The 57,671-nt window shown below is 46.9% G+C and carries 53 protein-coding genes (2 of these 53 only partly in view); 33 read left to right on the top strand and 20 right to left on the bottom strand.

What is annotated here, in order from left to right; all coding sequences use genetic code 11:
* Positions 1–539, bottom strand: partial view of a DUF389 domain-containing protein gene (locus tag EHO61_RS03770; RefSeq protein WP_135812279.1) — the 5' end (the start) only. It extends 700 nt beyond the left edge of the window; 539 of the gene's 1,239 nt are visible here — the first part of the coding sequence; its start codon is at positions 537–539; the stop codon falls past the left edge of the window.
* Positions 540–566: 27 nt separating this feature from the next.
* On the opposite strand from EHO61_RS03770, the gene EHO61_RS03765 reads away from it, so the two are divergent.
* Genes EHO61_RS03765 through EHO61_RS03755 form a run of 3 tightly spaced genes read left to right on the top strand, consistent with a single transcriptional unit; the run spans position 567 to position 4,978 of the window.
* A complete protein-coding gene (locus EHO61_RS03765) occupies positions 567–1,733 on the top strand; it encodes an SPFH domain-containing protein (protein ID WP_246031993.1) in 1,167 nt (388 codons plus the stop codon).
* 2 nt (positions 1,734–1,735) lie between these two features.
* The gene (locus EHO61_RS03760) at positions 1,736–2,668 is read left to right on the top strand and encodes a diacylglycerol kinase catalytic domain-containing protein (protein WP_135812277.1); all 933 of its coding nucleotides are present in this window, start codon (positions 1,736–1,738) and stop codon (positions 2,666–2,668) included.
* Positions 2,669–4,978 (top strand): phosphatase domain-containing protein, encoded by a 2,310-nt coding sequence (locus tag EHO61_RS03755; protein ID WP_135812276.1) that lies wholly within the window; start codon positions 2,669–2,671, stop codon positions 4,976–4,978. It abuts the gene before it with no gap.
* A gap of 37 nt (positions 4,979–5,015) precedes the next feature.
* On the opposite strand, the gene EHO61_RS03750 is transcribed toward EHO61_RS03755, so the two are convergent.
* From EHO61_RS03750 to EHO61_RS03725, 6 genes are all read right to left on the bottom strand, one after another.
* A complete protein-coding gene (locus tag EHO61_RS03750; RefSeq protein WP_135812275.1) occupies positions 5,016–7,301 on the bottom strand; it encodes an ankyrin repeat domain-containing protein in 2,286 nt (761 codons plus the stop codon).
* Positions 7,302–7,321: 20 nt separating this feature from the next.
* Positions 7,322–8,473: a hypothetical protein gene (locus EHO61_RS03745; RefSeq protein ID WP_135812274.1), complete on the bottom strand. Its 1,152-nt coding sequence runs from the start codon at positions 8,471–8,473 to the stop codon at positions 7,322–7,324.
* A 5-nt stretch (positions 8,474–8,478) separates the two neighbouring features.
* Positions 8,479–9,000, bottom strand: a complete 522-nt coding sequence (locus EHO61_RS03740; protein WP_135812273.1) for a TlpA family protein disulfide reductase — start codon at positions 8,998–9,000, stop codon at positions 8,479–8,481.
* Between the two features lie 77 nt (positions 9,001–9,077).
* The gene (locus EHO61_RS03735) at positions 9,078–9,521 is read right to left on the bottom strand and encodes a hypothetical protein (protein ID WP_135812272.1); all 444 of its coding nucleotides are present in this window, start codon (positions 9,519–9,521) and stop codon (positions 9,078–9,080) included.
* 74 nt (positions 9,522–9,595) lie between these two features.
* On the bottom strand, positions 9,596–10,861 hold the full coding sequence (locus tag EHO61_RS03730; RefSeq protein WP_135812271.1) for an acetyl-CoA acetyltransferase: 1,266 nt from the start codon (positions 10,859–10,861) through the stop codon (positions 9,596–9,598).
* A gap of 18 nt (positions 10,862–10,879) precedes the next feature.
* The gene (locus EHO61_RS03725) at positions 10,880–12,190 is read right to left on the bottom strand and encodes a 3-hydroxyacyl-CoA dehydrogenase family protein (RefSeq protein WP_135812270.1); all 1,311 of its coding nucleotides are present in this window, start codon (positions 12,188–12,190) and stop codon (positions 10,880–10,882) included.
* 358 nt (positions 12,191–12,548) lie between these two features.
* On the opposite strand from EHO61_RS03725, the gene amt reads away from it, so the two are divergent.
* The 3 genes from amt (at position 12,549) to EHO61_RS03710 (ending at position 16,258) form a co-directional block, all read left to right on the top strand.
* On the top strand, positions 12,549–14,648 hold the full coding sequence (gene amt / locus EHO61_RS03720; protein WP_135812269.1) for an ammonium transporter: 2,100 nt from the start codon (positions 12,549–12,551) through the stop codon (positions 14,646–14,648).
* 148 nt (positions 14,649–14,796) lie between these two features.
* On the top strand, positions 14,797–15,075 hold the full coding sequence (locus tag EHO61_RS17280; protein WP_210415291.1) for a hypothetical protein: 279 nt from the start codon (positions 14,797–14,799) through the stop codon (positions 15,073–15,075).
* A 226-nt stretch (positions 15,076–15,301) separates the two neighbouring features.
* Positions 15,302–16,258, top strand: a complete 957-nt coding sequence (locus EHO61_RS03710) for an RlpA-like double-psi beta-barrel domain-containing protein (protein ID WP_246031992.1) — start codon at positions 15,302–15,304, stop codon at positions 16,256–16,258.
* Here the strand turns inward: EHO61_RS03710 and EHO61_RS03705 are convergent.
* The 3 genes from EHO61_RS03705 to EHO61_RS03695 are packed head-to-tail and all read right to left on the bottom strand — an operon-like array spanning position 16,255 to position 18,375.
* Entirely contained in the window at positions 16,255–16,545 is a 291-nt protein-coding gene (locus EHO61_RS03705) for a 7(1) septoil knot domain-containing protein (protein WP_135812267.1), read from the bottom strand. The genes EHO61_RS03710 and EHO61_RS03705 overlap by 4 nt on opposite strands.
* A 14-nt stretch (positions 16,546–16,559) precedes the next feature.
* Positions 16,560–17,426 (bottom strand): heme o synthase, encoded by an 867-nt coding sequence (gene cyoE, locus EHO61_RS03700; protein ID WP_135812266.1) that lies wholly within the window; start codon positions 17,424–17,426, stop codon positions 16,560–16,562.
* Positions 17,427–17,430: 4 nt separating this feature from the next.
* Positions 17,431–18,375: a COX15/CtaA family protein gene (locus EHO61_RS03695; protein ID WP_135812265.1), complete on the bottom strand. Its 945-nt coding sequence runs from the start codon at positions 18,373–18,375 to the stop codon at positions 17,431–17,433.
* 321 nt (positions 18,376–18,696) lie between these two features.
* On the opposite strand from EHO61_RS03695, the gene EHO61_RS17190 reads away from it, so the two are divergent.
* The 10 genes from EHO61_RS17190 to EHO61_RS03650 all read left to right on the top strand — a co-directional run bounded on the left by EHO61_RS17190 (position 18,697) and on the right by EHO61_RS03650 (position 28,207).
* Positions 18,697–18,855, top strand: a complete 159-nt coding sequence (locus EHO61_RS17190; RefSeq protein WP_167884797.1) for a hypothetical protein — start codon at positions 18,697–18,699, stop codon at positions 18,853–18,855.
* A 40-nt stretch (positions 18,856–18,895) separates the two neighbouring features.
* Positions 18,896–19,729, top strand: a complete 834-nt coding sequence (locus tag EHO61_RS03690; protein WP_425460327.1) for an SCO family protein — start codon at positions 18,896–18,898, stop codon at positions 19,727–19,729.
* A 21-nt stretch (positions 19,730–19,750) separates the two neighbouring features.
* Positions 19,751–20,773 (top strand): cytochrome c oxidase subunit II, encoded by a 1,023-nt coding sequence (gene coxB / locus EHO61_RS03685; protein WP_135812263.1) that lies wholly within the window; start codon positions 19,751–19,753, stop codon positions 20,771–20,773.
* A gap of 11 nt (positions 20,774–20,784) precedes the next feature.
* Positions 20,785–22,386 carry a cytochrome c oxidase subunit I gene (gene ctaD, locus EHO61_RS03680; protein WP_135812262.1) on the top strand — a complete coding sequence of 534 codons (1,602 nt, stop codon included), beginning with the start codon at positions 20,785–20,787 and terminating at the stop codon, positions 22,384–22,386.
* The gene (locus EHO61_RS03675; RefSeq protein WP_135812261.1) at positions 22,373–23,137 is read left to right on the top strand and encodes a cytochrome c oxidase subunit 3 family protein; all 765 of its coding nucleotides are present in this window, start codon (positions 22,373–22,375) and stop codon (positions 23,135–23,137) included. The genes ctaD and EHO61_RS03675 overlap by 14 nt, the downstream gene beginning before the upstream one ends.
* A 155-nt stretch (positions 23,138–23,292) precedes the next feature.
* Entirely contained in the window at positions 23,293–23,952 is a 660-nt protein-coding gene (locus EHO61_RS03670) for a hypothetical protein (protein WP_135812260.1), read from the top strand.
* 124 nt (positions 23,953–24,076) lie between these two features.
* Positions 24,077–24,631 (top strand): CarD family transcriptional regulator, encoded by a 555-nt coding sequence (locus EHO61_RS03665; protein ID WP_135767297.1) that lies wholly within the window; start codon positions 24,077–24,079, stop codon positions 24,629–24,631.
* Between the two features lie 42 nt (positions 24,632–24,673).
* Positions 24,674–25,960 (top strand): PIN/TRAM domain-containing protein, encoded by a 1,287-nt coding sequence (locus EHO61_RS03660; protein WP_135812259.1) that lies wholly within the window; start codon positions 24,674–24,676, stop codon positions 25,958–25,960.
* A 156-nt stretch (positions 25,961–26,116) separates the two neighbouring features.
* The gene (gene pckA / locus EHO61_RS03655; RefSeq protein WP_135812258.1) at positions 26,117–27,715 is read left to right on the top strand and encodes a phosphoenolpyruvate carboxykinase (ATP); all 1,599 of its coding nucleotides are present in this window, start codon (positions 26,117–26,119) and stop codon (positions 27,713–27,715) included.
* A 207-nt stretch (positions 27,716–27,922) separates the two neighbouring features.
* Entirely contained in the window at positions 27,923–28,207 is a 285-nt protein-coding gene (locus tag EHO61_RS03650) for a phasin-related domain-containing protein (protein WP_135767300.1), read from the top strand.
* Between the two features lie 76 nt (positions 28,208–28,283).
* Here the strand turns inward: EHO61_RS03650 and EHO61_RS03645 are convergent, their stop codons facing one another.
* From EHO61_RS03645 to EHO61_RS03630, 4 genes are all read right to left on the bottom strand, one after another.
* Entirely contained in the window at positions 28,284–29,006 is a 723-nt protein-coding gene (locus EHO61_RS03645; protein ID WP_135812257.1) for a hypothetical protein, read from the bottom strand.
* 1 nt (position 29,007) lies between these two features.
* Positions 29,008–30,846 carry a CHAT domain-containing protein gene (locus tag EHO61_RS03640; protein ID WP_135812256.1) on the bottom strand — a complete coding sequence of 613 codons (1,839 nt, stop codon included), beginning with the start codon at positions 30,844–30,846 and terminating at the stop codon, positions 29,008–29,010.
* A 78-nt stretch (positions 30,847–30,924) separates the two neighbouring features.
* Positions 30,925–31,668 carry a hypothetical protein gene (locus EHO61_RS03635; RefSeq protein ID WP_135812255.1) on the bottom strand — a complete coding sequence of 248 codons (744 nt, stop codon included), beginning with the start codon at positions 31,666–31,668 and terminating at the stop codon, positions 30,925–30,927.
* A gap of 39 nt (positions 31,669–31,707) precedes the next feature.
* The gene (locus EHO61_RS03630) at positions 31,708–32,613 is read right to left on the bottom strand and encodes a sigma-70 family RNA polymerase sigma factor (protein ID WP_135812254.1); all 906 of its coding nucleotides are present in this window, start codon (positions 32,611–32,613) and stop codon (positions 31,708–31,710) included.
* 36 nt (positions 32,614–32,649) lie between these two features.
* On the opposite strand from EHO61_RS03630, the gene EHO61_RS03625 reads away from it, so the two are divergent.
* Together EHO61_RS03625 and EHO61_RS03620 are read left to right on the top strand one after the other, a co-directional pair.
* Complete coding sequence (locus EHO61_RS03625; RefSeq protein WP_167884796.1) at positions 32,650–33,555, top strand: M23 family metallopeptidase; 906 nt, start codon at positions 32,650–32,652, stop codon at positions 33,553–33,555.
* Positions 33,556–33,578: 23 nt separating this feature from the next.
* Positions 33,579–34,238 (top strand): START domain-containing protein, encoded by a 660-nt coding sequence (locus EHO61_RS03620; protein ID WP_135812253.1) that lies wholly within the window; start codon positions 33,579–33,581, stop codon positions 34,236–34,238.
* A gap of 23 nt (positions 34,239–34,261) precedes the next feature.
* On the opposite strand, the gene dnaE is transcribed toward EHO61_RS03620, so the two are convergent.
* Positions 34,262–37,780 carry a DNA polymerase III subunit alpha gene (dnaE, locus tag EHO61_RS03615; protein ID WP_210415302.1) on the bottom strand — a complete coding sequence of 1,173 codons (3,519 nt, stop codon included), beginning with the start codon at positions 37,778–37,780 and terminating at the stop codon, positions 34,262–34,264.
* 389 nt (positions 37,781–38,169) lie between these two features.
* Here dnaE and EHO61_RS03610 point away from each other — a divergent pair, with 389 nt between their 5' ends.
* Positions 38,170–38,637 carry a GNAT family N-acetyltransferase gene (locus EHO61_RS03610; protein ID WP_135812251.1) on the top strand — a complete coding sequence of 156 codons (468 nt, stop codon included), beginning with the start codon at positions 38,170–38,172 and terminating at the stop codon, positions 38,635–38,637.
* Positions 38,638–38,681: 44 nt separating this feature from the next.
* Here EHO61_RS03610 and gatB read toward each other — a convergent pair whose 3' ends face one another.
* Positions 38,682–40,139, bottom strand: coding sequence for an Asp-tRNA(Asn)/Glu-tRNA(Gln) amidotransferase subunit GatB (gene gatB, locus EHO61_RS03605; protein ID WP_135812250.1), 1,458 nt, complete (start codon positions 40,137–40,139; stop codon positions 38,682–38,684).
* Positions 40,140–40,259: 120 nt separating this feature from the next.
* Between gatB and EHO61_RS03600 the strand changes: the two genes are divergently transcribed.
* From EHO61_RS03600 to EHO61_RS03585, 4 genes are read left to right on the top strand one after another with little or no spacing between them, the layout of a single operon-like run.
* Positions 40,260–41,015, top strand: coding sequence for a ParA family protein (locus EHO61_RS03600; RefSeq protein ID WP_135812249.1), 756 nt, complete (start codon positions 40,260–40,262; stop codon positions 41,013–41,015).
* A complete protein-coding gene (locus tag EHO61_RS03595; RefSeq protein WP_135812248.1) occupies positions 40,978–41,664 on the top strand; it encodes a hypothetical protein in 687 nt (228 codons plus the stop codon). Before EHO61_RS03600 ends, EHO61_RS03595 begins: the two co-directional genes overlap by 38 nt.
* Entirely contained in the window at positions 41,664–42,347 is a 684-nt protein-coding gene (locus tag EHO61_RS03590; RefSeq protein WP_135812247.1) for a toxin-antitoxin system YwqK family antitoxin, read from the top strand. Before EHO61_RS03595 ends, EHO61_RS03590 begins: the two co-directional genes overlap by 1 nt.
* Before the next feature lie 20 nt (positions 42,348–42,367).
* Entirely contained in the window at positions 42,368–42,649 is a 282-nt protein-coding gene (locus tag EHO61_RS03585; protein ID WP_135812246.1) for a hypothetical protein, read from the top strand.
* On the opposite strand, the gene EHO61_RS03580 is transcribed toward EHO61_RS03585, so the two are convergent.
* Together EHO61_RS03580 and EHO61_RS03575 are read right to left on the bottom strand one after the other, a co-directional pair.
* Positions 42,605–43,648 (bottom strand): LIC_10230 family protein, encoded by a 1,044-nt coding sequence (locus EHO61_RS03580; protein WP_135812245.1) that lies wholly within the window; start codon positions 43,646–43,648, stop codon positions 42,605–42,607. The two genes, EHO61_RS03585 and EHO61_RS03580, sit on opposite strands and share 45 nt — an antisense overlap.
* A 27-nt stretch (positions 43,649–43,675) precedes the next feature.
* Complete coding sequence (locus EHO61_RS03575) at positions 43,676–44,680, bottom strand: hypothetical protein (RefSeq protein WP_135812244.1); 1,005 nt, start codon at positions 44,678–44,680, stop codon at positions 43,676–43,678.
* A gap of 134 nt (positions 44,681–44,814) precedes the next feature.
* Here EHO61_RS03575 and EHO61_RS03570 point away from each other — a divergent pair, with 134 nt between their 5' ends.
* From EHO61_RS03570 to mtaB, 7 genes are all read left to right on the top strand, one after another.
* Positions 44,815–46,197: an ABC transporter permease gene (locus EHO61_RS03570; RefSeq protein ID WP_135812574.1), complete on the top strand. Its 1,383-nt coding sequence runs from the start codon at positions 44,815–44,817 to the stop codon at positions 46,195–46,197.
* A 1-nt stretch (position 46,198) separates the two neighbouring features.
* Complete coding sequence (locus tag EHO61_RS03565) at positions 46,199–46,891, top strand: ABC transporter ATP-binding protein (RefSeq protein ID WP_135812243.1); 693 nt, start codon at positions 46,199–46,201, stop codon at positions 46,889–46,891.
* A 15-nt stretch (positions 46,892–46,906) separates the two neighbouring features.
* The gene (locus EHO61_RS03560; RefSeq protein ID WP_135812242.1) at positions 46,907–47,764 is read left to right on the top strand and encodes an ATP--guanido phosphotransferase; all 858 of its coding nucleotides are present in this window, start codon (positions 46,907–46,909) and stop codon (positions 47,762–47,764) included.
* A 98-nt stretch (positions 47,765–47,862) separates the two neighbouring features.
* Complete coding sequence (locus tag EHO61_RS03555; protein WP_135812241.1) at positions 47,863–50,403, top strand: ATP-dependent Clp protease ATP-binding subunit; 2,541 nt, start codon at positions 47,863–47,865, stop codon at positions 50,401–50,403.
* Positions 50,404–50,479: 76 nt separating this feature from the next.
* The gene (locus EHO61_RS03550) at positions 50,480–50,905 is read left to right on the top strand and encodes a hypothetical protein (RefSeq protein WP_135812240.1); all 426 of its coding nucleotides are present in this window, start codon (positions 50,480–50,482) and stop codon (positions 50,903–50,905) included.
* A 35-nt stretch (positions 50,906–50,940) separates the two neighbouring features.
* Entirely contained in the window at positions 50,941–51,735 is a 795-nt protein-coding gene (locus EHO61_RS03545) for a tetratricopeptide repeat protein (RefSeq protein ID WP_135812239.1), read from the top strand.
* A complete protein-coding gene (mtaB, locus tag EHO61_RS03540) occupies positions 51,716–53,032 on the top strand; it encodes a tRNA (N(6)-L-threonylcarbamoyladenosine(37)-C(2))-methylthiotransferase MtaB (RefSeq protein ID WP_135812238.1) in 1,317 nt (438 codons plus the stop codon). Before EHO61_RS03545 ends, mtaB begins: the two co-directional genes overlap by 20 nt.
* Positions 53,033–53,075: 43 nt before the next feature.
* On the opposite strand, the gene EHO61_RS03535 is transcribed toward mtaB, so the two are convergent.
* Entirely contained in the window at positions 53,076–53,738 is a 663-nt protein-coding gene (locus tag EHO61_RS03535) for a class I SAM-dependent methyltransferase (RefSeq protein WP_135812237.1), read from the bottom strand.
* 148 nt (positions 53,739–53,886) lie between these two features.
* Here EHO61_RS03535 and EHO61_RS03530 point away from each other — a divergent pair, with 148 nt between their 5' ends.
* Together EHO61_RS03530 and EHO61_RS03525 are read left to right on the top strand one after the other, a co-directional pair.
* Positions 53,887–55,422 carry a tetratricopeptide repeat protein gene (locus EHO61_RS03530; RefSeq protein WP_135812236.1) on the top strand — a complete coding sequence of 512 codons (1,536 nt, stop codon included), beginning with the start codon at positions 53,887–53,889 and terminating at the stop codon, positions 55,420–55,422.
* Positions 55,419–56,567, top strand: a complete 1,149-nt coding sequence (locus EHO61_RS03525) for a tetratricopeptide repeat protein (protein WP_135812235.1) — start codon at positions 55,419–55,421, stop codon at positions 56,565–56,567. The genes EHO61_RS03530 and EHO61_RS03525 overlap by 4 nt, the downstream gene beginning before the upstream one ends.
* On the opposite strand, the gene EHO61_RS03520 is transcribed toward EHO61_RS03525, so the two are convergent.
* Positions 56,564–57,562 carry a metalloenzyme gene (locus EHO61_RS03520; RefSeq protein ID WP_135812234.1) on the bottom strand — a complete coding sequence of 333 codons (999 nt, stop codon included), beginning with the start codon at positions 57,560–57,562 and terminating at the stop codon, positions 56,564–56,566. The genes EHO61_RS03525 and EHO61_RS03520 overlap by 4 nt on opposite strands.
* Before the next feature lie 80 nt (positions 57,563–57,642).
* Here EHO61_RS03520 and EHO61_RS03515 point away from each other — a divergent pair, with 80 nt between their 5' ends.
* Positions 57,643–57,671 carry the 5' end (the start) of a hypothetical protein gene (locus tag EHO61_RS03515; RefSeq protein WP_135812233.1) on the top strand. The gene runs 985 nt beyond the window's last position, so the window shows 29 of its 1,014 coding nt (coding positions 1–29); it begins with the start codon at positions 57,643–57,645; its stop codon lies off the right edge, out of view.

Here is a 57,671-nt window from a genome sequence, read left to right as displayed (position 1 = left end):
GATCCGAAGCCGGAGATCACTATCAATGGTCCGCAAAATGCGGAAATAAGAAGATAAAATCCCCCCGGACTTACCCGACTCAGGACTTCTTGGCTTAGTTCCCGTACCGGAGCCATTCTACTTAAGAGTGCCGCGACCAACATCGTAAGTATGGAACTTAATAAAAGATTCAATAACGACTTTATGGAAAGATAAACATCTCCGACGGCAAATCCTGCCCCGATTCCGATTACCGGTTTCAAAAGAGGAGAAAGAATCATCGCACAACCTAGGATAAGCGGGCTACCTAGAAGGATTCCGATCGTTGCAATGCCGGAAGATGCGGTCAAAATCACCCAATATCGGACGGATTGGATTTGTGCTCCCTCATCGATTTCCCGTAAGGCGAATATAGCCTCTTCTTCGCCGATTTTTAGGAGTCTTCGAAATAAGGAAACTCCCGATTCCGTCCGAACGGAAAGGAAAATACTTTTTCGGTTTCGCGAGAATTCGGCCGAATCGTGCGTTCCGGTCGAACCCTGTTTTTTGGATATCGGCATCGACCCCGAAGTTTCTCTCTAAAAGAGATGAAAAGCAAGACAAAAAATCCTTCCCATTTTAACGGCATCGGCTTAATAATCGTATCTTCAAAATTGTACGGAAATTTCTTGCGAGGTCTTATGTTCGGTATCCGCTTTATTAAAACTCGTCCAATCGATTACGTTTTGCTGTTTCGCAGCGGGAAAATTAGAAAACAGGGCGCAGGTCTGAACTTTTTTTATTATGCCCCTTCTTCGACTTTGGTGATCGTTCCCGCGGATACCAGAGACGCATTATTCATATTCAAGGAAAATACCTTGGATTTTCAGGAGTTGGATATTCAAGGTCAGGTTACGTACCGTGTGCTGGATCCTCAAAAGCTCGCTTCGCTCCTGGATTTTACTGTGGATGTTAAGGGAAAATATCTGGGTGACGGAATAGAAAAGTTGGATTTGAGGATGACAAACCTGATCCAAGTAGCGATTCGCGAGAAGTTCCGCTCCTTAAATCTAGCGGACGCTCTGACGGCTGCTAGCAGTCTTGCAGAACCGGTTCTGGAACGTTTGCGCCAAAACCCCGCTTTAAAAGAATTAGGAATCGAAGTATTGGATTTCGCGATCCTAAAAATCAGCCCTACTCCGGAAATCGCAAGGGCACTCGAAGCTGCATCTCGTGAGAACCTTCTAAAAAACGCGGACGATGCGGTTTACCAGAGAAGGAATTTTGCCGTCGAGCAGGAAAGAAAAATCAAGGAAAACGAATTACAGACTCAGATCGCGGTGGAGGAAAAAAATAGGACGATCCGCGAAACCCAGATGAATGCGGAAATCGCGGTCCAGGAAAAACAGAAATTGGTCGAAGAAGCCAAGATGGATTCCGTACAAGTGGTCGAAAGAAAAAAGGCGGAGATAGAAACCCAAAAACTGGCATCCATGATCGATCAGGAAAAAAGGAAAAAGGATCTGGTGGAATACCAAACCCAAAATCTTCTGCTGTTTTCCAAGGCTAGAGGACAAGCGACTCGAGAGGAGTTCGCCGCGTTTAAGGAACTTTCCCCCGAGCTGGTGGAGATATTGGCGTTAGGAAACATGGACGCCTCTAAGATCATCTCTCGTGCAATCAGGGATCTAGCCAAAAATGCGGAAAAGATAGGGAATTTGAATCTTTCTCCGGAGCTTATGTCCTTGCTGATCAATAAGGAAAAAGGAAAGTAAACTTGTCCTTCGATAGGGTCGTAATCATAACCCGCCAAACTAGGTTGGAAGAAAGCATCAAACGTTTCAATACGAAAGCTCAAGCCAGCTTTTACGTTACGAAGCGGGGGCAATCCTTCGAAGACTACGAGTCCGAGGACGACAACTATAGATATGCAAGGGAACTCCTGGTCCGAAGTATCGAACCCGGAATAAAGTTTCATATCATGGATCGGTCCTTTCTTCCGAATTATCTGTTCGGACCGAACGATCTTGTGGTGACGCTCGGGCAGGACGGGTTGGTCGTAAATACGGCGAAGTACCTGAACGGACAGCCCATCCTGGCTTTCAATCCGGATCCGGATCGATTCGACGGAATTCTTCTCCCGTTTCTTCCGAATCAGGCATCGGATATCATGAGATCCGTTTTTAACGGAAAAATCGTGACCCAAAAAATTTCAATGGCGGAAGCGGGCCTTACCGACGGACAAAAATTGTACGCCTTCAACGATCTATTCGTCGGACCCAAATCGCATACTAGCGCGAGGTATACGTTGACGCACGGAAAAAAATCCGAACGACAAATTTCCAGCGGGTTGATCGTCTCTACTCCCGCGGGTAGCACCGGTTGGATCAGTTCCCTATTTAATATGGCCTCGGGCATTTCCCATTTTTCGGGAAATAAAAAAATCAAAACTCCGGAAAGGATTCCTTGGCAGGAAAGAAAGTTATTGTTCATGGTGCGGGAACCTTTTAAGAGCAAATGGAGCGGTGCGGAGTTGGTTGCAGGTACGGTAAAGGAAGGGGACCATATTTTACTGGAAAGTCACATGCCCGAAAACGGGACCATTTTTTCGGACGGCATGGAGGCAGATTTTCTGGAATTCAATTCCGGAGCCACCGCGAGGATCCAATTGGCGAAAAAAACCACCGAATTAATTACGGAAGTTGAATGAATGGCTAAGGGAATTTTAATCACTCAATGTCTGCAGAACGATTTTGTCGAACCGATACAAAAATACGATCCTCTTCCGAATTTGCTGCATGTAGGATACGGAGAAGCTCTCCGTATCATGGGAGAAAAACCCCAAGAAGGTCCGGTCGTTTCTTTTATGGATTGGGCGTATTCGGAGCCGGAAGAAGACCTAACCATCATTCACATACGGGATTGGCACGATCCGGAAGATCCGTCCCAGAAGGAGCATCTGGTCCAATTCGGAAATCATTGCATCCGCGGCACGCACGGATCCGAATTCGTATTTCAACATTTATCGGCTAGCGGGAGGCGCTTTGCACACACGGTGGACGCTTCCGGCTTAAACGATTTTCACCGTACGGATTTGGAAGAGATTTTAAAGGTCTACGAAACGCAGGAGATCAACGTCGGTCTTACGGGAGTTTGGACGGAAGCGAAGATCAGCTATCTGGCTTACGAACTGAGAACGAGATATCCGAAATTTCGCATCGGGTTGTGCAGCGCTTTGACTGCAAGTTCTTCCAGACACATGCATTTTGTCGCCTTGGACCAGTTGAAGAATCTTTTGGACATCGAGATCTATCCTTCTTTGGGCGCGTTTTCCGAATTTTTAACCGGAACATCGTCCAAATTGCAACACCACATTTCCCTTAGGGAGGATTCCGTTTCTTTCGATTTCGAAGACGGATTTACGATCAAGGAAGAGGATCATAGAATCCTGTTCTTCCTCTTTCGCGGGTGCAGATCGGTCCGTTTTCGGTGTCTGGACGGAGGCTTTTCGGGAAATGTCGTCCTTCGTGCCAAGAGTGTGGACAGCTTAGGCCATTCCCAAGTTCCTACCGTGATCAAGATCGGTCCTAGGGATCCGATCGCAAAGGAACGAACCTCGTTCGAGCGTATAGAAGAGGTTTTGGGAAATAATGCCCCCAGAATCGTGGACTCCGCGGAGATCGGAGAACGAGGCGGTATCAAGTATAGATACGCGGCCATGCTGGAAGGAGAAACCAAAGTCTTTCAGGATCTATACGAATCTTCCGAGGATGAAAGCGAAATCTTTCCGATTTTGGATACGATCTTCGAAAAGCAATTGGGAAGACTTTATGATGCGGCGGAACCCGAGAAACTGGATCTACTGAAATATTACGATTTTCAGAGCAAATATTCTCCGGGAGTCCGAAGGCGCACCGAAAGTTTGATGGGTAAAAAACTGGAAGAAGATACGATTCGATTTCCGTTTGGAAAAGAGGCGTTCAATGTGTGCAATTTTTACGAAAAAGATTTGCTCGATCTTCGGGAATACGGTTCGGCACCTCGCTATCAATCCTACGTTCACGGGGATTTGAACGGAAGAAATATCATCATCGATCCGCAGCGGAACGTATGGTTGATCGATTTCTTCCACACTCATAGAGGTCATGTCCTGAAAGATCTCATAAAACTGGAAAACGACCTTTTGTATATTTTTACTAAAATAGAGGAAGAGGAGCTTGCCGAAGCGTTTTCTTTAACGGATCTTTTGGTTTCTCAGCAGGATTTAGGTATTTCGATTCCGAAAGAGGAGGAGACTAAATTCAAAAGCTCTAAAATAAGGAAAGCTTTTAGAACCGCGGTGAAACTGAGATCCTTCTATCCGAAATTGATCCGCTTGGATCGAGATCCTTATCAATTACATGTCGCAACCTTAAGATATGCGGTGCACACGCTTTCCTTTGACGAATCATCACGCGAACAGAAAATATGGGCGTTGTATACCGGCTGTCTATGTGCGGAAAAGGTGAAAGAATCCGTACGTCTGTCCAAGAGGTTAAGGATAGATAAGATTAAGTTATCTTCGGGCAAAGGATCGATAGGGCTGACCCTACTTCCTGGGCGAAAGGATAGGGACCGGGATTTGATCCAGGATTTGAAAACCGTCCGCGAAGAAGGGATGAACCGGATCGTTTCATTATTAACTGAAAACGAATATTCTGAATACGGCGTGCCGGATATCAAGGCGGAATACAAACGGGAAGGTTTTGATCCGATATTCTTTCCTATTCTGGACCAAAGGGCTCCGGATCGAAAAGCTCTCGACTCCTTGTTGGATCTGATGGACTCCGAATTGGGTCGGGGACGCAACATTCTCATACATTGTGTCGGTGGATTGGGAAGGTCCGGAACCGTAGCCGCCGCGTATCTGATCCTTCGAGAAGGATACGGTGCGGAAGAAGCGATCCGAGTGGTCCGCGAGGCGAGGTCGGAAAGAGCGATCGAATCCAGAGAACAGGAGGAATTTTTGAGAAGCCTTTGAGCGGATCTAATGTGCAAAGTTACGGTCTAAATGGTGTTTATTCCACGCAATTTACCAGACATTGGCCGCCGGCGCTCCGGAGAATTTTCACTACATTCGGATTTTCGAATCTATTTTTTTGGACGGCCCAGTCCAAAGGTGTCCAGCCGCTATTGTCTTTTGCGTTCACGTTAGCGCCCGCCTGCAGCAATAATTTTGCGACTTCCGGACTCCCACTCTCGGCCACTTTATGCAAAGGTGTCCAACCGTCGTAATTCTTTAGATTCACGTTGGCGCCGGTTTCCAAAAGTAATTTCGCCATTTTCGGGGCATTAACCGCCCGGTAGATCGGAGTTTCTCCGTCGTTTTTGATCGCATTCACGTCGGAACCAACGCTAAGTAGGAGCTTGGATACTTCCAGAGAACCCTGTCCGACGGATCTATGTAAGGGTGTTTCGCCATCACTGTTTTTGGAGTTTACCTCCGCTCCAAGCATCAGTAAAAGCGCCGATATATCCGCGTAACCGTATCCTGTCGCTTTGTGTAAAGGGGTATTATCTAAAATATCCTTTGCGTTCGGATCGGCCCCTTTCAAAACGTTTCGTATAATATCGTCGGGTTTTCTCTGGAAGACGGAATTAAAAAGTTCCGTATCCGCTTTGTTATTGGATTGGATCTGCTTCCTCGCGATTTTTACCGCGTCGGGACTGATCAATATCTGTCTATTTTCGATCAATCTCTCCACCGCAGAACTATTGGAACTTCCGCGGGAATTGGGATCGGCGCCAAGCTTTATGCAAGTATCGATCTGCTTCTGGAATTTTCTATCGATGCCTTCCTGAAGAAGTTCGTCGGCCCTGTTCTGGTCGAATAAATTCTTACCGGCATATAGATCGGATTTGTGCTTGAGTATATTATAATTTCTTATTAAATCTTCGCTCGAAAAATCCGATCTGACTAAGGTTTCCAAACCTTGTCGCAATCCCTCCCTGATACGGTCCAAATGTTTGTTTTTGGTCTTTTCTTCCGTTTCAAGACCCTCGGCAACATAATCTTTTTCCAAGGATTGAAAAATGCCTGCGAGTTTGCTTTGGAGATAGGAACGACCCGTAGTTTCAGACGCGGAGATTTTCTTTTCTATTCTGGATTTCAGGCTTCGGTAGGCGACCGTATCCGGCCTTTTGGAGGTCAACTCGGCCCGAACGGATCGGTAGGAAAGAGTCGCATTCGTAAAATCGAAATTGGAGTAAAACGAGTCTCCCTCCTTTTCGATCCCGTTTAAAACCGCGATGTCGAACTTTTCCAACCTTTCTCCTATCGCCTTTTCCAGATCCTGGACTCTATACTCGTGTTTCGTTTTGGAATGATACTCGTTTTGAATTTCACGGTATTTATCCAGGGAATTCCGAAGAGAAACGGAGGTAATAGCATTCCCGGATTTGAATTGGGAATCGATGACCTCCAATCTGTTTTTATAAATGATAAGATATGCGTTCGCGATTCTGGACCGGATCCCTTTCAGGTAATCTTTGATTCCGGCTTTGGATTTTTCCGACAATCTATCTTCCATCGTCGACAAAACGTTTTCGTAAATGGAGATCGATCTTGCGTAATCCTTGTGCCTGGAAGCGAGCTCCGCGGCTTCAAGAGCACCGGCCGCCGCTTCTATAAATCCCTGTGCCCCGCCGTCGGAAGTCTTAAAATCCAGCACGTTAATATCGGAACCCTGCGCCGATTCGATTTTTATGGAGGGAATATCCACCGCATCCGGATTTACGGAGGATAGGGAAGATACGTTCATGGAATAATGCGGATCGACTAATTTTCTCCCCGCTTCTCCCGCATAATAATCCACCTGGAACTCGCGAAATTCGAAATCGAAATTCGTTTTGATCGTGTACGTAAGAAGTTTAGGATCTCGATTTTGACTCCTTAAATAGACTTTGAATCCGTTGGAGGTATTCGAAATTTCTCCGGAGACTAAAATGTTCGCGTCTACGGCGTCCGCTATCTGAGTCATGCAGATCTCGTCGCTGCAATTTTGCTTCTGTTTCAGTTCGGCCTGTCTTAATAGTGTAGCGATCGAATCATCGTCGGCAATGTTGTACTTCCCTTCGAAATTTCGGAGAATGGAATTGATGATTCCGTTTCTGAGGCGGATTTCAAGAGAAGAGGGAACTCCACGCTCGGTTTTGAACTTGTGAATATAAATTTTCGGTAAAGTATTTTCTCCAGCCGAGATTCCGGACAATAAAAAGAAAGCAAACAAAGGAACGGAGCAAAATAAAATCCTGTTTTTAGAACGTTTACGGGATAAGAAGAGAAAATCGAAAAACTTGATCATACGTATGGAAATTCAATCTTTTATTTTTTTTCCAAGGATACCGGTTCAGCTCGGATCAAAATGGAGTTTCCGCTGATCTCCTTGTTTTGAAACGAGAAACCCAGAGTGTCTTTGTATTCGCGCAAAAATCCGTACAAACGACCGGCGTTGTAAAGAGCTTCGATGTCCAGTAAGATATCTCCGGAACCGTCCTTTCCCCTTTCGGTGACCGAATTGATTCCTCGAATGGAGCGGATGGATGCGGCGACGCCAAGATCCGCGTACGTATCGTAGTTCATGCCTCGTATCGTTAACCGAATCGTATATCCGCGTTTCCATCGGTCCGCTAACCGATTCTTTAACGAGAAGGAAAGTTCGGATAAAATTTGATCCTTGGCTTTTTCGGATCCGAAGTTCAAATCGATGGCGGGTCGTCCTCCCCGGACCGTATCCGCCGCGAGGATTTGTCCGGTGCGGGTCTCTATGAGTTTATAATTCAAACTTGCGAACGTCCCCCTCATCTCGGACCCTTCCACGATCTTATCTCCCAATCTAGATTCGAAAGATCCGAGCAGAACCAATTCGCAATCCTCTTTTATGGCGGCTTCTAACACGTCGGAAGCGACTTTCGAACCGGGTTCCGAATTTTTGGTTTCCAGCTTTTCCGAAGAAATACGCGTCGACTTGGCCTGGTCCAAGAATTCGAATCCGCTAAAGCGGGAAATGAATTTGGTTTCGATACCCGTTTTTCCCGCAGGAAAAAATTGCGGACCGATTTTTTCGGAAATGAGGACGAGTATTCGGGGTTTTCCTATAAGCTTATATTGTTCTTCCAGCGCGTCGCCTAATAGATTTTTACTCACGTAACCCGAGGCCTTCAAGCGGATGCCCTCCGAGGACTCCTTTGTCGATATCACGGAAAAACTTCGGATGAGTCCTTCCCGAGAGGATTCCGCAAAATATCCTTTGGATCCGGAATCGACGATAAGAGAAGAGGTCTGCACGAATTCCCCCAGGATTTTTCCGATCATTTCGGATTTAGCAACCCGTTCCGCATCTTCGCGATTGGAAGCTACGACTTCCACTTCTATGTAGCCGTCTTTTTCAGATCCTCGTATTGTCCCGGATGTGCAGCCGAAATGAAAGAACAGGATGATCGTTAGTAAAAGTTTATATCCCGTATTTCGAAGCACGATAATTACCTTTTGACTCCGAGCGTAGACAGCATCCGATTCCAATTTTCCTCGGAGTAACCGGATCCTTTGAATAGAATTTTACGATTTCCCTTTACAACGTAGCTAGTCGGAGTTCCGGAAAATCTAAGTCTTCGCATACTGGTGTTCAAAGTATCGTATAAGACCTCCGCCCGATTTCCTATTTTTAAATCCTGAGCTGCCGTTTGGGCGCTTTCCCTCGTATCTTCTAAAAACACGATCCATAGGACTAGTTTTCCGGAGGATCGTCCCGATCTAGTCCAAGTATCGACCAAAGAAAGCAGTCTGGGGACTTCCTCCTTACAAGGTATGCAAAAAGAACTCGTGAAGTTTAGTATTAAAAAATCGTCGGGTCCTAAATTCGGAAGCTCGTTATAGAGCGTTTTTCTTTCTTGGGATAATGTGTAAAGAGGTACGTTTTCAATTTCCTCGGAACCGACAGCGGAGCCGAATAGAAGGACCGTCAGAATCCAGAGCGAAAAAAAGAAATTTCTTACCTGACTCATACCGGTTTTAGTATGACCCCGGTTGCATCGTATTTCCTCCTTCGGAAACCTTGTTTCGTGAGGGGAATTCGGGAATTTTACGAAAGTTCTTCGTCTTCCGAGGAATAGGAATAAATCAAACTTGCTACCAATACCAAAATCGATTGGTACAAAACCCAGAGCCAAGCGATTTGTGTCGGCACGGCGCGAGTTAAGTGCAGGACGGAAAGAGTCGGAGCTGCGAATGCGGCGATTGAAAAGGAAAAACCGACTAAAATTCCTCCGACGATTCCGATCGGAAGATTGGCCCTCGTCAAAGTGATCAATATGCCGAGAAAGAACACTTGGATCAAATCCGCTACGATAGGTCCTATCCACAGGACCTCCGCGACGGGGATGAAAAAGAAATGGTAAAACGGGTCGTAGTAAAAGATGGAAAAAAGTAAAGTTCTCAAAGGAACGGAAGCCACTTCCCAGAATCCGAAAGCGATAAAGAACCTTAATAAAAAACGATTCCAATCCTTAGAATTGCGTAGACCCATTCAACAACCTCTTTCGTTTGAAATAAAAAAGCCCGGAGATCCCGGGCTTTTCCATCCTTTTTTATTGGAATTTTTTATTTTCCGAGGATGAACACATAATTGGTGGTCGCCGAACCGCCGATGTTTAACATCAAACCGTTCTTCGCTCCCCCGATCTGATAATCCCCTGCGGTATCCGTAACCTGTTTGTACAAGTCGAGCATCATTCGGACTCCGGATGCACCTACGGGGTGACCGGCTCCGATCAATCCGCCGGAGGTGTTGATCGGTTTCTTTCCGTCGAAAGCGATTACTCCGTCTTCGATCGCCTCGTGTTCCTTGCCCGGTTGGCTGATTCCGAAAGCGGAAATAGCAGCGTATTCCGAGGAAGTGAAGCAATCGTGGGTTTCGAAGACGTCTATGTCTTTGGTGCCCATTCCTGCACGATCGTAAGCGTCTTTAACGGTCTGACGAGTCCAGGGAAGGATCCATTTTTCCCCTTTGGATTCGGCGACTTTCGCTTCGAAGGTGATGGGAGCGACTCTATGTCCCCAACCTTTAATCTTAGGATAAGCGGAAAGTTTCGTTCCTTTTTTCTTAGCGAACTCTTCCGCATAGTTCTTATTCGCAAGAACTATAACGGCGGCTCCGTCGGTGACTTGGGAACAATCCGTGATGCAGAGACGTCCGCCCACAGCCATGTTGAAGGAACCGCCTCTCGCATCCGCGTGCTCGCGATTCATAAACCAGGAACGGGTTTGCGCTTTCGGGTTGCGTTTCGCATTCGCGTAATTGATCTTCGAAATCTCGGCTAGCGCTCCCATAAACCGTTTTTCTTCTAGTTTATATCTTTCTAAAATAACGTCCGCAAGCTTTCCGAACAATTTAGGAAAAGGGAATTGGACTCCTCTCGCTTCCTTTTCGTAATAAGCGGCGGTTCCAAGGAAGTCTCCACCCACCGAAGAAGAAACCGTTTTCATGATTTCTAATCCGACTACGATTGCGACATCGTAATCCTTCACACGAAGTTTGGTTTGGGCCGCGTCGAGCGCGACGGAACCCGAAGCACAAGCCGCTTCATAACGCGCACCGGGAACTCCGTAAAAGCAGGGGTCCACTTCGGTTAAAAACCCACCCAAATGCCCTTGGGTCGCATATTGTTCCGCGTCGAAGTTTCCTACGAAAACTCCGATGCGATTCTGTTTGTTCAGTTTTTTGATCTCGTCCGGGGTAAGGCCGACTTTTTCTAATCCGTCTTGGATAGCTTCCCGGAACATGGACATGAAGGTTTTTCCTTCCTTGGTCCAGTTTCTTTGGAAGTCGGTTTGTTCTCCGCCGAGTACGTAAACGGTATCTTTCATAGAATTTCTCCTCCCCGATTATCCTTTAAAAAGAGAACGAGCATCCAGGATGTCCTTCAGTTGGTAGAAAGGTTTCCCGGCTTTCGCTTTGGCCAAAACATCCGGTACGGGAAGTTTTGCTTTGGTAATTAGACTGATTGCTTCTTTGGGTCCGCCTAGAAAATCGACGAATGCCGAAGCGGGAGCCCAGTTGAATCCGGTGCCCATGGCAAGATCTCCCATCTCTTTAGAATCTACGACTTCTCCTACGATAGAGAGAGAGTAGCTGACATAGCGTGCAATGAAATAACGGGCAAGATCCGCTTCCAAGCCTTTGGCTTCTTTAACTATATTCATGGCTCCGATATAATCGGCTTCTCCGATCCTGCGGTTCGCTTCCTTTATGAACGGAATATCGAACTTAGGAACGGGAACGTAGAGGTCTCCCTTGATATCGTAATATAGTTTCTCTTTTTTTCCATCCGGGGTTTTGGTCATTTTAAAGAGACCTTGTCCGGACTTGCGACCTAGATCGCCCCGATCGATGAGCTTTTGGAAATATCCGGGAAGTTTGAAAGTGGAATGAGCCGCATCCTTAGTCATCTCGTAGAGATTGTCTACGATCGCCTTGTGTACGTCCAAGCCCACAAAGTCAGCGGTATCTAAAGGAGCCATCGCTCTACCGGTATATCCGCTCATGATCGCGTCCATCAGAGCGATCCCGCCCTTGTCGGAATATTCCTCCGCTTTTTGAGCGACTTCGTTGATCAATTGGAATCCGATTCTATTTCCTGCGAAAGCGGGAGTATCGTTCGTATAAACGACGGCGCGACCGAGGATTTTTTCCAAATACTCTCCTAATTTCTTTGTTACTTTCTTGTCGTTGCCTTTGTGCGTAACGAGTTCGCAAAGAATCATCTTGTAAGGAGGATTAAAGAAGTGAGTTCCGTAATAATGTTTTTTTCCGTCCTCGTCAAAGGCGTCCGCTAAGCGAGCGATGGAAAGTCCGGAAGAGACCGTGGATATGATCGTCCCGGGTTTACGAGCTTTGGCGATTCGTTTGTTGATCGGTTCTTTTACTTCGTAACTTTCAGCGACGAGTTCGAATACCCAATCCGATTCGGAAACGGCCTTTTCCAAGTCTTGGTCGTAGGAACCGGGAATCAAACGCGGACGAATCGTGTCCGTTTTGACGGAAGCTACCGCTTTTTCGATACCTTCTTTCGCTTTATTCACATCCCGAGCCAACATATGGACCTTTGCCTTTCCGAAGGCGGCTACAATTGCGGCGGATCCGGCGCCCATAGTTCCATTCGCGCCGAGGACGGTTACGGTTTTGATTTCCCTCATGAAATTATACCAACGTCTAGGTTTTTTTAGATATAATCCCTGTTTAAAACATCCTATTTAGAGGGAAAGGCTTTTTTCGTCTTTCAACAGGGTGCTTTAGGCCCAGAGAGACAGAGTTTGCAGAACGGGCGTTACGTTCGAAAAAAATAACGTTCGTTATCCCTGTCGAGTTTGGAGCGGTTTCAGCGCTTTTTCGCAGGATAACTTCGTTTGTAAGAAAACGAAAGGCGATTTCGGCGAGAGACCCAGTTCTCATCGATTCTTTGAAAAGCGGATTTCTTATTGGTCTTTTCCGATAATAGGAATAGGAAAAGAAGAGTGTTTCCGGCTCGATTTTTTTTAGAAACAGGAGTCCTTCATGCCGACAGAAAAGAGTTTATTGGATATTTTATGGGTTTTGGTCTGCTCAGGCTTGGTTTTAATCATGCAGGGAGGATTTTTAGTTCTAGAATCCGGACTCACTCGTGCCAAGAATTCGATCAATGTCGCCATTAAGAACGTTGCCGATTTCGGGGTGGCGACTCTTCTTTTCTATTCTTTCGGTTTTGGACTTATGTTCGGAACTTCCTGGCACAGCGTATTCGGAACTTCTCTTTTTTTCCCCAATTTTCAACCGGGAGACGCTTGGGCCCCCACGTTTTTTATCTTCCAACTAGTATTCTGCGGAACGTCGGCCACCATCGTTTCTGGAGCGGTGGCCGAGCGACTGAAATTCAGTTCATACATGCTTGCGACTGCTCTGATCTCCGGATTCATCTATCCGATCGTAGGGCATTGGAGTTGGGGAGCCGGAATATTGGAGGAGAAGAACGGATGGCTCTCCTCGATAGGCTTTCATGATTTTGCCGGATCCACCTTGGTTCATAGCGTAGGCGGATGGGTCTCGCTCGCTCTTTTAATGGTGGTCGGCCCCAGGATCGGGAGGTTCCCGAAAGATTCCGCTCCTATGCAGGTTACCGGTAGCAACCTTCCGATGGCGATGCTAGGCGGAATCCTACTCTGGTTCGGTTGGATGGGATTTAACGGAGGAAGCACTTTGTCTTTCGACGAGAAAGTTCCGGGAATCATTCTGAACACGGTAGTTTCTTCCGGTTTTTCCATGATGGTTGCGATGATGCTCGCATGGGGGATCAAAGGTTTTCCGGAGCCTACCGCTCCCCTGAACGGTTCATTGATCGGCTTGGTTGCCGTAACTGCCGCTGCGGATTGTCTGACTCCTTTTCAGTCCGCGATCGTGGGTTCGATTGCGGGACTCCTGATCTATCCTTCCGAGCTGCTTCTGGAAAAATTGAAAATCGACGATGCGGTCGGAGCCGTTCCCGTGCATCTTGTCGGAGGAATTTGGGGGACCCTGGCTGTCGGTTTCTTTGGAGATCTATCCGCCATGGAAACGGAAATCGGAAGATTCTCCCTCATCATCGTACAGTTCCTAGGAATTTTAAGCGTTGGAATCTTTTCTTTCGGAGTTTCTTTTTTGGTCTTCTGGGCTTTAAACCGGATTTTCCCGCTAAGAGTGGACGGTGACGAAGAGCGTATGGGTCTGAATATATCCGAGCACAATGCGACGACGGAGCTCATAGACCTTTTCCTGGCCATGGATTATCAGAGAAAGACCGGGGATTTGGCTAAAGATGTTCCCGTAGAACCTTTTACCGAAGTGGGACAGATCGCGGAACGTTACAATCTTGTTCTCGGAAAGGTAAGGACCACGCTCGCCGAAAACGAACAAGCTAGAACGGAAATCGCGGAGGCGTACGAAAGAGTCCGACATGAGCAGGATCGTGCGGAAAAACTGCTTTTAAACGTTCTTCCTCCTTCTATCGCTGCGGAACTTAAACAAAACGCCGGTTTGATCGCCGAAAGCTATCCGGACGTCTCGATTTTATTCGCGGATATCGTCGGTTTTACTCGACTTTCTTCCAAAATGAAACCCGAATCCGTCGTTCGGATTTTAAACCAAATCTTCTCCCATTTCGATATTTTAGCCGAAAAATACCGTTTGGAAAAGATCAAGACGATCGGAGACGCATATATGGCTGTAGGAGGACTTCCTGTTCCGGAAAAGGATCATCCTTTGCTAGTCGCGCACATGGCTTGGGACATGAAAGAGATCCTATCCAGATTCAAACTGAAAAAATCGAGAACGGGACTTCGTATGAGGATAGGAATTAACACAGGGCCCGTGGTCGCAGGCGTGATCGGAACCAAGAAATTCATCTACGACATCTGGGGCGATGCCGTAAATCTAGCGAGTCGCATGGAATCCCATGGGGTTCCGGGGGAAATTCAGGTTACGGAATCGACTGCGGAGGCGATCCGTTCCGATTTCGAGCTCGTCGAACGGGGAAATATAGAAGTAAAGGGAAAAGGATTCGTAAAAGCCTTCCTAGTACGGCGTCGGATTCGCAATCCTGAGGAAAGTCTGAGTCATTTGAACTTTTCATTAGGAACGAATTGAAGGTAGCATTAAGAAAATAAGAATCGTTTAGCGTGCTTTAACGATAGAAAAGCAAAAAAGATTTTACTCTTTTGGGTCGAGGCAATAGGAGTGGAAATTTGTTAGAGGAATTACGGAAGGATTCCCCGCGACACAAGGAGTATCTCCCATGGTAGCTAAGAAGAAAGCAAAGAAGAAAGCGGCCCCTAAGAAAAAAGCGGCCAAAAAGAAAGTAGCTAAGAAAAAGGTCGTTAAACCGGCGAAAAAGAAAGTCGCCAAGAAAGCGGTCAAAAAGAAAGTCGCAGCTAAAAAGCCGGCGGCAACCCCTCGTCCTGCTGCGCCGATGTCCGGACCGGAATCTACTCCGGCGCCGAACCAAGGTTCTCTTTTCCCTTGGGGCAATTCAGGCAATTCAGGCAATTCAGGGGAAGGAGAAGGCAACCCGTAAGTTGTTTTTCCCCCGCAAGACTATCCCGTTCCCTACAAGACGTAGGGACGGGATTTTAGCCCTTCTCATCGTCGGACTCGCGATCGTTTCGATTTTCCCCCTCTTCTCTCAAAGCCCGCAGATTCAATTTGCGAAGATCTTATGCATTCGTTCCGTTTCCGGCTGCGAATGTAGGAATCCGGACTCGGATTCCATTTTACGTCTGTTCCATGGAGAAGCTGTAAGAATGGACGGATTCCAGGATCACGAGGAGTATATCCGGGTTAGCAACGAAAAAGGGGCCTGCCTCTATCCTAAAAAGAATCTAAAACCTCTTTTTTACCGCGCCGGCTTTCGTCCGATGGATAGTCCCAAAGATCATTCTCCTAAACCCCTGGAATTTCTGCTCACCTCCTCGGACCGAGAAAGTTTGGATTCCGTAACCGTCTTCAATCTAGGGAAATATTATCCGACCTATTATCATCTTGCCATTGAGGAAGCCTATCCGGGATCCCTTGTGCCGGCCCTTTCTCCTTCCGGGAGGGAGATCGGCAAGGCATCGGCTCTTTTTTTGGAACAGGTCCGATGGGAAGGCAGCGGGATCGCGAAAGACGGGACCAAGTATCATTTTGCCGGAAACGGAAGGTATGAGACGTACGATTTGGAATGGGGTTGGGGTGCCGGTTACGGATATCAGGTTTACCCGTACCGGACGATTGCCGTAAATTTCAAGGATCTTTGCGCCAAACTCGGACCTAAAGTCTCCCGATGCAATAAGTCGAAAGCGATAGGTGCGTTGGCTTTTTTACCTGGAATTCGAGAAAAGCGGATCCGAATGCCGAACGGAAAGATTCACGACGGTTATTTTTGTATCAACGACACGGGATCTCCGGAATACATACGCGGGGATAGAATGGATATCTTTGTGGGATTACACGGCGGAGGGAGCCCCTACCAGCCTAAGGAGCAATCTAGGAATATATTTCTAGACGCGGGGATCCAACCCTTGGTTCCTTGGGATTGGAAGTTTTACACTTCCGAAAAACAAAGGGAGTGGTGCTCCGAAGATAAGATTCCCTCGGATCCGAGTCGGCTCAAAGAAGGGGAATGTTCCCTAGATTACCATTTCAACGCACCGGAAAAAGGCTGGGAAGTAAGGGTCTTCTTCCGAAAAGACGGATCTCTAATCAGGTGCAAACCTTAATGAAGCTTACCTTGTAGAGGATGAGCTTTGATCCAGCCCGCTTCCGATTTATAGGAACTCCGATATACGATAAGATCCGCTTCCGAGCGATTCTCTGTGACAAACACTTTGGCGCCTGCTTCGGAACGATATTCGGTAAAATGCCAAATCTCTTCCTTTCCCAATGCTTCCTGGCGGTAATTCGTCACATAGACTACAAGATCCGCCTCGCTCTTGTGGTCCGTATAATAAATCTTAAAATCCGAAATTCCGACTGAATCTACCGGTAAAATTTCCGAAGTGTACATCGTTTTTTAGACGCTTACGCGATCGCGTGATCGACGAGGATGAGAATATTGACTAAAAATAGATGAAGGATGCTGAAAAAGAAAAACCCACGAGCGAATTTCGGCTCCGGATTGAGAAAGAGCTTAAAGGACAGATACAGAATCGCGGCACTCAGCAGTATGGCCGATATTAGGTAAAGAGTTCCCATTGAAGGTTCCGCCCAGTAAAAATACAGGACGGAACATACGTAGAGGACCGTATAGAATAGGATGGAACGGCCCGTCTCTTTCACCCCTTTTACGACCGGGAGCATCGGAAAATTCGCATCGCTATAGTCTTCCTTAAGAAAAATCGCGAGAGCCCAGAAATGCGCCGGAGTCCAGAGGAATATCATCAGGAAAAGAATCCAAGACGGGAGCGGGAGCGAATTACTCGCGGCCGCGTATCCGATTAAAGGGCCAACGCAACCTGCGACTCCGCCGATCACTATATTTTGGTGCGTTCTCGGTTTTAAAATGATCGTATAGAGAAATACGTACGCCACCAAAGCGGAAAAGGCACAAAGAGCCGTAAGTAAATTTGCGAAATAGTAGAGTATCGCAAAGGAAAGAGTCATCAGGATGAAACCTACTGCGAGAGCTTTCAGGGAACTGATCCGTCCCGCCGGAATCGGTCTATTTGCAGTCCGTTTCATTTTGGCGTCTTTATCTTTCTCGATCACCTGATTGAAGATGAAGGACGCGGAAGACATCAGGAAGGTTCCGAACAGGGTGGCAAATAGAAGTAAGCCCGGCGGTGAAGTTTGCGAACCTAAATAGAGTCCGGGAACGGCGGTAGCCAAAACCAAAGAGGAAACCCTAGGTTTTAGTAACAGATTCCAGTCCGAAAAAAATTGGTTCATAGGATTAGGAAACCTTTCCTTCGGCCGATTCCCGGGCCCGTAAAATCCAAACGGCATACATCGCGCAAAGTAGCAAGACTGCGACACCGGTGTGGGCGGCGGTCACCAGTTTGGGCAACTTGTACATCACATTCAAGATTCCTAATAGGAATTGTAAAAGAACGAGAACTACCGATATCCGGACGTACTTCTTTATTTTCTGGGAGAATCCATTTAGAGTTCCGTAAAGATTTACCACGAAGACGAAAAAAACGACTAGATAAGCTCCGAATCTATGTTGTACCTGGATTGCGGTTTTTTCTTCGTAAACGCTCGGAATCCATTCTCCGTTACAGGTTGGAAATTCCGGACAGGCAAGTCCGGCATAATGGGAACTCACTCTTGCTCCTAAAACGATTTGAAGAAGAATGATTAGCACTCCGATGAACAGAACGATCTGTCCGCCTGAAAAGAGATTTTTCGGTGAAAAATACGAAGGATTGGTATTGGTAGCTCCAGTTTCCATTTCTCTGGCCTTCATCGTTGCGGTCACGATGCAAAGCAGAAACAGGATCGCATTCAACAAATGTAGATTCACTGAAGTGGGATCGAGCAAAAGGGTAACGGTCAGCCTGCCTAGATTTGCCTGTGACGCTATGAGGAGGATCGCTAAGATAAAATATTTTAGGAAAGGCTTACGGAGCTCGTCGGAAACGGAAACCCAAATCGTTCCACCCAATAGAATGAATCCCAGAATCATCGAATAGTAGCGATGGCCGACTTCCATGAAGATACCGAAATCGAAATCGGGAAAAACCTTCCCGAAACAGAGGGGCCAATCGGGGCAAGCCAAGCCGGAATCGGTGGCTCTTACCAAAGGTCCGTACAAAAGGTTCAAAAAAACCAGGAAGGAATAAACGCTAAGATAAAGGGAAAATTTGCGAATTTGAGAGAAACCCGACACAGTCATAGAATTTTCGGATCCGAAGGCCTTTGGAGACCATACTCGGAGCCTCGCATTTGCGGGCAAGATATTTGGCGGTCGATTCTTGTTTCTTCTCTGAGACTAAATCTCACGGATCAGAGAAAGGGAATGTGGACGCGGATTTGACTTCGAAATCGGAAAAAAGAATGAAAAGGGTTCGAATTTATGTCCGAAACTTCTCGAAACTCTTAGGCGAGCAAAAACGCTTCCAAAAAAAACCTACCCCTTTGAAACTGGCGAGTGATTCCGCTTTGCAACGGAAAGCGAGAATCGTTTCCCTCTTAACGACTTAGGAGTTGTTCCTCAATGAGCCAGAACGACCATTACAATAAAGCAGGATTTTGGACGTTTATCGTGGTGTTAGCCGCAAATATTCTTTACTTCATTTATCTTTCTTTCGTCCATCCGGGCGTAAAAGATTACAACACCGTCGTTCCCTCGGCTACGGCGGGACAGGCGAAGTAAGGACCGGCAGTTTTTTCGGTTTTTCCACTTGGATTTCCGGATTCTTTCAAAATTCGCATTTCGTTTAACAACGCTTTTTGCGCTGGTTATCCCCTTTTCGACCCTTTTTTCCTTCGACACCGAAAAGCGTCTTCCTCCCCACGAAGTTCCTCCCGAACTCCAGGGAGTCGGAGTAGTGGAAAAGCTGGGAGATTCCATCGATCGGAATCTCGTTTTCGTGAATGAGGAAGGAAAGCAGGTCAAGCTCGGCGATTATCTGGAGGACGGAAAACCGCTTCTTTTGACTCTGATCTACTACCGATGTCCCACTCTTTGTAATTTTCATCTGAACGGGATTTCCGACGTGCTGAAACAGTTGAATTGGCAGGTCGGCAAAGAGTTCAAATATGTCGCGGTGAGCTTTGATCCGAAGGAAAAACCGGAATTGGCCAAACCCAAAAAGGACGCATACGTAAAAGATTACGGTCGCGGAGACGGATCCGGATGGAGCTTTTTAACCGGAAAGGATCCGGAAATCAAAGCGTTGGCATCCAGTCTCGGCTTTTCCTACAAATGGAATCCTGAAAATGAGCAATGGGTTCACGAATCCGTGGCCTATGTGATTACGCCTGAAGGAAAAATTTCTCGCTATTTGAAAGGGATCATGTTCGATGAGAGGACTCTTAGGCTCTCTTTGGTGGAAGCAAGCAACGGCAAAATCGGCGATTTGAGCGATCGGATCGCCCTTTTTTGCTTCCAATTTGATCCATCCAAAAATAGGTATACATTATACGCTTACAATATTATGCGAGTCGGCGCTTTCTTTACGATGATCGCCCTCGCAGCGTTCTTATTCCGCTTTTGGAAGAAACAAAACTCGAATATCAACACATAAGGAAGGAGTGATTTCGATCCGATGAACTGGTACCATTTTATTACGGCCACGAGCTTTATGCCGGTTCCGGCTTCTGCAGCTGCGGCCGGTGTGGATTATCTTTACGCGTTCTTACTAATCTCAGGCTTGGTTTCTTTCGTGATTCTGATTGGCGGGATGACGATCTTTATCATCCGGTACAGAAGACAGTCCGAAACCCAAAAAAGCGCTTACATTACTCATAACACATTGGCGGAATTTCTCTGGTCCTTCATTCCCTTCGTGATCATGATGGTGATCTTCGCTTGGGGATGGGTCGTCTTTGACGATCTGAGAAAGGTCGGCGTTGTGGGAGATGTGGAAGTTCACGTGACTGCTCGCCAATGGGCCTGGTCTTTTCAATACAAAGACGGCTTTAAGGTAAGCAGCCCTACTTCGGATAAACTGAATCCGGAGATCGCGAATTCCACTCTTTTGAAACCGGGAATCGTAGTGCTTCCACTCGGAAAAACCGTTCGTTTTATTCTCACTTCCGACGACGTTCTGCACAGTTTCTACGTTCCCGCTTTTCGCAACAAGATGGATGCGGTTCCTGGCAGAAGGACCACGTTTACGTTTAAGCCGATTGAAAAAGGTGATTTTACGGTATTCTGTACCGAATATTGCGGAACTTCCCACTCCAATATGATGGCGACCATCCGAGTAGTGGATTCCGAGCAATATGCGGCCTGGATCGGCGAGCAACAAGCTGCCGCAGCGAATGCTGGAAAAGCGAATCCTGCGGATAAAGGAAAGGCGCTGTATACCGAGTTGGGTTGCAATAGTTGCCATTCCGTAGATGGATCCCGGATCGTAGGTCCTTCCTTCAAAGGGCTCTATGGAAACAAACGTGAATTCGCCGACGGATCCACCGGAAAGGGAGACGACGAATATATTAAGCAGTCCATTCTCGTTCCTACCGCTAAAATCGTCGCAGGCTTTCCTCCCGCTATGCCTTCTTTCCAAGGAAGGGTATCGAACGAGCAGATGACCGATATCATAGAATTCATTAAGACGCTTAAATAGGAGCACGGACAATGTCACACGCAGCTACTAGCGCACATACCGAACATAATTACTTGAACCATCAAAAAGGGATCTGGTCGTGGTTGACCACTCTGGATCACAAACGGATCGGGGTTATGTATTTTATCGCCATCATGTCTTTCTTTCTGTTGGGAGGAATTTTCGCACTTTTGGTTCGTGCGGAATTGTTCACCCCGGGTAAGACTCTGTTTTCGGCGGATGTCTATAACAGGATGATGACCTACCATGGTGCGATCATGGTGTTCCTGGTGATCGTTCCCGGAATTCCTGCCATTTTCGGTAACTTTGTCCTGCCGATTATGATTGGCGCAAAAGACGTCGCTTTTCCGAGATTGAACTTGATGAGTTGGTATATGCTGATGATCGGCGCTCTGATCACCGGTTCCACACTATTCATGGATCGTGTCGACACGGGTTGGACGTTCTATACTCCGTATTCTTCCATTAAGACCGGAATGGGCGTGATCCCCTTGGTACTCGGGGTTTTTATCATCGGATTTTCTTCCATTCTGACGGGACTCAACTTCATCGTTACCACGCACAAGCTTCGTGCACCCGGAATCACGATGACTCGTATCCCTCTGATGGTTTGGGCTCTGTATTCCACCGCCATTCTGCAAGTTTTAGCCACTCCGGTTCTTGCGATCACCTTGTTGCTCTTGGTGGCCGAAAAAACCTTAGGCGTGGGAATTTTTGATCCGCAATTGGGTGGAGATCCCGTTCTCTTCCAGCATTTCTTCTGGTTTTATTCGCACCCTGCCGTTTATATCATGATCCTCCCTGCAATGGGCGTGATCTCCGAATTGGTAGCAACCTTCTCCCGCAAAGTGATCTTCGGGTATACGGCAATCGCGTACTCTTCACTCGCGATTGCAGGGGTTTCTTTCTTGGTTTGGGGACACCACATGTTCGTATCCGGGCAATCCGAATTTGCCGGCTTACTCTTCTCCGTAATTACGATGCTCGTAGGAGTTCCTACGGCGATCAAATTGTTCAACTGGATCGCGACGATGTATCGCGGAAGTGTCCGATTGGACGCTCCTATGCTCTTTGCATTGGGATTCATGTTCCTATTCACCATCGGGGGACTTACCGGAGTGTATCTGGCTTCCACCGGAATGGACATCCACTTCCACGACACGTATTTCGTGGTGGCCCACTTCCATTACGTGATGGTGGGAGGAACCTTGATGGCACTCATGGGGGCCTTGATCTATTGGTTCCCGAAAGTGACCGGCAAAATGACCAACGACACGCTAGGAAGAATCTCCTGGGTCTTTATCTTTTCCGGATTCAACGTGACTTTCTATCCTCAGTTTATCTTAGGCGCAATGGGAATGCCTCGTAGATACTACGATTATCTTCCCACGTTTACCGAATTGAATCAGATGTCGACGGTTGGATCTTGGCTGATCGGAACCGGGTTTATCGTGGGTTTAATCGCGGTAATTCACGGATTGATCGCCGGCGAAAAAGCAGGAAATGATCCTTGGGGGGGAAAAACCCTGGAATGGACGATTCCCTCTCCGCCACCTCATGAAAATTTCGAAAAAACCCCAGTCGTAACGGGAGGACCCTATGAGTACCGCTAATCACGCGGGTTTTCACCACGCTCATCACTTCGACAGCGCGGAACACCAATACCAATCCTCCAAGCAGGGGATTTGGCTCTTTTTAGTAACTGAAATTCTCATGTTCGGCGGCTTGTTCGTCGGATATGCGATTTATCATTCGTTGTATCCCCAGATTTTCCATGCAGGAAGCAAGCAGCTTTCCGTCACTCTTGGTGCTGTAAACACGGTAGTACTGTTGTTCAGCTCCTTTACGATGGCCTTGGGAATCAATTTCGTCCAGCGCGGATTACGTCTGAAAGCGATCATTGCTCTTGCGGTAACGATTGCATGCGCGTTGATCTTCATGGTAGTGAAGTATTTCGAATACACGCACAAATTTCATGTGGGTACGGTTCCTGGAAAATACGCTTACACTGATGACACTCGTTCCACTACGAAAGTTGCCGCTCTTGTTAAAGAGGCTGGGCAAGTTTCCGTTGAGGAACGTGAACATACTCTGCATATGGACGAAGAGGAATACAAACACCTTCGTCTATTGAACGATACCCATAACTGGCCGCTGTTCTTCGGATTCTACTTCGTAATGACGGGTATTCATGGTTTGCACGTTCTTGCAGGTGCCTGTTTGATTTTCTGGGTACTCCTTAAGGTACTCCGAAATAAGGTAGGGCCGGAATATTATACTCCTGTCGAAGGCGTAGGCTTATTTTGGCACGTCGTCGACTTGATCTGGATTTACTTATTCCCGCTGCTTTACCTTGTCGGGTAGAAAAAAGAGATCTTAGAAAGGGAAAGGCCGGTGTTCTACCGGCCTTTTTTATTTCCTCCAGGAACCCTCCCGACGGATTTTTGCGAAGATTCGTCGCAAAATCGACCGATACTAAAAATGGACATCGCAGATTCCGCCTAAGGTCGAGATCAATCATGCAAAATATAGATTATTCCCGCAGACTGAAGCAAACGGGGACTAGAACCGCATCTCCGGGAAGAGCTCCGGATTCACAGCCGACCGTCCAAACGATACAATATGTAAGAGGCTCCTCTTCTCCGATCCGATCTTTTCCAAGTTCTCGGTCCGTCTTTCTGGTTTTGATCGGTGCGATTTCCATATTTACCGGAGGAGTTGTCGTAGGCCTTCGATTAGACCAAAAAGAGCAGGCATTTTCCCAAAACGAAACTCGGTCCTTTTACAATGCCGGAAAGTCCAACAAAAACGTCCGGTCCGAATCTCTCGAAGAGCGGGAAAATTCAGGACAGATCCGAAACGGTGCCGAATCTGAATCCACTGCGGTTCGGAATCCTGCCCCTACTTTCGGAAGCGGGTTAAAATTTCCCGCAAAGCCGGACCTTGAGAATTTTTTTATTTCCATACCTACCAGCGATTCGCTGGAGGCGATGGAAGTCGGAAAGAAATTACTACGAGCTAGGCCTGAATTCCAGGGAAGGATATTCAGGTCGGGCCAAGGGGAACTTTTTATCGGGTATTTTTACGATCAGGCCGAAGCTTCCCGGGCCTTGGATTCCGTAAAACCTCTGAACGACCCGATTTTCCATGGTTCTAGAATCCACAAAACAAGATTATAATTTGGGACTGCTTCCGAAAAGACCCGAAGCAAACGGAATCGAGTAAAACCCTTTTTTTCCTTGACTTCCGGCTAAAATTTGCTATATTTCTAGGCAGAGTTTTAACGGAAGTCTTAATAACTAATTGGCTAGCAAAAAGAAACAATCTGGCTACGATCATGGCGTGGGAGACTACGTCGTATATCCGATCCACGGTGTTGGTGAAATTACCGAAATCGCTAAAAAAGTTATCCTGGGTAAGAAGAAAGAATGCTACGTCATGGAGATCCAGGGTAGCAAGATGAAAGTGATGATCCCCGTTGATAAGGCGAAACAGGTCGGGATCCGGCCCATCATCGACAAGAAGGATATCAAGAAAGTCATCAATTTACTCAAGAAAGATGAGATCGATACGGAAGAGGATTGGAAAATCAGGTACCAAAATAACCTGAATAAGATTAAGTCCGGTTCGATTTTCGAAGTAGCGGATGTCTGTCGAAATTTATTTCGCAGAGCGAACGGTAAGGAACTTTCCATTATGGAACGCAAGTTGTACGAAAGCGCGTACAACCTGGTGAAAATGGAAGTGGCCTTAAGTAAGGGAGTTTCTCAAGAAGAAGCGGGAAACCTCGTATCCGACGTGTTGGCCAGCTCTTTCGCCACCGGCGATAAAGTAGCTGTGGCGGCCGACGAAGAATAATTCCGAATAAAACTCGAGTCTATTATTTGAAGGATTTGGGTTATGGGTTACCTATACAAAGGCCTTACGGCTATCCTCCTTTCTTCTCTGTCGTTTTTTGTGACGCAGAAGCAGACCCAAGATTGGGTTCTTGCCGGTTCTCTTGCGGGACTGGTTCTCGTGGTTTCTCTCGTACTTTTATTTGGAGAAGCAAAATTATTTCCTAAGTTTCGTGCCGACGTACTTTTCTGCGTCGGAATCGGAATCCTCCTGGGGTTTTCTTTAGCTTGGTTTCTCGGAACCATCGTTCGGTTCGAGGAATTGAATTTAGCGCTGTATCTGATCTTAGGATTATTTGGAGCGAGAATCGGAAAGGCTTTCGCAAAAGAACCTGGCCTTGCCATTTTCGGCGGTGGTACCGGCGGTCCGCAAGGAATGGATCCTTTCGGAGTGGCGGTTATCAATAAGGACGAAGTTCGCGATAAAATTCTAGATACTTCCGTAGTCATCGACGGGCGCATTTTGGATATCGCGGATACTCATTTTATCGACGGTCCTTTGATTCTGCCGAATTTCGTTTTACGCGAGATCCAGTTGATCAGCGATTCTTCCGATCCTATCAAACGGGCTCGAGGAAGACGAGGATTAGAAATGCTGAATAAACTTCAGCGGAAAGGATCGATAGAAGTAAAAATTACCTACAAAGATTATTCGGATACCCGGGAAGTCGATGCGAAGTTGATCAAATTAGCGCGGGATACCGGTGGGAAAATCGTAACTAACGATTTCAATCTGAACAAAGTCGCCGAACTACAAGGCGTAAAAGTCTTGAATCTGAATACTCTCGCCAATGCGCTTAAGCCTGTCGTCCTCCCGGGAGAAGAGCTTGCGATCCAAGTCATCAAGGAAGGAAAGGACGAGAACCAAGGAATAGGTTATTTGGAAGACGGTACCATGGTGGTCATAGAAAACGGAGGTCACCTGGTCGGCAAAGAAGTCAAAGTGACCGTTACTTCCATCATCCAGACCGCCGCGGGAAAAATGATCTTTACGAAGGCCAATTCCAATGGTGGCGGCCATGATAAAAACGACCGCGGAGAAAGGGACAATCGTAACCGCGGTGGCGGTGGCGACAGAAATTTCGACCGGGATCGCGGTGATCGCCAGGAAAGGGGTCAAGAGAAAGGGGAAGATCGCGGGAATCGCGCGGAAAAACCGGATCGAGGAAACGAAGACCGTGGAAACCGGCGGGATTACCAGGACAGAAACCGGAACCGAAACCAAGGAAACCAAGACCGCGGGGACGATTTCGGAAATCGCAAGGATTTCCAAGACCAACAACAACAATAACGATCGGAAGGCGGGTCTTTTTTGGGGATCCGCCTCTTTCCTATATGGGACAGAATCTCCCGATCTAGCCATAACGGGGGCAAATTAGTCCTGGTTCCGAATTGACTCTATCTTAAACCCTAAAATATTTGAAATACGAACAGCAAGGAGCACCAAATGCAGGCCCAGACGCAAGTGAAGGGACTGAAGGAGCTCGGTATCGAGCCCTCCGAAGTCTTCCATAACCTTTCCTACGACGAAATTTTCGAGCACGAAAAGAATAACGGAGAAACCGTGATTTCTTCCAACGGCACGATGATGGTGGATACCGGGATTTTTACCGGACGTTCCCCCAAAGACAAATACTTCGTGGATGAACCCTCTTCCAACGGAAATATTTGGTGGTCCCACATCAACTTCAAAGTCTCCGAGCAGATTTTCGACGAATTACATGCAAAATGCGTAAATTACCTGAAAGGTAAAAAACTCTATGTCTTTGACGGATATGCCGGTGCGAATCCGGAAACCCGCATGGGGCTTCGCGTGGTTTCTGAAAAGGCATGGCAGCATCATTTCTGCACGAACATGTTTCTGCGCCCATCCAAAGAAGAGCTGGCCGATCTACTGCCGGAATTCACGATCATCAATGCTTGCGGAGTTAAGAACGAAAAATATAAAGAACACGGACTGAATTCCGACGTTTTCGTTATTTTTCACCTGGGTAAAAAACTCTGCATCATCGGCGGAACCGAATACGGCGGCGAGATGAAAAAAGGGATCTTCTCGGTGATGAATTATAAGTTACCGCTGCAGGGCATCGTTTCTATGCACTGCTCCGCGAATATCGGAAATAAGGACGGCGATACCGCTCTTTTCTTCGGCCTTTCCGGAACCGGAAAAACGACCCTTTCCACGGACCCGCATCGAAAACTGATCGGCGACGACGAACACGGCTGGGACGACAACGGAATCTTTAATATCGAAGGCGGTTGTTATGCGAAGGTGATCAATCTGGATCCCAAAACCGAACCTGAGATTTACGAAGCGATCAAACGCGATGCTTTGTTGGAAAACGTGGTATACGACGAAAAAACGAAGGTCGTAGATTATGCTTCCGCAGCAAAAACCGAAAATACCCGCGTTTCCTACCCGATCTACCACATCAAAAACATCCAAGTTCCGTCCAAAGGCGATCATCCTAAAGTGATCATCTTTTTGACTTATGATGCGTTCGGAGTTCTACCTCCCGTATCCAAGTTGTCTATCGAGCAAGCTATGTATCATTTCTTGTCCGGTTACACCGCTAAGGTCGCAGGAACGGAGCGCGGAATCAAAGAACCGACCGCGACTTTTTCCGCTTGTTTCGGAGCCGCTTTCATGACTTTGCATCCTACCGTATATGCGAAGTTGTTGGGTGAGAAGATGCGTAAACATAAAGTGCGCGCATATCTGATGAACACAGGTTTAGTCGGCGGCCCTTACGGAATCGGAAAGAGAATGAATCTGCCTTCCACCCGTAAGATCATCGACGAGATCATGAACGGCAACATAGATAAGGCGGAGTTTACGAAGCATCCAGTCTTTCAGATGGAATACCCGAAAACTGTGGAAGGTGTGGATAGCGCGATTTTGGATCCTCGAGCCGCATGGGCCGACAAAGCCGCTTACGACGAGACCTCCAAGAAATTGGCGAATATGTTCATCGAAAACTTCAAAAAATATGCGGAAGGATCCAAGGATTATGATTTTACCGCGTTCGGACCGAAACTAAGCTAAGTTCTCGAAGTTTTTGAAATTCTAAAAAGAGCAGGATCTTTCCTGCTCTTTTTTTTGTCCGAACGTTATGCGATGAGGAAACGGGCTTGACAATAAATTGTGCAGCGCATAAGTATTTGAATCCAGGACTTGTAGATTCCGGGTGCGGATCGCTCCGTATCTAAAAAAGAGAAAGATCCGAAGTCCGATTTGTAAAGGAATGCAACAATGGAAAAAGAAATTAAAGAAGCTCTCAATTTTGCAATAGGCGCGGCTAAAACACTTCGGGAACAAGCGGACAGCATCCTTTTAAAAGTGGAAAAAGAATTCAAAGAACTCTCAGTGAAAGGAGCTCAGGACCAGGGAGAAGTGGCGGTTAATCTTCGGAAATACATCGAAGATGCATTGCGTTCCGTGGAAGGATTGGCCGGACAAGTAAATCATAAAGTAGAAGAGGTCAAAAAGGCCGCGACTAAAAAAGGATCGAACGGAACAGGCGCAGGCCAGCAATAAGCATTTTCATCGAAAGTCCTCCGGAAGGAGGACTTTTCGGATCCACTCTCCTGAATTTCGCACCGGCATAATAATATCAGGATACAGGTAGATCTTCTTTGTCGGTTCCGAACCAAACAGCGAGTCTTTCCTCAAAGGTGACCGGCGGAGGACTCTCCATTTCGAGCTCGAAGGAAGTGTTCCAGAGAGCGATTCCATTCTGAAATTTCCGTCGAAGTAGCTTCAATATCCGGTTTCGTTGGGAGGTAAACCATTCCGATTCCGGAATTCGCTTTTCCCGCAGATAACCTTCGATCAGGTCTACCGTTCTGTAATCGGACGCAAGAGCCGAATAGGAAAAGGAATCGTCCGCGAGTTCGGAAAATACTTTCTCCCATTCCTCGGAGTTGTTTCTCTCTTTGTTTCTGCAATCGTAGGCTTGACAGATCGAGGCGCCGTAAAACGAATAATTCTGACTTCTTGCGTCTCCCGAATAAATCGGATGAATCATACATCCTATTCTTGTCTTCGCTTTTACAGGCTTGTTATCCGACTCGGAAAAATCCTCGGAAAGTTTTCCTAGAAAAGGACAGTTGTAGGTCAAAGGATCCTTTCTCGGGATTTCTTTTTCCTGCTCTTCCCGACTTTTGCGGAATTCGGCCATCGTATAAGGTCTTGTAAAATCCACGGTTGCTTTGAATTCGCGGGTTCTCTGGTCCAGTAATTCCCGAAACCGATCGGGAGAAGCGTCTAGATTGAAAAGGCCGCAACAGGCTCCGCAGGAAAACGGAACGTTTGAGTCAGGTTGGCATAAACCCAACTCAGATCCCGCCGTGAGGTAGGTTTCCTCGGGAAACGGATTTGAATCCGGGAAATGCCAGCTCTAAAACCTTTGTCTCCGGATTTTCGATGATATTACAGGCGAGAGGAAAAATCTGAAGTCGTTCCTCGTGGAAAACGATGACACGTCCCCGATATTTTTCGATCTGTTCTCCGACAAAATCCTGTTTAATCATAGGAGCGGCCACCAGCGAGGACTCGGGCTTCAAACCGCGAAAGAACAGGTGATTATTCGAATTTGTGGATACCAAGAAGACGCTGATTCTTTCGAGTTCCTCCAATTCCGTGAGCAGGTTCTCGAAATAATACTGAAACGTAATCAGATAGCCGTCGGCGGATTCGGGTTGGATCTGTCCTTTAGAATAAAATTCGATCCATTGGATCATTTTTTGGATCGTATCGCGGTTCGCAAAAAGGATTTCGGCGAGACCGGTCACGACAGGAGTGATCTGCAATTTCCGGAAATCGTGGAGACACTGGAATATCAACTCCCACCAACGTTCGATTCCGAAAGCATCGTCCGGGTTATTGGGGATGAATTTTCCGAGCGCGTGGTTTTGGTGATCGCTGAACAGGATTCCTCCCGTTACCTTGCTGAATTCCTCGAATGCGACGATCAGGTTTTCCATCAACTCGTAGGATGATAAGGATTCCGTCTTTTGCCTTTCGGTGAAGGTATAATAGGAGGAAGCGATCGGTGTGGGATAGAATTTGAAGATCAGGGACGGATTGACGATCTTATGTGCGGTACGCCCTTTCGTAGGATCGGAGGTGACGCGTATGTTCGGCTGTCCGTGAAGGCTATAATTCGTCCAAGTTAAATCGCTGGAGTCGTAATTCCGTCGCGCTTGTTCTTTGGCTAGAAACAGGGACTCTCCTACGCTTTTGTCCGCGAATAGATTCGAATAAAATTGGATGGTAAAATCGATCGTATTCTGGTTATCCGCGATTTCCCAGTTGGTCCCGATAAAACTTTTGATACCGGACATCAGGAAGGAGCCGGCGAAATTATTCATCAGATCAGAGTTTAGATTGCGAGTGGTGCTTTTATTGGATTGGCAGGAGTTCGAAAAAACCATGTCCGTGTTGAAACCGGAATTCTTGATCTCCCGGGCTTTCAAAATCTTCCCTTCCGAAATCAACCAACCGTTTTCGAGGGGATCATCCGAAAAATACAAATGGCCGGAGTAGTGGATGATGTTCTTTCCTTTGATCAGGGAGAGGAGTTTCAGTTTTGTTACCTGCTTTCCTCCGATAAATTCTATCTCCAGGCGGGAAGAAGGAACTTTTTCGCTCAGAACTCTGAACAATTGTTCTCCTTCCTTTTGTGCCCATTCCAGATCTTCGGTAGGATCCGCGATGATCAACATCCGCAGTTTTTCCTTTTCCTTAAAGGCGCCGCTATGTCCTTCTCCTCTGACGGTTTTACCGATAAAGAATTTATCCGATAAAAAACAGGTTCCGTCGTGAAGCAGTTCCCAAGGAATCACTCCTAATTTCGGATCTATATTGAAATGCAGATATTTTTCCGTGGTTAACCGGAGCTTTTCCTGAATAACAGCCGGGAAAAACTGGTCGTAAAACGTTTCTCCCAAGATTTTCAGTTCGTGGAGAATATCCGTTTCCAGAGTCGGATGACCTGAGGATTTCTGGTGGATAGCCACCGATACTCTGACTAAATTTTCGATTTCTTTAATGTATTCGAGGATCAAATCCTCGTCCATCGTGGATTGCAGATGGGATTCGGACCCGCTTCCCGAACTGTCGAGTATGTTGAATACGTTGACTGCGCCGACTCTGTCTATGATAAGATTGAGCATAGGTTCCGGGAAGAGCGGACCGGTTTCTTCCCCAAGCGAGACATAAGCTCGGAAGGGGAATCTGTTCGGAAGTCTCTTTTAATCTAGAAGAATAAAGAGGTCGATGGATTTCGACAAGTCTTTTCCCTGGAATTCCACGGTGTACTTGCCTTCTCTCAATCCGGCAAAGTTCGTAATACCATCCGAATTGAATTGGTTGGAAAGGATAAACCTTCCATCTTTAGAGAGGTTCACTCTTTGGAAATCTTCCGGTCTAGGGCAGTCGATTTTGACGCTCAAATACGCGGTCTCTTCCGTTTCTTGAACGACCTGATAGGTAAATTTGCAATCATCCTCTACTTTCTCTTCGAAGACGATGAATTCGGAAGCGGCCGGCAGCTTGGTCGTACTGGAACGCATTGCCGGAGCGTAGTCTACTCTCGTGTTGATCTGCAGAGTTTGGATTAGGCTATCGAAGAGTTGAGCACCCGATTTTCCTAATTTAACCACGATGGATTCCCGGCTCTGTTCCTTACGGGATAATTCCATTTCCACATATCGTTTTAAATATTCGGGGAAAGCTTTGACCTGCCAACCTTCCGTCAGCTCGGCTTTGCTAAGATCTAGATCTTCCTGAAATGTACGATAAGCATGGCTTCGACTAGCGGATTCGAAGTAAGATTCTTCGGCGGTTTTGATTCCCGCTTGAAGAGCTTCTTCCATTCGAATCAATTCGTTTTGTAACTCGGGACTTTTATCGATTCCGGAGATTACGGCTTCTTCTCCCTCAAAGAGAGATTTGTTTACTTCCGGTTCCGAGCCTGGTTCGCGTTTGGATTCCATTTGCGTGTGACGCTCCAATAAGGTTTAAGACGATTTCTTTTACTCGGACAATTCCGAAAATTTGAGTTTTTTTTGTATTTTTTCGATCAAACGCAGCAAAGTAACGCTGACATTTCCTTCCGTAATCCCCAAAAGGTCCGCTACTTCTCGGTAAGGTGTTCTGGCTAAAAAGTGACCTTTTTTGCGTTTTTCCAGGAGTTTTTTGCGCTGTTCGTATTTCTTTTTTAGGGCTTGGGAAGTCTTATCGACTTCCTGAGGAAGGATCGGCGCCTTCTTGATGGTTGCAGTTTGCTTCTCTTTTAACTCTAAAATGTTCAGATATAAGGAAGTAATCTTATCTTCCATCCGAATGTTTTCTTCCTCTCTGCGGGAAAGTTCCGTCCGGAGAGACATAATTTTTTGCTTCAGTTCTTCCGGAGAGAGTTTCGTTTTGGATCCTAGGAATTCTATCTCTTCCTCGTCTAGGTTCAGGTAATAGATATAGGAAAGTTTGAAAATCACGCGTTTCTCGATTCCGATTTCCCCCAATACCTGGTGGAAGTGTCGGGTGAGTTCCTGCGCTTCTTCGATTAGGTCCGGTCGTTGGTCCGGCTCGTCTTCTATCGTGGCGTATTCTTTTCCTTCCTTGTTGATCTTCCCCAAGTTGGTCATTTTCAGCTCGCGCTTGGTTCTTTGCCAATCGATGAGCATGTTGCGGAGAACGGAATAAAACCACGTCCGAAAACTGGATTTTCCTTTGAAGCTGGAAAATCTCGCGCCGGTCTTAAGACGTTCGAAGGCATACAGGAAGAAATCTCCCGCATCGTCTTCGCTCAAATGAAAGATTTTCATCGGAAAATTGTAGATGTCTTCCGAGTAGGCTTCAAAAAACAGCTTTAACGCTTCCTCGTCCCCGTCTCCACATCGGGTAACGATATCCAGGGTTTTATCCTTTGACAAATTCATTCTTACTGTAACCTTGCACCAGGGGGCCGACCCGGAATGAGATTCATCCCTACTATAGGCCTAATCTTGGCCGCGTTCCATCTAAGCACCTTTGCTGAAAACGATAAAGTAATAAATTTTCTATTCCCCGTGAAAACGGAAGGAATTGAAAACAAGATTAGTTCCGTCTTCGGAGAATCTAGGGGGGACCATTTTCATAACGGAATGGATATTTCCTCTAACGGGGAGCCGGTTTTGGCGATGGGAGAAGGAAAAATCCTTTATTCGCGGTTCGGCGAAGACGATCCGTTCGGAGACGAATTCGGTACCGGAAATTCCGTTTGGCTGGATCACGGAAAAGGAATATACACCGCCTATTATCACCTCAAAGACGGCCGTTTAAACGGCTTTTTGGAGGATCGCATTCTTGGAGCCGGAGAAAAAATCGGAACGACCGGAAATACGGGGCATTCCAGCGGAGCTCACCTTCATTTTTTAGTCCTAAAAGATTACGGAAAAATCATTTTAGATCCGATGAAATTTCTTCCTCCGATCGAGGACGACACGCCGCCTCAGATCGGAAATCTGTTGGTTCATGTAGGGGAAAAATTCACTCAGATTAACGACGGGGAAAACATTAATATTTCGCAATCCTTTCCCGTAACCGTCGGTATCCAGGATTCGGGTAAGAAACCCGGCCAGCGTAGGGGAGTCGCACAGATCCAGACGTTTTTAAACGGTGAGCCGTTAAAAAAGGCGGGTTTTTCCTCTTTGAACTACGATCGGGGAGAATGGAGAAATCCCGAAGGGTTCCGCTTCGGCGAATTGTATTACCGGGACCAATATCTTCTCGGCAATTTGGATTTTCGGAACGGAGAAAATACCGTTCGAGTTTTGACATGGGATTTTAAAGGAAACTTAAGTGAGAAGAGCTTTACCTTTTACGTGACGCGTATTAGATAATCCTTCTCCTTCGGTTTTTCGGTATGAATACTTCGGCAAAACAACGACAGAATCTTTTCTTCGGTAAGGCGTTTTTTTCCGTATTCCTGCACGGAATTTTTACGGTTTCCTTCCTATTTTTTTCCTCGGATGTAATCGCGGGCGATTGGGTGTATCTGAAGGAAGAAAACGGCGTGAAAATTTTTAAGAGAGCTACCGATTCCCGTTTTGACGCGTTTAAAGTCAGCACTCTGATTTCTCGTTCCTTGTCCGAGGTTAGAAACGTTTTTTTGAATATTCCCGGCCATACGAACTGGATCGCGAATTGCAAAGAATCCCGTTTGCTCGGCGGAAAAGTTCCGGATAAATTCATTCATTATTATTTGATCGGAGCTCCTTGGCCTGTAAAGGACAGGGAGATGATTTTGGAAACGGAATCCTTTTTCGACACTCAGAAGAGGCGAGTCAGTATTTTAACGCGTGCAGTAAACGATCCTAACGTTCCCGTAAAAAAGGATTCGTACAGAATCACCCGTTCCCATATACAATGGACTTTGGAGGAAGTGTCCGATAGTTCCACGTTAGTCACGTATGTCAACCAAACGGACCCGGGCGGAGACGTTCCTTCTTACTTATCCAATTGGTCTTCCGCGGGCGCACCGACGGAGACGATCCTGTCTTTAAAGAGACTTTTGGAAAAATGAACCGGGGGACCGGAATTCTTTTATCACTTCTTGGTTACTACGGATTCTTTGGGAGAGAATACGCGAATGTTTTCTCCGAAACTATAGTACACGGTCTCGCTTCCTAAGAGACCCACGAGCCGATTCATCAGTTCGTCGTTCGGATGTACGGAATAATGATCGTGAGCACGGATCACTTTTTTTTCCTCGTTTCCGGATACCAAATGAAAGTAGACGTGCGAGCTTCCTTGGTACGCAGCCAAAAGAGTGTGTAATTGTCCTATAATATCGGGCATTTTTCTATGCCTGTCTTCCAAACGGATATGAAGGGCCTTTTCCATCTTATCTTCGATGGTAGTTTGGTTCAGGATTTCGAAGCTATTCACCTTAATCTGGCCGCGCAGCTCCGATTCTCCGGCCTCGATCCGGTCCAAGTCTCCCTTGATGAAAACCGCCTCGTCTTCTCGGATCAGGTCCTTAAACTTCTGATACACTTTCGGAAAAGCGACGCACTCTATCTCTCCCGTCCGATCTTCCAGCTTAAAGTTCACGAATTCTTCTTTCTTTTTGGTGAACTTGATTTTCAAAGACGTCAGAATTCCCGCGATCTCCACCTTTGCCCCGGCTCTGGTATCGTCCATTTTTTCGATCGGAATGCTGTTTAGGCTCCTCAAGTGTCCTTCGTACTTATCGAGAGGGTGGCCGGAAAGAAACAGTCCTGTGACGAATTTCTCGCGCCGCAATTTTTCTTCCGACTCCCATTCCTCCGCTTCCTTGGGTAACTTGAGTTCGTAGGACAAGGTGGATTCTCCGAAAAGAGAAAACTGCCCTTCTGCGGATCGTTCCTGTTCTTTTTGCGCGAAGGACACCAGGCTGTCCATGGATTCGAAGAGGCATTTTCTGCTGTAGCCGAAGGAATCCATGGCGCCACCCTGGGCCAACGCTTCCAATATTTTCTTATTCAGAATACGCGTGTCTACGCCTAGTATGAAATCCTTAACGTCCTTGAATCCTCCGATCCGCTTGCGGACTTGGATGATGTTTTCGGCGGCGCCTTCTCCCACTCCTTTCATCGCCGAAATTCCGAAGCGAATCGTATGCTCGTCGATCACCGAAAAGGAAACGTCCGACTCGTTTAGATCCGGAGTCAAAACTTGGATCCCCATCTCTCGAGCATTATTGATGTATTTTACGATATCGGTGGTTTTGGAATGGTCCCCCGCGAGCAATGCGGCCATATATTCCGTAGGAAAGTTCGCCTTCATGTAAGCGGTTTGGTACGTGACTAGAGCGTAGGCAACCGAGTGGGATTTGTTGAATCCGTATCCTCCGAATTTTTCCAACTGGTCGAACAGGTCTTCGGCGAATTTTTTGCCGTGTCCTTTTGCTTGGGCACCTTCGACGAACTTAACGCGCAACGGATCCATGAGTTCTTTCTTTTTCTTTGCCATGGCCTTGCGTAACATGTCCGATTCGCCCATAGTAAAACCGCCGACGATGCGGGAAATACTCATCACTTGTTCTTGGTAAACGGTTAGTCCGAATGTTTCCTTTAAAATGGATTCGCAGGATTCGTGCGGGTAGGAAACCGGTTTCCTACCGCTTTTTCTTTCCAAGTATTCCTCCAACATCCCGGATTCCATCGGACCGGGACGGTAGAGCGCGATTAAAGCTACGATTTCGTCGAAATTGGAAACCTGGCTTCTGGCTACCAGATCGGTGATACCGGTGGATTCCAACTGAAAGATGCCTAACGTGTTGGCCTTTCTGAGTAGTGCGTACGTATTGGCGTTATCGAGAGGGATTTTATCCAACTCGAGTTCTATTCCTCTTCTTTCCTTAACCAATCGAACCGCGTAATTGAGCGTGGTTAAGTTCTTTAGGCCCAGAATATCCATCTTGATCAGGCCGACGGCTTCGAGGTTGTTCTTTTCGTACTGTGTGACGATCGAACGGACTCCGGGTCTTTCCTTTTCGGCAACCGTAGAGAGCGGCACTACTTCGTCCAAGGGGTAGGGGGAGATTACGACTCCCGCCGCGTGCCTTCCCGGTTGTCTATAGTTTCCTTCCAGTCGTTTTGCGATGGAAAAAATCTTTTTGTGCAGTTCGTCCTTTTGGCTCGCCTGTTTGAGATCCGAAGAAATTTCTATCGCTTCGTCCAATGTGATCCCGGGCTTGGACGGACAATAACTAGTCAAGCGATTGGCTTCGTCGAAAGGAAGGTTCATGACTCTTCCTACGTCTTTTAATGCAGCTTTTGCGGCCAAGGATCCGAACGTAATGATCTGTCCGACTCGATCTTCGCCGTACTTGTGTCGGATGTAATTGATCACTTCTTCCCGCCTTTCCACGCAGAAGTCGGTATCGATATCCGGCATATCCTTTCTATCAGGATTGAGAAATCTCTCGAAGAGAAGATTGAATCTGAGCGGTTCCACGTTCGTGATCCCTAACGCATAAGCTACGATGGAACCCGCCGCAGAGCCTCGTCCCGGCCCCACGGGGATTTCGCTTCTTTTTGCGAAGTTAATATAATCCTGAACGATCAAAAAGTAGCCTGCAAAGCGCATGTTCTTGATCGTTTCGAGTTCGAAATCGGTTCTTTCTCGGATTTCCCGAGTGACGTCCGAATAGCGCTCTCTGATTCCATCCCAGACTAATTTTTCCATGAAGGAATATTCGTCGTATCCTGCCGGAACGGGGAATTCGGGCAAAAGATAGTTCCCGAATTTGAGCTTAAGGTCTATCTTATCCCGGATTTCGAGAGTGGAATAGTACGCCTGCGGCAGTTCGGGGAAGAGCAGCTTCATCTCGGCAGGGCTCTTTACGTAAAAGTGTTGGTTGAATCCGAACTCCATTTCGTCTTCGATCGTTTTGCGCATTCCGATCCTGAGCAAAATGTCCTGAGCTTCCTTATCGTCCTTGCGAAGGAAATGCGAGTCGTTGGTCACGACCAGTTTAATGCCGCTTCTTTGGGAAAAATCATAAGCGCCTTTGGCGACGATTTCCTGCTCCGGAATTCCGTGATTCTGGATCTCCAGATAAAAATCCTCTTTTTTGAAGATTTCGTTCAGCTTTCCCGCTAACTGGAAGGATTCGGGAATTTTTCCTTCCAGAATTTTTCGGTTCACTTCGCCTGCAAGGCAAGCGGTCAGACATACCAGTCCCTCGCTATGTCTGTCCAGAAGATCGTAATCGATCCTGGCTTTTTTATAAAAGCCTTCCGTATACGATTTGCTTGCGAGCTTTATTAAGTTTTTATAACCTATTTCGTTTTTGGCCAGAAGAATCAAATGGTAGGCGTTTCCATCGGCGATGCGCACTTCCTCCACTTCCGCCTTGCGGTTCGGAGAAACGTAAAATTCGCATCCGATGATCGGTTTGACTCCGTTCTTTGTCGCCTCGTTATAGAACTCTATCGCCCCGAACATATTCCCGTGATCCGTCATGGCGACGGAACTCATTCCGAGCTCCTTTACGTGCTTCATCAGCTCTTTGATACGGATCGCTCCGTCGAGCATGGAATAGGTCGTGTGTAAGTGGAGGTGGGCGAAGTCTTCCATTCCAAGGGACATAATAGAAAGTCGGCTCCTGATTCGTCAAGTCCAGACGGTCCCGATCTTTCTAAGGCCTGAAAAACGAATCCTATCTTTATTAGACCCTTTTCGGAAAAAACGCTTTTCTTGAAAATCGCGCCTCCGTGCGGAGAAAATTCCCGGATTTTTATCGGAGAAAAGCCGGGACAATGTAGAATATTTTACCTCGGAGTAAGTCCGGTTCCGATTCGGATTTTTTGCCGGCTTGGAGCTTTGCAATTGTCAAATTAACGACACGGGTAGAATGCAGGCGATTCGGAGATTCCTAAGCGTTTTTGGCGAGGCTTTACATGCCGACGAGAATGCTTCGGTGCGAATCGATTTTAAAATAAATTATATATATGAGAAAACTCTAAATGTCAAAGCTGGAAATTACTCTCAGGATTGCGAGTCGTTCGGATTTGGAGGAATTGATCGAATTGTTCGACCTATATAGAAAACATTACGGTCTAAAATCCGATTACGCGGCTACGAAGAGATTTTTGGAAGATCGTCTTCTTCATAAGGATTCCATATTGATCGTAGCCGAGGATGCGGACACGATTCTGGGTTTCGCCCAACTCTATCCCACGTATTCTTCGCTGTTTCTCAAAAAGGACTACATACTGAACGATCTGTATGTTCGTGAAGGAGCTAGAAAGAAGGGTGTGGGAAAAAAATTGCTGGACGAGGCCGGAGCTGTGGTTCGAAAATTCGGCGGAAAGGGCATGAGCCTGGAGACTTTACCCGATAATCGCGCGGCGAGAAAGCTGTTCGAAAGTTTCGGGTTTCGTATCCACGAGGAATTTTTGCATTACTACTGGTCCGTGCCGTCGGAGAAATAACCGAATTTTTCCGGACCCGCGATTGATGTGTCCCGCCGCGAAGTTCAGCCTTTGGGCGGAAGCGGTCCGAGCTTGTCTAGTAACATTTGGTTTACCAGATTCGGATCCGCCTTTCCTTTGGAAACCTTCATCACATAACCCACGATCGCTCCGAGAGCCCGATCCTTTCCGGATTTGTATTTTTGCACGGCGTCTTCGTTTGCCGCGATCGCCTCGTCGACGATCCGCTCGATTTCCTTATCGTCGCGCACTACTACGAGATTTTTTTCGGTTACGATGTCTTCGGGGTCCTTGTCGTCGATAACCATCTCCTCAAAGACCGTTTTGCCGATTTTGCCGGAAATTTTTCCTTCAGAAATCATCTTTACTAGTTGGCCTATCCTTTTGGGCCCTACGGAAAATTCTGAAATTGTAATGTTTTCCTTGTTTACGATTCCCAAAACCTCGTCCTTTACCCAGTTCGAGGTGCGTTTTGCGTCGCCGGAAACCTGCAGAGCCTCTTCGTAATAATCGGCTATTTCCCTTTCGGCGGTCAAGACTTCGGCGTCGTATTTAGGCAGTCCTAACTTTTCGATGAATCGATTGCGTCTAGAGTCCGGTAGTTCTGGAAGGGACGCTCGGATCCGTTCCACCGTTTCCTGCGATAAGACGACGGAGGGCAAATCCGGATCCGGGAAATATCTGTAGTCGTGACTCATTTCCTTCGTTCTCATTGTCACGGTCACGTTGGCTGCGGAATCCCAGAGTTTGGTTTGCTGTTGGAAAGTTTTTCCCTGTGAAAGCATTTCGGACTGCCATTCCACCTCGTAATCGATGGCCGCTTTCACCGCTTTGAATGAATTCAGGTTTTTGATTTCCACCCGGGTTCCGAATTTGTCCGAGCCTTTCGGACGGATGGAAACGTTGGCATCGCAGCGTAAGGAACCTTCTTCCATATTGCAGTCGGAGACTCGGATATAACGCAGGACTGATTTTAAGGCCAGAAGATAATAGTAGGCTTCATCGGAGGATCTCAATTCCGGTTCGGAGACGATTTCTATCAGAGGCGTCCCAGCGCGATTCAGATCCACGTAAGAAAAGGGAATATTCGGATCAGCGGAGTGTATTAATTTACCTGCGTCCTCTTCGATATGGATTCTCGTGAGTCTTACGAATTTAGGGGACTCTTCTCCCTTTACCGTAAAGGAGACTCCTCCTCCAAGACAAATAGGCCGATCAAATTGGGAAATCTGGTATCCTTTGGGAAGGTCGGGATAAAAATAATTTTTACGATCGAATTTCGTGTGGAGTGTGATCTCCGACCCGAATGCGAGCCCGGCCATGATCGCCTTGTTTAGAGCCTCTTCGTTTAAAACAGGCAAAGAACCGGGAAGGCCTAGACAAACGGTGGATACCTGCGAGTTCGGGGGAGCTCCGAACTTCGTGGAGCTTGTGGAAAAAACCTTGGATTCCGTGTTCAATTGTGCGTGGACTTCCAAACCGATGACTACTTCGTATTGCACTTGGCTTCTCCTTTTTTAGCGACTGCCGGGCTAAACGGGGTTTTTTCCTTGTCCCTGGTTTCTCGAGGACGTATGGAGTTATTCTGAGAATAGGATTCGAGCAGGCAACGGATTTTTTTGATGAAGCAAGTGCTTTGTGTGGCAAATCAGAAAGGAGGCGTAGGAAAGACTACAACCGCAGTTCATTTAGCCGCGGGTTTGGCTTTAAAAGGAGACAGGGTTCTTCTTTTGGATTTGGATGCGCAGAACAATGCGAGCTCCGTTTTTCCCGAAGCGGCGAGCGAAACCGACAATGACGTGTTTTCCATTTTTAACGAAGGAGTCTCCGCAAAGGATGTGCTCAGGCCGACTCGAATTCCGAAACTGAGCCTACTTCCCTCTTCTCCGAAATTGGCCCAGGTGGATGTCCTACTTTCGGGTAAATTGGACGGTTTTTTCGCACTCAAAGAAGGACTGGAGAAAATTATGGAGGATTTTGATTGGGTCGTCATCGATTGTCCGCCTAGTCTTTCTTTAATCACGATGAACGCTTTCGTTGCGGCGAACGGATTGATCGTGCCTCTTCAGGTATCCAAATTTTCATTGGACGGGATCGAAGCGATTTTGGAAGCCAAGGCCGCGACCGTAAAAAGGTACAATCCGGGTTTGAAAATCCTAGGGGCTCTTTTGACATTATACCAGGCTAGAACCACGTTGTCCCAAACCGTTGTGCCCATGATCGCGGAACACCTTCGACTTTTCGACGCTAGAATTCCTCCGTCCGTTGCGGTGGAGGAGGCTCATCTTTTGAATCGGACTTTATACGAATACCAACCCAAAAATAAAGCGTCCAAGGAATATGCCCGATTTACGGACGAGGTTTATTCGCTTGGGTAAAAAATCGGATTCCAAAAAAGAACTACTTCGCAAGGCCGCCGGTGACGCTGTACGTAAAACTTTGGGAGGCGAGCATCCTCCGGAGAATACGGAGTCCGAACGAAAGCCGGAACCGATTGCACCACTGCAATCCGAGGAGAAATACGACGGGGAAAAACAATTGCCCAAAAAAGACCGCTTTCGGATAAACAACAGTATGAGGATCGACGAATACATGCAGGCCCCGTCCTCGACGATAAACGGGAATAAAAAATGGTTTAGGATTTTCGGGGTCGTATTGGTCGCGCTTTTGATTTGGTGGATTTGGCCGGCCAAACACGAAATCTATATGGACGTGGATAAGATGACGCCCGAAAAAGTATCCGGTATGAGCGCTGAAAAGGAATATCACTTCGCTCATGGGCAGGATTTTTTCATCTATTACAAACGGGGCGGATGGTTTTCTCCCAAGAAAATAAAATTAACGATTTATAAACTAGACGATAACCGTGCGGAAATCAGCGTTCAGGAAAAGGAATTGAAGAAGAGGATAGAAAAGTTTCAGACCTATTACGACGATTCTTTCTTTGACGAAGAAGGCTCTTACGAAGCCGAAATCAAAAACGAAGACGAGGAAATTCTCGTCGTTAAAAAATTCACGATCGATTGATGAATCGCTTTCCGTTACTTGTGATTGCGGCGCTGGTCGTATTCGGCTGCAACGTATCCGAACGTCCTGCGGGAATTCCTAAGGAAGCAAAATACGATAAATCCAGGAACGTATATTATCTCGACGAGCCCGGCAGGCAGAGGTTATATTACGAAAATGGAAGATTGTATTCCGATTGCGGAGCGGACGACAAAAACCTGCCTCATGGTCTTTGCCGGACCTTTGCACGTACGGAAGATAGAACCGTGTCCGAAGGAAAATACGAGCACGGCGCGAAAATCGGAGATTGGGTCTGGTATTTCCCGGACGGAAAAACCTACGTCGTCCAGAAATACGGAACTAGACCCAAAAGACCGGAGTCGATCTGGCTCGGAGAGGAAGGAAACGAAGAGGGACCTTATAAAAGGTTCTATCACGACGGATCGGTTGAAATCCAAGGATTCTATAAGGACGGACAAAAATCCGAATTCTGGCAAAAATACTTTCGCGACGGCGAACTGGAATATTCCGGATATTATTCCAAGGGAAAGAAGGTCAGAACCTGGTTTTACTATTTTCCGAATCGCTCCAAAGAAGCGGTCGAGGTTTTCGATAACGACGGTAATTTTCTTTCACGAACTCTGTATGCTCCCGACGGCAGGGAAATCTGCGAAGTGACTCCTAAAGGCGCTTCCTGCGGCTGAATCCTTTTAAGAATCGCATTATGGAACGAAAGTCTCCGTCTTGGGAAAATCGTGCCGCATGGTGTTTCTTTTTTTTAACCGTTTATTTAAGTTTCTATCTTACTTTTACGCATAGGGGAAGCGAGGCCTTGCTGATCGCCCTTTTACTCGTCCATATCGGAAATTATTTCGCTTTTAGAGGAAGCGTAGATGCGAAGCTATTTGCTCCGATATGTGCGTTACACCTTTTATCCGTTTATCTTTCCGGAAAAAATACCTTAGAGATTTTGACCGCCGTCGATCGCTGGAAACATGTTTTCTAACACGTTTATATTCACGATCAAAAGTGAAAAAATGAAAACGATGAAAACGATCACGAGCGTAAAGCCGACGACTCCGAAAAGGATGTTTCTGACGAAACGCATCTGAAGATAACTCAGGCCCAGTGCAAGATTTTGAAACTTGCCCAATTCGGAACTCTTACCTAAGCGGAGATAATTCCGAACATAAAATCCGCACAATACTAAAAGTGAGATCAGCATCAGAATTCCGAATTGGTTTGTGTAATTTTTCTGGAGCATAAAAAGGGGAATATAGACAAGATTCCCGACTAAAGCTCCTAGAAGGATAATGCTCAAGAAATGCAGGACGGATAAAAGGATGGTTTCGCTCTCCGCCTTACTTCCCGTCCGGAATTCGGCCTCTTCTTCCTTGAGGTTTCGGAGGGAAGAAAAACGGTCCGCTTCCGCGTCGTTGAAGACACTCTTAATGGATACGGTCATATATGCCAAAAAGACGATCCATCCTAAGACCAAAAGTACGGTAGGGAATCCCCAAAAATTCGCCCCAGAGGTCCTGACGGCTGCGCCGAGTAGCGTAGGCAAAATGGAAACGGAATACACTATTCCGAAAACGTAAAGTATCCTATTTAAAAAAGAGTAAAAGAAAGCTCTGTAGTAAAGGGAGAGAAAACAGGCGACGGACAAAAACCCCAGGAAGAAATAAAAGAAAATTTGGATCCTCAAACCGAGCAGGATTCGCCCGATTCTATCGATCGTATCTTCCGGTTGGGAATCCGTGGGAACTCCGTTGTCGCTCAATTCTGAAAGGATCTTTTGAGTCAGGAGCATTTGCGAAATCGTGCCGCCCTGAAAATAAAACCCGGACATCGGTTCTCTGCCGCTCCCGTCCAGCATGGACTCCATTGTTGTCGTGTCGTTCGCGTCCAGAAATGTGGGTTGGAGGAAAAGTTGGAATAAGCAAACGACAAGAAGAACGAAGGGAATGACGTAAGCTACGTGTAATTTGGAGATTTTCTTCATTGAGTAGGTTCGTATAACAAAAGGAATCTAGAATAAAAATACAAAGACCGCCACCATGCCGATACCGACGATTCCTAACGCGATGAGTACGGTTAGGAGTAGGCTCGATTCTCCGGCTTCGGTGCTCGACGCGGAGTGTTGGGAGATTGCGCTTCCTTTCGAAGGGCCTTTTTCTCCGGTATAGGGTCGGACTTTGATCGTGTTCTCTTCTTCGTAGACCTTCCCGAATATGTCGGCTCCGATTCGAATTACGGTCTCGCTTTCCGTACCCTTATTCTCCGTAGCAACGACCGTGGCCGGGACGGGTCGAATCGATCCGTCTTCGGTCTTGAGCTTCATCGTATCTATGACACCGAGTGTAGTCGGATCTCCTGTAAGCAGCTGGACCAGGATCTGGTCTCCCGGTTTCAATTGGTTTACGGGGATTCCGGAAACCGGGGAAAGGATAAACTTGAATTGTACGCGAACGGCATTCTGTGGAATGGAAGAATCTATCGTTAGGGCCGCCGGCGAAGGGATTGTAGGCGCGTCCTCTATGGAAGGAGGTCCTTCTTCTCCCGCGGAAGCGACGTTTTCCAACGGCTCGCGACTTACGCTGACTTCGCCCGCTTTTTCCCGGTCGATCAAAGAATACCAGACCTGAATTTCCGGTTTTACGTTTCCGAGAGCTTGGTTCTCCACTTGGGTGATCAAGTACCGGATTTTCTCGTCTTCTTTCTTATTAATGTAATGAAGCAATTGCTCCATAAAATCGTCCGATTGTCCGGAATTCTGGAAAAGTTCGGTAAGCTTATTGGTTAGATTCTTGAGCTGACGACCTTCATATTTGATTTTTTGGCAGATATTCGAAATATCCTTAAAAGTAGCCCCCGATAACTGGATATTGATCAACTCTCCGTTTCCGACGGCGACAATATCCAATTGCTCTATATGAGAGGTAACCGGATCCACAATCCCGCCAAAGAGCACATATAGCGAGGATGCGCTGTCCCGGGATTGAAAGAGGAAAGAATAAACTTGGTTGGAAGCCATAAACCTTTCGAATGAAATCGAACTCTTTCCGATTACCGAGAGGGAGTCGACTTTATTTTGACATCCTGCTTCGGAATCGTAGAATTGTCAAACTAAGCAATTCCATCGACATCGGTAATTTTACTCTCTTTAAAATGAATTTTCTTTTTTCACGAACCCCGCTTGCACTTTTGCTTACTTCTCGATACATCCGAGGTTCCAGAGCGGCCGGATTATTGTCTCTGAAATCCAGAATCTCTTTCGTAGTTATGGCCGTAGGAGTCTCGCTGTTAATCGTAGTGCTCTCGATTTTCAACGGATTCCAGAGACAGGTAAAGGAGTCCTTGTGGCAGGGAGGATCCCATATTACGATCGAAAGTAATTCCGGGGCCGGGGAAATTTCGGATTACGACAAAGTGATCTCTTGGATCCAAAAAACGCCGGAATTGAAACAAAGAATCATTTCGGTGGAAGGTGGCATACAAAGCCACGGTTTGATCCAAAATTACAATACTTTTTATCCGGTGATCATTCGTGCCGTGCCCGTTCCCAACGTGGAGGACCTTCTGCATACCCGACTTCCGAATTTTCCGAGGGTGGTCCATTATAACCGGGACGAATTGGCCAAGATCGATAAGGAGAATTATATCGTCATCGGAAAGGAGATGGAAGGACTGTACAATTTTTCCCTCGGCAGGCAGCTTACTCTAGCCGTTCCCGGCGGACGGTTTTCTTTGGGAAAAGGAGTTGAGGTGAGCGTCGAGAATTTCCGGGTTTCCGGTTTCTTCAAGACCGGAAACTACCAGTTCGATTCCCGCTACGTTTATATGTCGCTTCCTACCGCGCAGAAATTCTTTAAGCTGCGCAATTCCGTGAATCAGATTACGGTAAAAGTAAAAAGCTTGGACGACCTCGGATATTGCAAACGAAAGTTACTCCGATTGTTTTCCGAACCCGATTTCGAAAGGGAAGTGGAAGTCGCCTCCTCTTTGTCCGTAAGAACGATCGCGGAAGAACAGGAGAATTTTCTGGCCGCGTTGAGATTGGAAAAAACGATCATTTCCATCATCGTATTTTTGTTTATCCTCCTCGCTGCGCTCGGGATGGTCGCCTCCGTTTATTCTTTGGTTCGTGCAAAGCGGAAGTCCATCGGCGTATTAAAAGCTCTGGGCTTGCCCTCTTCGGACATTCTGATGATTTTCACGTTAAACGCGATGCTGGTGGGAATCCTTGCTTCTTTAATCGGCGGAGTCACCGGGATCTTTCTCGCAAATTCCCTCGAAAACATCATCAACGGAATCGAGGAAGTGATGAATATGCTCGGGCCGGACATATCGGTTCTCCTCGGAATGGAATGGACTCCGGTGGAATTGGTTCCGAAACGAATCTACTACTTCGATAAGATTCCGGTCGATATAGATATCGCATTTATCTTTATGGTGACCACCGCCGCTACGATTTTATCCGGGATCGCCGGGTATTTTCCCGCGCGTTGGGCTGCGAGTTTGAATCCGGTCGATACGATAAGGAACGACTAACGTGAGTCTGATAAAAATCCGGGATCTGGTCAAAACCTATCATGTGCTGGAAAAGGAATTCAAAATCCTGGACCGGCTAGATATGGATATGGAAGACGGAGAGATATTTTCCATCGAAGGCAAGTCCGGAATCGGAAAATCCACGTTATTGAATCTATTGGGAGCCATGGACGGATTCGATTCGGGAGAAGTCGAGGTCTGCGGAGTTTCGTTGGGAAAACTGGATGAAAAAGGAAAAGAGGCGTTTCGTGCCGAAAAGATCGCGTTCATTTTCCAGCACCATCTTCTCCTTCCGGATTTTTCGGCCCTGGAAAACGTTTCCATTCCTCTATTGATCCGGGGGGTTTCTCCCGGTAAAGCCAGAGAAGAGGCGATGGGAATGCTGGACAAAGTCGGACTAAAGGATCGCTACGAAAGTTTTCCCTCCCAGTTGTCCGGCGGGGAGAGCGCTCGTGTCGGAGTGGCCCGCGCCTTAGTAGCCGGTAAGCGCCTGATTTTGGCGGACGAACCTACGGGAAATCTGGATCGAGAAAATTCCAGGAACCTGATGGGTTTGATACAGGATCTGCAGAAAGATTTGGGTTTCGGATTGATTCTCGTAACACATGACATGGAACTTGCCGCTTTGGCCCATAGACGTAACCAGATCTACCAAGGAAAATTGCGTCCGCTTCCGGTCCCTCAACCGGGTTAAAATCGGTGATCGGCCATGGAATCCTGCGTTTATTGCGGAATTTCCGCATCGGATTGGAAGAAAAAGGGAAGGGTCGGCTGTTCTAACTGTGTAGAGCTTTTTCGGGAAGAGTACCTTCGGTTTATTCCTCGAACGCCCGACGGAATCTGGGAACCTCCTACCGATTTTCCGATGCATGGGGAATGGAAGGAACTCCAGTCTCTAGTTCAGTCGGAACGATGGAAAAAAATCGATTCCTATTCCCTACCGTTTTCCTACAGATACCGAGTGGCTCGGAATCCTAAGGGTTCCGTATACCCCGTTCGGACTACAAAACCGCCGGAACGTTTTTTTCTAGATTGGTTTTCGGGAAAAATAGATATTTCGGAGGATGTGGTCCCTTCTCACTTTGAAACGAAAAAGAAAAAAAGAAGGCTTTCGTTCGAAAAAGAAACAAGGATTTCTTGGAAAGGAGGGACTCTATTTACGGGAGATGAGGATCATTTCCGATGGGAATACGTGACGGACAGTCTTGCCGATCTCTCGGAGACTTTAGATTCTTCTTTTATCGAGGAATTTTGGGATAGGGAAAGATTCGATTATAAAAAAGGGATCGGATTTTTGACTTCCTGCCCTACCAATTCGGGAGAAGGCGATAAATTTTCCGTAGCAGTTCCGGATTCGTATACGGAATCGGGGATTTTGGAAGGATTCCGTCTACCAACGGATTGGGGATTTTATCGGGAAGAAGGACAAGGCAGACTGATTTTTTTCCGAAAAAATTTCGGAAGAAACGGAAAAAATTCCTTTTTCAATTTAGTTTCTTATTTAGCCTTACTAGTAATACTCGGAAAAGAAGCGGGAAAAGCCTCTTCAACTCGGTTTCCCTTTTAAAAGATCCATCCGATATGTTTCTTATGGGATGTACTTCCCGTAGGAAATTTGATGCGAAACCAGTCTAATCGATAGAACCCTCCGGGAAGGCCGCAATTATGTTAGAGTTTACAAAAAGAGCCAAACGAGTAATCAACGAGATCGCCCAAGACGAAGCGAAACGTCTCGGCAGCGAATTTATCGGTCCCGAGCATATTCTTTTAGGTCTGCTCAAGGAAGAGGATTCGGTAGCGATCAAGATCCTAAACAACCTGAATATCAACCTGAACGAACTCAGGAAGGAAGTCGAAAGACGAACCAGAGAAAGTTCCGCCACTCTATTGATGGATATGGCGCAAGGACAGGACAGATACCAAAAGATCATCGAGCTTTCTAAAGAGGAAGCGAAACGTCTCAAACACAATTATGTCGGGACGGAACATATCCTTTTGGCCCTATTGAGGGATAATAACAATATCGCAGGCGGCGCACTTTACTCTTTCAGCGTGAATTATAACGTCATCAAAGGGGAAATTCTCAGGTTATTGGGAGCTCCTCCTACGAGCACGGTCGGAGTCTCCAGTCAGCCTACCGCTCAGCCGGGAACTCCCCGTGCGGAAAAAACCAAAACCCCGATTTTGGACGAGTTCGCAAGGGATTTAACCCAGTTGGCCCGGGATAAAAAATTGGATCCGGTGGTCGGAAGATCCAACGAGATCCAAAGAGTGATTCAGATTCTTTCCAGAAAAACCAAAAACAATCCGGTTTTAGTGGGCGAGTCCGGAGTAGGAAAGACCGCGATCGTAGAAGGTCTTGCTCTGGCGATCGTAGAGAAAAACGTACCGGATCTGCTTTTCGAAAAACGGGTTTTATCCTTGGATTTGGCCAGCTTGATCGCAGGTACGAAATATCGCGGGGAATTCGAAGAAAGACTGAAGAAGATCATGAAGGAGATTTCGTCCTCCAATAACATCATCATCTTTATAGACGAGCTGCATACCTTGATCGGAGCGGGAGCTGCGGAAGGTGCCGTGGACGCCGCGAATATTCTGAAACCAGCGTTGGCCCGTGGAGAGTTGCAATGTATCGGTGCGACCACCAGCACGGAATATCGGAAATACATCGAACGGGATTCCGCTTTAGAAAGACGCTTCCAAGTCGTAAAAGTGGCGGAACCTTCCGTCGACGACGCGATTCTGATCCTGACCGGACTGAAAAAAGCTTACGAGGCACATCATAAGGTTCGGTATTCGGATCGTGCGTTGGAACAGTCCGTAAAACTGTCGCACCGTTATATTAACGACCGGTATCTTCCCGATAAGGCGATCGACATCATCGACGAAGCGGGTGCAAAGGCCCGTCTCGCGAATTGCGCTAGACCCCAGGCGATCAAGGATTTGGAAGAAGAGATCAAATCTCTTTCCCAGAAAAAAGAGGATCTGGTACGTGCCCAAGAGTATGAAAAGGCGGCCGGTGTACGGGACGAAGTAAACCGTAAGAAACAGCTGTTAGAGGAAAAGATCCGTGCTTGGCAGGAGAAGATGGACGACTTTGCGGTCTCCATCGACGAAGACGATATTCTTTCGGTCGTTTCCCAATGGACAGGCATCCCTCTCCAAAGAATGGAAGAGAGCGAATCGGAAAGATTATTGCGTCTGGAAGAAGAATTAAAGCTCAGAGTAGTAGGACAGGAAGATGCGATCGAAAAGATCGCCAAGGCCGTCCGTCGTGCTCGCACAGGATTCAAGGCGGAAAGACGTCCGACAGGATCCTTCATCTTTCTCGGCCCGACAGGCGTGGGAAAAACCGAATTGGCCAAAGCATTGGCGGAGTTTCTGTTCGGGGACCAAGACGCGATGCTTCGCGTGGATATGTCGGAATACATGGAGCCCCATGCGGTCAGCCGTTTGATCGGTGCGCCTCCGGGTTACGTGGGCTATGATGACGGCGGTCAGTTGACCGAATTCGTACGCAAGAAACCGTATTCGATCATTCTTTTGGACGAGATCGAAAAGGCTCATCACGATATTTTCAATATCCTTTTGCAGGTGATGGAGGAAGGAAACCTCACCGACACCAAAGGGAGAAAGGTGAATTTCCGGGATACGATCATCATCATGACTTCCAACATAGGAGCGAAGGAGATTTCCAGCAGCGTAAGACTCGGATTCGAGGATCGTTCCGGCGAGGAGGACAAATACAAGTCCGACCAAGCCAGAGAGCAGCTTAAGAAGCACTTCAACCCCGAGTTCCTCAACCGCGTGGACGAAGTGGTTTATTTCAGACCGCTCAAGAAAGAGGATATCATGAAAATCATCGATATCATGGTTCGGGATACGAATAAGCGCCTGTTGGATAAGAAGATCAAGATCGACCTTAGCCAGGAAGCGAAAGACCATTTCATGGACGTAGGATACGATGAGAAATTCGGAGCTCGTCCTTTGCGTCGGGTATTCCAAAGAGATTTGGAGGACTATATGGCCGTCCAAACTCTGAAGGGTTCGTACAAAGAACCGACCAAAATCTCGGTCTCTTTCAAAGACGGAAAATTGGACTTTGTCGAGGAACTTTGGACCGACTACAAACCGTCGGACCAAGGTCCGGGCGGGGGAAGTTCTCCGAGTAACCCCGAAAGATCGGAAGAACCTGCCTTAGTTTAAGCTGGCAAATCGGTACGGTCGTTCTGAAAGGACGGCCGTATTGACGGGGTAGGACTATGAGGACAGAGGGAAACTTATGCCGTACCTGATCCCAGTCATCTTCGTGATTTCCTATCTCTTGGTTCGTAAGGTTTGGTTTCATCTTCGCAAGATCAGAACGGTAGCCGGAATCGAAAAAATTTCCCTCTGTGTTTTCCAGCCGGATTTATTTCTTCCCGAGGTACGCGTACTTTACAAATACTACTTTCAGGGCGGGGTTTATTACGGATCCGGTTATATGCTCCTAACCGATTTTCTCGATAATGAAGAATACGAGTTATATCGGAACTCGGACGGCCTGCCGGTTTTGGAAAGCGGAGAAATCGAGATCGCTTCCGAGGAAAGGATCGAGCATTTTCTGATCACCAGATACCCGAGTATCATCGTTTTCATCGATCCGGTGGAACCTTTTCATTCGCTGATCGACTGTTTAAACGCCAAGTCTATGGGAGTTCCCACCTAAGGATAGATTCCGGTTCGGAAAAAAGAGAGATAGAGATGGTTAAACAAAAAAGAATCACCGTCCTTTTATGCGCCCTGCTGCTGAATCTTTTCGGCGGAAGTGCGTTCGCGCAGGAGCAGCCGGAGTATCGTACGGCTTTGGCCGAGTTTCAGAAAGGAAACACCGAAAAGGCCCTGGAAATCATACGGACTCTGCACGAGCAGGGAAAACGCAGTTATGAAACTCATTATCTCGCGGCCTTCTGCCACTATAAAGCCGGAAGAATGAAATCCGCGGGAACCCATTGGTCGGAAGCTTTAAAATTGAAGCCCGGAGATCCTGTCGTAAGCGCGGATTTTACCAGATATCTTCTACAAGTCGGCAGAAACGACGATGCTCTGGAGATCATAACCAAATCCTACGAAACGGATCCTAAGAATCGGGAAGTGCGTCTCTTATATGCGACCGCATTACTGTACGACGGAAAGGCGAGAGACGCATTGTACGTCATCGAGAAACTGAAGGCCGAGGATTCCAATGATTACCGGCCTTTGGTTTTGGAAGCACAAGTTTATTATTATTTGGGAAGCGCCGAAAAGGCGGAAGTCAGCCTGAAATGGGCCCAGTCTCTCGTTCCGAATAACGCAAACGTTCTGAATAACCTGGCATTGGTCTACGAAAAGGGAGGCAACCAGGAGGCCAAGAGGGGAAACGTGAAGAAGGCATTGGATCAGTTTAAAAGTGCGAGAGAACAGATCGACGCCGCCCTCAAAATAAAACCGGAAGACGAAAAATTCAAAGGGAACCTCCAGAGAATCGAGGCCAGAATCCATGCCCTTACCCAAGGATGATAAAAAAGTCCTTTTCCACACTTTAGGTTGCCGCCTGAACTTTTTCGAATCCGACGGATTGTTTTCCGCCTTAAACAAACACGGATACAGAGTGGCAAAAGAAAGCGAGGTTCCGGACGTCGTAGTTGTCAATACCTGTACCGTCACTAACAAGGCCGATTCCAGAAACAGAAACGTTATCCGAAATGCCGTAAAAAGATATCCGGGGGCTCGCGTATGGGTGACGGGTTGTTACGCGGAGACGGACCGTATCTCTTTAGAGGCGATTCCGGGAATTGCCGGGGTTGTAGGAAACGGAGAAAAATCCCTTCTTCCTTCCATGATTTTGGAAAAAGAAGAAGGAATATCCTTCGAGTCCGGGAGGACTTTGGATCGCTTCTCTTATTCCGACGTCCTTCCGAACGGACATACTAGAGCCTATTTGAAGGTTCAGGACGGTTGCGATAGAAAATGTTCCTACTGTAAGATTCCTCAAGCGAGGGGAAAGGGAGTGAGTCGACATTGGACGGACGTAATCGACCAGGTTTCCTTTTTACAGGATAGCGGCGTGGGTGAAATCATGCTTACGGGAGTGAACTTGGGCTGGTACAGGGATGGCGAAGGAAAAAAAGCTTTTCCGAAATTGCTCGAAGCGATTCTGAATAAACTGGAATATTCCCGTCTTCGTCTTTCTTCCATAGAGCCTCCAGACGTGGGAACCGAACTGGTGGAATTTTTGACGCATCCTAGATTCTGTTCTTTCCTGCACGTACCGTTGCAAAGCGGCAGTCGGGAAATTCTGAGAAGAATGAAGCGAAGTTATGACCCGACGACGTTCCGTAAACGGATAGAATTGGCGAAATCGAAAGTACCGGATCTTTTTTTAGGGACGGACGTAATCGTGGGCTTTCCGGGAGAATCGGAATCTGATTTCGAAGATTCAAAGAGCCTTCTTTCCGAACTAGGTTTTGCGAAAATCCATGCGTTCCCTTTTTCCGTCCGACGCAATACTGCCGCGGAGGAATTTCCCGAGACGGTTTCCAAAGAACAAAAGAAGGAAAGGGTACACGAGCTGATAAGTCTATCTCGGACTTTGCATTCCGATTATGCTCGTTCACAATCAGGGAACAGAAGAGAGGCGATTCTTGAAAAGGACGGTGTGGCAGTCACTGACAATTACTTAAAAGTAATATTGCCCGAGAGAGAATTACGTGCATTAAGTCCGGGGCAATTCTTGACCGTCCAAATCGGCGAATACCTTCCGGATCCCGAAAAAGAGGGAAAAATATCCGGGCAAATCTTAGCCGCAGTAGGTTGAAAGCGCTGAATCCGGGGAAGTTCGCGAATACTAAAACGATTTCTTAAGAACGGATCAGTTCCTCAGAGTAGGTTTCTTCCTCTTTGAGATCGTAATAACCGTACTCGAAATCGGCGCCCGCTTGGATTTCCAGCCCGTATACGTTCTCACCGATCCGAACGGTCTTAACTACTTCGAGACGATACTGCTCCGCCAAAAATCTCATTTTGTCCAAAGAGATCTTATCGTTGATCTTCGGACCTAACGGAAATTCGTTTTTTACCCAATCGAGAACGATGAGCTTGCCGCCTTTTTTCATGGACCGGATTAATCCGTCCATTGCTTGGCCGGGGTCCGGAAACGTGGATAGGACCAAGGAGGCGAATACGACTTCTGGAACCGGAATCCATTCCGGAAGAAGAGGACGATCCGCTTTTTCCATGTAAAACGGTGTGAATCTTTTGATGTCCTCCTGGTTTTTTCTGTGCAATATCTCATCCAGCAAATCCTGGTTGCATTCCGCTCCCCAAACCCAGCCTTCTTTGTGGATGGATTTCAATAAATGTTCGGTCCAGAAGCCCAAGCCCATCCCGAAATCCACCACGTTCATGACGTCTTTCATCGGAAAATGTTTAAATACGAGTTCTGGCGGGGTAATCTCTCTCCTCTTGCTGGAAAGAAGAAAATTCTGATACTCGGGGTCGTAGTAATATTCCAGGTCGCTCATTCTTTTCTCGGAGTATTTATTATGTCTTATCTAGTTCCCGGTCGCCGGTATGTCGCCGATATTTTTATTTTCCGTCGATTCGGAAAAAAACCGAAGTAAAAAAACAGTTTCCCGGTTCCGATACCTATATATGGAACCTTATTTCTAAATGAAGACCCGCGCTCGGATTCTATTCTTATTCTGCGTTCTTGCGCTAACCGGTATAGCGGACGCTCAACAACAGGAGGTTTTGCGCGCGGATACCGAAATGTATGGCGTTGCAGGTTCCATAAATGTGGAAATTCTAAAGGACGGTAAATCCGTTCGGATCATCTGGGAACCACCCCGAGAAACCGGTGAGATCATCGTCGCTAGGAGTCCCAGCGTGATCGACGTTCCCGAAAAATGTTATATTGCGGATTCTCTAGGTAAATTTCCGAGCGGAATTGCGAACGGTGTAAATCAGATTTACGATTATAATCTCAGACCTGGAACGTATTATTATGCCGTCATACTATCCCATCACGTCCGAAAAAAAGATCTAAAACTGGTTGCAAATAGGAACTTCACTACGATTCCGATCGTAATAGAACAAACCAAAGATAATACGAATCCGCCCACCGAAGATGATAAAAGGAAAAATCTTGCGGACGACGCGCGCGTAACGGACATTTCGGTAAAACGGGAAGGAAAGTACCTCCGAGTCTCCTGGGAACCGATCCGAGCGGGGATTTCCGGAGAAACCATCTACACGGTGTATCGATCTGCGGAGCCGCTTTCGAGTCTAAGTCTGATGCGCAAGGCGGAAAAATTAGCCGAGGTTTCCCATCCGGAAAATACCTTTTTGGATCAGGATCTTCATAAATCCCAGACTTTATATTACGGAGTTTCCGTTAAGCAGGGATTAAAAGAAGTCATTCCGTTGATACAGAACCAATCTTTCGTCCGTCAATTTTACGTCTATGATCAGGACAAAAGAAAGCCTCCCGGACAGGATGATTCCGTTACTCGACCGGACTATTCTTTCGATGAAATGCATGTAAAGGATTTGAATGCGGCTGCGGTAGACGGTGGATTCCGATTGGATTGGAAGGCTCCCGAGAATCCGGATGAAAATACGATATATTCCGTTTACCAAGCGGCCAAACCTTTGTCCGGAGGAGTCGCCACCTTCTTGGGTGGAAACGTCAGAAAATTAGGGGAAGTTTCCCATCCGGAAACGAGCGTGTTGGTCCGGATGAAACCGTCCAAAAGCACCGTGTATTTCGGTGTCACTGTCAAACGCGGAGATAAGGAAGATTTTACCCTTTCCCAAGATAATTCCTACGTCGCCGTAGCGGGTTCGGGAGAAGGACAAACGGCCGAACAGGAAGCCAACACGGAATCTACGACCGACAACGGAAATAAAAATCCTCTGACAGGAAACTCTTTGTCGGACGAGGAATTGAATCGGATCTTAAAAGCGACGTACTGGAAAAAGGATTTTTCGGAAGCGATTCGACAGCTTGCCGCTTATGAACAAATCGAGAATCAGGATCTGAGAGGAAAGGCGAAGTTTTTTGTCGGCCTTTCTTATTATAATAACGGAGAATACAGAAAGGCACTGCAATATTTCGTTCAAAAAGAGGTAAAATCCTATAACCCGGATCGGACCGAGTTTTGGACCAAGCATTGTCTCGCAAAGATCGGCGGAGGAAGGCATTGAACCGTTCCATCATATTAGTAACCGGATTCTTATTCATATGCGCCGGTTTATTGACCGGCATTTATACCGCGTTGATTCAGGAGAACGACAGCGGAAATAGAAGCGTTCTCGAAAAGATACGCGAAGGTGAGGAATATCTTAAACATTCCAACGCTAAATCCACCGAAAAAGCTCTGGATATTTTCTCCGAACTTTCCGCGAAGGAACTCCCGACCCAATTCGGTTTTCGGATAAAATACGATCTAGGCAGGGCATTAGAAAAAACGAATGATAAAATGTTGGCTCTCGGCATTTATCGCGAGTTGAACCAAAAGGACGATCTTTCCCGGGAGGAAAGGGCGAAAGTCGCCTACGGCCTCGGCAACCTGTTATTGAAATTGAATAGGGACGAGGAAGGAAAGGGACATTTGGAGGAAGTATTACGGATTTCCGGAGATAATAAACTGCGATCCAACGCCCTTTCCGCTATCGCCGATTATTATATGAAGAAAGGGAACTACGAACTTTCCAGGAAGAATTACGTTCTTGCAATACAAGAGGATCCGGAAAACGTAAAAGCTCGGGTTCGTTGGGGAAAATCCTTACGGAAAATGGGCCGGGACTGGTCCGCTTACGACGTTTACGAGGATTATGTTCAAGCAGATGCTTACTTCGACAAAGATAAAAGTTCCGTGGATTCCGAATTCAGGACGGGATTGCTGGAGAAGGGACGACAGCTTTATTTCCGCAAACAATACTATGGAGCGATCGATTCTCTGAAAAAAGCCCTCGATTTGGGGGTGAGCGAAAAAGCCAGGGAGCAAGCGTGGTATTATATCGCCGAGAGTTACGATTCTCTCGGCAAATCGGACTCCGCATTACAATATTTGAATAAGATTCTGGAAAATTCCGATTCCACTATGGACCAAGCCGCCTTATTCCGTAAAGGAACGATCTATTTTAGAGGCGGAAATTACGAAAAGGCCGCCTCTATTTTCCAGGAAGCGAACGACAGGAACCACGACAATGCGCTCGGTAGAAAAGCCGCAGCGTGGAAGAAAGAAGCTTTAGACCAAATCGAGGACGATTTGAATTATAGGGACGGGAGTTCCGCAAAAGCGAAGCCCGCACAGGACGATTCTGCGGACGACGACTGGAAATACTAGATAGAAGTTTTGGAATCCGCCATTTCGGATTCGCCGGAAACTTTGATAAACTCCTCTTCCGACATCGTTAATTCTATACCCAGACAATCATAGATCGCATGGGGAATATCTTTCAATTGTAGGATTTTATCCTTCATTTGTTCCGTATACCGGCCGTAAAGGATCGTAGGAACCGGATTTAAAGTATGAATGTCCACGCTTAAATCCTCCAAGTTACCGTGATCCGAGGTTAAGATGAGTTGGTCTTCCTCCGGATCCATAGCCTCTAATACGCCTAGTAGAAATTCTTCAAGATCCTCAATGCAACGTTCCGCACCGGTCCAGCTCATCTTATGCCCGACTTTATCGGTTAAAAAATATTCGTATATGCACAGTGTATGATCCGCTCTCACTGCCGGTATGATCTCCTTTCCGGTTTTGTACGGATCCTGTTTTTCCAGGATCGGATCCCCTTTGTCTATATAATCGCGTCCGAATTTTCGAAGGAACTCCCTACTGATATCCATATATAACCCTTTTCCGGCTCGCAAATCGTCCATTCCTTTCAGGGATTTATTTCCGGCCATTTGGATCAAAGTGGAGGCGGAAACTTGGCGAGGGTTTTTCTTTACGTGTTCCGCAAAGCCGGGGGTATAGCAGTTCAGAAGGTCGGCCTTAAAGCCGCGCTCTTCCAGAACCTTGACAATGGAGTATTTGGCGATGATGCGCTTCAAGGTAAAGGTGGGAAAACCGCTCATATGCCGGTTCAAGACGCGACATGCGTTGATACCGGTCCAGAGGGAAGTTTGCCCCGTGGCACTTTGCGGGAGTCCCTTGATTCCCATGGACGCATCCGTCCTCAGATAAACCAATTCTCTTAAGCGAGGCGGGCAATCCGGAGGAAGGCTTTTTCCTCCTAGGGGGAGAAAAATCCCCTTTGCATATCTGGAAAAAGGGTTTTTTTCCGGATCGTTTTCCCCGAATCCGATCCCATCGATAAAAACGTAAAAAATCATCTTATGTGTGCCTACCGACGAATTAGGAGATCCCGACAATTAGACTGATCGGATCGGACGGATCGGCCGATACTAGAATAGTGAACCCTCGTTTTCGAAGCAGGCGGAT

Origin of the sequence: Leptospira fluminis (assembly GCF_004771275.1) — a bacterium.
In the GTDB taxonomy this organism is placed as follows: domain Bacteria; phylum Spirochaetota; class Leptospiria; order Leptospirales; family Leptospiraceae; genus Leptospira_B; species Leptospira_B fluminis.
Note: the sequence above shows the minus strand (reverse complement) of the source record. Positions and strands in the feature narration are given on the sequence as shown.

Excerpts from the sequence above, each read along its gene's own strand:
- EHO61_RS03765 (WP_246031993.1), top strand. The coding sequence starts at position 567 with ATGAAAAGCAAGACAAAAAATCCTTCCCATTTTAACGGCATCGGCTTA.
- EHO61_RS03755 (WP_135812276.1), top strand. The coding sequence starts at position 2,669 with ATGGCTAAGGGAATTTTAATCACTCAATGTCTGCAGAACGATTTTGTC.
- EHO61_RS03750 (WP_135812275.1), bottom strand. The coding sequence starts at position 7,301 with ATGATCAAGTTTTTCGATTTTCTCTTCTTATCCCGTAAACGTTCTAAA.
- EHO61_RS03740 (WP_135812273.1), bottom strand. The coding sequence starts at position 9,000 with ATGAGTCAGGTAAGAAATTTCTTTTTTTCGCTCTGGATTCTGACGGTC.
- EHO61_RS03735 (WP_135812272.1), bottom strand. The coding sequence starts at position 9,521 with ATGGGTCTACGCAATTCTAAGGATTGGAATCGTTTTTTATTAAGGTTC.
- EHO61_RS03730 (WP_135812271.1), bottom strand. The coding sequence starts at position 10,861 with ATGAAAGATACCGTTTACGTACTCGGCGGAGAACAAACCGACTTCCAA.
- EHO61_RS03725 (WP_135812270.1), bottom strand. The coding sequence starts at position 12,190 with ATGAGGGAAATCAAAACCGTAACCGTCCTCGGCGCGAATGGAACTATG.
- amt (WP_135812269.1), top strand. The coding sequence starts at position 12,549 with ATGCCGACAGAAAAGAGTTTATTGGATATTTTATGGGTTTTGGTCTGC.
- EHO61_RS17280 (WP_210415291.1), top strand. The coding sequence starts at position 14,797 with ATGGTAGCTAAGAAGAAAGCAAAGAAGAAAGCGGCCCCTAAGAAAAAA.
- EHO61_RS03710 (WP_246031992.1), top strand. The coding sequence starts at position 15,302 with ATGGACGGATTCCAGGATCACGAGGAGTATATCCGGGTTAGCAACGAA.
- EHO61_RS03705 (WP_135812267.1), bottom strand. The coding sequence starts at position 16,545 with ATGTACACTTCGGAAATTTTACCGGTAGATTCAGTCGGAATTTCGGAT.
- cyoE (WP_135812266.1), bottom strand. The coding sequence starts at position 17,426 with ATGAACCAATTTTTTTCGGACTGGAATCTGTTACTAAAACCTAGGGTT.
- EHO61_RS03695 (WP_135812265.1), bottom strand. The coding sequence starts at position 18,375 with ATGACTGTGTCGGGTTTCTCTCAAATTCGCAAATTTTCCCTTTATCTT.
- EHO61_RS17190 (WP_167884797.1), top strand. The coding sequence starts at position 18,697 with ATGAGCCAGAACGACCATTACAATAAAGCAGGATTTTGGACGTTTATC.
- coxB (WP_135812263.1), top strand. The coding sequence starts at position 19,751 with ATGAACTGGTACCATTTTATTACGGCCACGAGCTTTATGCCGGTTCCG.
- ctaD (WP_135812262.1), top strand. The coding sequence starts at position 20,785 with ATGTCACACGCAGCTACTAGCGCACATACCGAACATAATTACTTGAAC.
- EHO61_RS03675 (WP_135812261.1), top strand. The coding sequence starts at position 22,373 with ATGAGTACCGCTAATCACGCGGGTTTTCACCACGCTCATCACTTCGAC.
- EHO61_RS03670 (WP_135812260.1), top strand. The coding sequence starts at position 23,293 with ATGCAAAATATAGATTATTCCCGCAGACTGAAGCAAACGGGGACTAGA.
- EHO61_RS03660 (WP_135812259.1), top strand. The coding sequence starts at position 24,674 with ATGGGTTACCTATACAAAGGCCTTACGGCTATCCTCCTTTCTTCTCTG.
- pckA (WP_135812258.1), top strand. The coding sequence starts at position 26,117 with ATGCAGGCCCAGACGCAAGTGAAGGGACTGAAGGAGCTCGGTATCGAG.
- EHO61_RS03650 (WP_135767300.1), top strand. The coding sequence starts at position 27,923 with ATGGAAAAAGAAATTAAAGAAGCTCTCAATTTTGCAATAGGCGCGGCT.
- EHO61_RS03640 (WP_135812256.1), bottom strand. The coding sequence starts at position 30,846 with ATGCTCAATCTTATCATAGACAGAGTCGGCGCAGTCAACGTATTCAAC.
- EHO61_RS03635 (WP_135812255.1), bottom strand. The coding sequence starts at position 31,668 with ATGGAATCCAAACGCGAACCAGGCTCGGAACCGGAAGTAAACAAATCT.
- EHO61_RS03630 (WP_135812254.1), bottom strand. The coding sequence starts at position 32,613 with ATGAATTTGTCAAAGGATAAAACCCTGGATATCGTTACCCGATGTGGA.
- EHO61_RS03625 (WP_167884796.1), top strand. The coding sequence starts at position 32,650 with ATGAGATTCATCCCTACTATAGGCCTAATCTTGGCCGCGTTCCATCTA.
- EHO61_RS03620 (WP_135812253.1), top strand. The coding sequence starts at position 33,579 with ATGAATACTTCGGCAAAACAACGACAGAATCTTTTCTTCGGTAAGGCG.
- dnaE (WP_210415302.1), bottom strand. The coding sequence starts at position 37,780 with ATGGAAGACTTCGCCCACCTCCACTTACACACGACCTATTCCATGCTC.
- EHO61_RS03610 (WP_135812251.1), top strand. The coding sequence starts at position 38,170 with ATGTCAAAGCTGGAAATTACTCTCAGGATTGCGAGTCGTTCGGATTTG.
- EHO61_RS03600 (WP_135812249.1), top strand. The coding sequence starts at position 40,260 with ATGAAGCAAGTGCTTTGTGTGGCAAATCAGAAAGGAGGCGTAGGAAAG.
- EHO61_RS03595 (WP_135812248.1), top strand. The coding sequence starts at position 40,978 with ATGCCCGATTTACGGACGAGGTTTATTCGCTTGGGTAAAAAATCGGAT.
- EHO61_RS03590 (WP_135812247.1), top strand. The coding sequence starts at position 41,664 with ATGAATCGCTTTCCGTTACTTGTGATTGCGGCGCTGGTCGTATTCGGC.
- EHO61_RS03585 (WP_135812246.1), top strand. The coding sequence starts at position 42,368 with ATGGAACGAAAGTCTCCGTCTTGGGAAAATCGTGCCGCATGGTGTTTC.
- EHO61_RS03580 (WP_135812245.1), bottom strand. The coding sequence starts at position 43,648 with ATGAAGAAAATCTCCAAATTACACGTAGCTTACGTCATTCCCTTCGTT.
- EHO61_RS03575 (WP_135812244.1), bottom strand. The coding sequence starts at position 44,680 with ATGGCTTCCAACCAAGTTTATTCTTTCCTCTTTCAATCCCGGGACAGC.
- EHO61_RS03570 (WP_135812574.1), top strand. The coding sequence starts at position 44,815 with ATGAATTTTCTTTTTTCACGAACCCCGCTTGCACTTTTGCTTACTTCT.
- EHO61_RS03560 (WP_135812242.1), top strand. The coding sequence starts at position 46,907 with ATGGAATCCTGCGTTTATTGCGGAATTTCCGCATCGGATTGGAAGAAA.
- EHO61_RS03555 (WP_135812241.1), top strand. The coding sequence starts at position 47,863 with ATGTTAGAGTTTACAAAAAGAGCCAAACGAGTAATCAACGAGATCGCC.
- EHO61_RS03550 (WP_135812240.1), top strand. The coding sequence starts at position 50,480 with ATGCCGTACCTGATCCCAGTCATCTTCGTGATTTCCTATCTCTTGGTT.
- EHO61_RS03545 (WP_135812239.1), top strand. The coding sequence starts at position 50,941 with ATGGTTAAACAAAAAAGAATCACCGTCCTTTTATGCGCCCTGCTGCTG.
- mtaB (WP_135812238.1), top strand. The coding sequence starts at position 51,716 with ATGCCCTTACCCAAGGATGATAAAAAAGTCCTTTTCCACACTTTAGGT.
- EHO61_RS03535 (WP_135812237.1), bottom strand. The coding sequence starts at position 53,738 with ATGAGCGACCTGGAATATTACTACGACCCCGAGTATCAGAATTTTCTT.
- EHO61_RS03530 (WP_135812236.1), top strand. The coding sequence starts at position 53,887 with ATGAAGACCCGCGCTCGGATTCTATTCTTATTCTGCGTTCTTGCGCTA.
- EHO61_RS03520 (WP_135812234.1), bottom strand. The coding sequence starts at position 57,562 with ATGATTTTTTACGTTTTTATCGATGGGATCGGATTCGGGGAAAACGAT.